Origin of the sequence: Pseudomonas sp. B14(2017), assembly GCF_002113255.1 — a bacterium.
In the GTDB taxonomy this organism is placed as follows: Bacteria; Pseudomonadota; Gammaproteobacteria; order Pseudomonadales; family Pseudomonadaceae; genus Aquipseudomonas; species Aquipseudomonas putida_Z.
On sequence record NZ_NEJY01000014.1, the window covers coordinates 115,344 to 170,165 of the forward strand.

Genomic DNA, 54,822 nt, shown 5'->3' on the forward strand with positions numbered 1-54,822 from the left:
TCCCAGGCAAAGCGCCCAGGGAACAGGACGTTTTTGCTGACGAACGCATCGGCAACGAACAGATCCGCGAGCTGTTGCGCAGTTTTGGCCTGCGTACCAGCCTGATCCGCCTCAAGGTCATCGATGCCTTGCACGCCGCCGACCGCAATGGCCGCAGCATTGGCGTGCGCGGGGTGCACGCGCAACTGGAACAGCTGGATATCCCGCTGTCGTTCCTCAGCGTGCGCGAAGTGCTCAAGCGGCTGTGCAGCGAGGGCGTCATCCAGCTGGGCAGCGACAAATGCTACAGCCTCGACCCGCAGGCGCGCGCCGTGCTGGAGCGAACGCCTGTGCGCTGAGCGCATGGCCGGCCATACCTGGCCGGCCCGCCAGGATCAGGGCTTGACCTTGCGCCGCAGGATGCCGTTGATCACCACGACCACCACGGCGATGGCAATGGCCAGCATCTGGAAAGTCTGCTCACTGATCGTGCCCTGCTTCTGCAGGTGGGACAGGCCCAGCATCAGACCCAGTACCACCAGGATGATCAGAAGGGAATATTTGAGGCGCTGCACGTGTGTCATCGAAGGTTCCTTGCAACATCAGGGGCAAATGGCTCGCAACGAGCCGCGGCAATGATACAACGGCCACCGGCCCCGGCGCTGCATTTCCTGCTGGGTGGGGCGGCGCCTGCCTGAAAGCATGGGGCTCCCAAGCACCCATGCCGGAGGCACCATGTACAAACCCCTTCTGTTCGCGTCGCTATTGCTGACGCCCTTTTCCCTTCATGCGCTGGACACCCGCCAGACTTCGGCCGAGCAACTGCTCGAACTGGGCCGCGAACTGGCTGCCCAAGCTGGCGCCAGCCAATGGCAACAACTGTGGCAGCGCGTGCGCCAGGCCGGTTACCTGCAGGCAAAAGGTGCGTCGGTGCATTTCAGTGTCCCCCTGGCGCAACTGCCCGAACTGGCCCGGCAAACCCTGGCCCAGGCCGACCAGGTACAAGCGCAGCAGCAGACCCAGGCACTGTACCGCCGCAGCTTTGCCGACCAGGTCATCGGCCACCGTGACGGGCAGCCGCTGCATGCGCTGTGCCTGCTGGTCGATTGGCGCACGCTGCCACAAGGCATGCGCGACTCCCCCCAGGCCTACCTGCGCAGCGCCAGCCTGCTGAGCAGCTATCCGTGCGATTGAGGGGTACCACACCCAACGCGCTGCGCAGGGAGTGGCCTGATGGGAAATCACCCGCCACAGCCAAATGTTGAAGCCATGTCCTACAACGCCGGATATCGCTGCCTGCAAAACCTGTTCGCGGAAGCTACAAGCCCCAACCCATATGGCGCCTAGCGACATGCCTCGGTTGTCACAGAAAATTCAGCCACACCTTCGACATAACGCCGCTGGTGATCGGTTAGCACAGCCCATCCGTCCCGAAGGAGCGCCATATGCAACTGCCAGACTTGAGCCACATCGATATCAGCCAACTGCCCCACTCGCTGCAGGCCCTGATCGACTGCATCGGCATCGACAATGCCTACCAGCTGACCTGCGCCTACGGCGGCAGGCCCAAGTACATCCCCAAGCACCGCGAGCGCACCAAGCTTGCCGACGTGTTGCCGGCCGAAGCGCTCGACGCACTGATCAAGCGCTTTGCCGGTGTCGCTCTGGAAATCCCCAAGGCTGACCATTTCATGCGCCAGTTGCGCAACCTGCAGATCCAGAAGGAAAGCGCCAGCGGCCTGTCTCGCAGCCTGCTCGCTGACAAGTACGGCCTGAGCCTGCGCCAGATCGGCAACATCCGTCGCCAGGAACATTGCGCGCGCTGAAGCCCCGGCATCGTCACCACCACTGACAGCCACGTTTTGAAACCAACCAGAAGAGAACCCAGCAATGTCGATAGATAACAGCCTCATCGGTTCCGTAATCAATGCCTTGCCGATGGACCGCATGATCGCAGGCCCCCTGCAGGCCATGGTCCAGGCCCAGGTCACGGCCAGCAAATCCTACGCCGACTTCCTGATGCAGGTGTGCGTCCAGGACGGCAAGGCCGTGGCCATCCAGTTCGACTACGACGAAACCATCGTCGACGAACAAGGCGAGTACAAGGGCGTGGTCAGCAAGACCATGAAAGTGCCGCTGGTGGCAGCCATCACCCACCCGAACATTTCCATCGAAGAAGGCAATGTCGAGTTCGAGCTGGTCATCAACCAGATGTCGGAAGACGTTTCCAGCAAGGACATGAGCGCCGAGGCAAGCGGTTCGCTGGGCTGGGGGCCGTTCAGGCTCAACGTGAAAGGCAGCGTCAGCCACAAGTCCACGCAAACCCGCAAGACTGACACCCGCGCCCGCTACGCCTTCAACACGACCTTGAAGCGCCAGGACCCGCCTGAAGCGATGATGCGGGTGATCGACTTCCTGACCGACGCCGCGACAAAGCCGACCGTGGTCAAAACCGCCACACTGGAAAGCCAGGACTTGATTTCCCAGGCCGATACCTTGAAGAACCCTGCGGCCGACGGCGCTCCGGCTCTCGGCGCCGCCACCTCTTGAGGCGCACCTCCCCGCCCCGAACAGCCCCCCTGACCAGCAACAGGGGGGCACCACCTGGCCTGAGGAGTCGAAGCATTGGATAAATCCCCCGCCCCCATGACTTCCATCGACCTGCGCGAAATCACCCGTGGCCTGCAGGAAGCCGCCAGTGCTACCAACAGCCTGATCGCGCAGCAGTACATCAACCTGTTCGACCAGTTCTTCGAATGCGACACCGAAGCGTTGGGCGCGCCCATGAAAGCCAAGATGGTCGAAGTGGCCATGGACGGCCAGCACATCATGCGCGTACCGCTGTTCGCGCTGGTGTCGCCCAAGGGCCTGGCCCTCGAGCGCATGCAGGTCGACCTTTCGGTAAGGGTCAAAGGCACCGAAGCACAGCAGGCACTGCTGACCGCAGGCGAAAACAAGGCGGCCAGCTTCAAGGTCACCATCGGTGGCCAAAGCCGTCAGGGCGACAACCGTGACCCCGATGAAGTGCAGATCCGCATGCAGTTCCAGGCCAGCGAACCACCAGAAGCCCTCAACCGGCTGATCGAGGAGTACACCAGCCTGATCATCCCGGTACGCGCCCCCAGCCCGCCGCCCTCGCCCGACACCAATGAGTTCATCGAGGCGGCCATCGTCCGTTGACGGCCGCCCCGCGACGGCTCAGAAGTCGCGCTTGTAGAAGATGTCCAGTGAGCTGGCCAGCCCGCTGGCAGCCTCGAGGTAAACCTTCTTGCTCAGCTTGTAGCGCAATGCAATGGTGTTCGCAGGCTCGAACACCCCCACCCCATAGCGCAGGCTCAGCTTCTCGGTGAGGTTGCCGCTGGCGACCACGCTGGTGGTATTGCCCGAACCTTCGGTGTCCAGCTGGAAGTCGTCGATACCCAGGCTCGAGGCCAGGCTGCCGGTGATCCCGGCGCTACCCGCCAGGCCCAGGCCCAAGGCCGCTTCGGCAAGCATGTTGTTGTCTTCGCCGGACGCGCCCAGAGGCCGCCCCAGTACCAGGTACGACAGCGCCTGCTCCTGGCTCATGGCCGGCTCCGAGAACACTTTGCTGGTGGGCTGCTCGGCACTGCCGCTCAGGCGGATACCGGCAATCACGTCGTCGACCTTGCGGATCGCTTCAATGTCCAGGTACGGCTGGTCGATCGGGCCTGCGAACAGCAGCCGCGCACGGCGAATGGTCAGGCGCTGGCCGTAGGCACGGTAGCGGCCGTCGGCCAGGCTCAGCTCGCCACGGGTGTCGAGGTTGTCGCCGATGTGCACATGGCCGAGCAGGTTGGCCTTGAGGCCAAAGCCACTGAACGAAAGCTTGTCGCGGCCCACTTCGACATCGATGTCCATGGCCATCGCCATGGGTGGCTTGCCCTCTTCGGTCTGGTGGCCGACGATCACCGTGTCATCCGAGACCTTGACGGTGGACGGTGGCAGCTCGCGTACAGTGATCGTGCCCTTGGGCACCTGTACCTTGCCGGTCACCGCCAGCTTGTCGTCGATCAGGCGCACGGTCAGGTCCGGGGCGACCTCCAACGTCGCATAGGGCTCGACCGTGACGGGCAGTTGCTGGCCCTGCAGACGCAGGTCCATGCCCAGGGCCTGGCCCCAGGTGAGGTTGCCATTCAACTGGCCACGCCCCGCCTCGCCACTGCGCCAGCCGCCATTGAGCTGTACCTGCTCGCCGGCAATCAATGCCTGCAATGACAGGTCCTCGAGGCTGACCGGCAGTTCGGCGCCACTGACTTCGCCGCCGCTGAGCATCAGGTTGCCGTTGACCTGCGGCGCCAGCAAGGTGCCCGACAGCCGGCCACTGCCATTGAGCTGCCCGGCCAGGCGCTCGACCATAGGCACGAACGGGCGCGCCACCGACAGGTCGAGACCGGCAAGGCGGAAATCACCCGACAGCGGTTTGTTCTTGCCCAGTGGATCGAGGCGGGTGTTGACGTTCAGCTCGCCCAGGCGCTCGCCGCGGAACGCCAGGCGGGTATCGATGCGCCGTGGCGCCAGCGTGCTGTCCAGGCGCAGGGCCTGGTACGGGAAGTCGACCCAGCGGTCCTTGTCGCGCACGCGCAGGGTACCGCCACTGGCGTCGACGACGATGTTGCCCTTGGGGCCAGTGGCCGGGATGTCCAGATTGATGTCGGCATTGAGCAGGCCCTGCCAGGCGAAGTCCTTCGGCAGCCACTGGGCCAGGCTGTCCAGCGGGAACTGCTTGAGGTGGTAGCGCAAGCGTGGCTCGGGGGCCAGGCGCTGGTCGTCACCACACAAGCTGGCCTGGCCGGAACGCCAGCAGTGCGCAGCAAAGTCCAGCTGGCCGCTGGCCAGCCGCTGCAGGCGCGCCGGTGCCTGCAACTGCCAGTCCTGGCCGCCGGCCTGGATCCGCCCACTGGCCAGGCGCCCACGCCAGTCTCCCTTGTTCAACTGGCCGTCCAGGCCGAGGTCGAGCTTGAGCTGCGGGCCGTCCAGCGCCAGGGTCAACGCTTGCTGGCGAATGTCGCCTTTGCCGTTGGCCTGCAAGGTGCCCAATGCCGTGTCACCCAGGTGAATGCCGCTGGCCTTGAGTTCGATCACGCCGCGCTGGGCGTTGTCCAGGCGGGCATCCAGGTCCAGCTGCTGCAAGCGGTTTTCCGCCTGGGCCAGCCGCTGGCCCTGCAGGGTCAGCGTACCTTGCGGGGCCTGCAAGGTGCCAGCGACGTCCAGCCGACCCTTGACCTGGCCCTGCAACCTTGGCCACAACTGGCCCAGGCGCGGCAGGTCGAGGTCGACCCGCCCGGCCAGGCGCTGCTGCAGGCTGCCACTGCCATTGATGCGGTTATCCCCCAGCTGGATTGCCAGGGCGCCCAAGGTCCAGCTCTGCCCTGCCCCCTGGGCCTCGACCTTGAGCATTGCCGGCTGGCCGCGCAGGCGGCCTTTCAGGTCAAGCTGGGCATCGAGGCTCAGGGCGTCGCCTTTCATCTGGCCTTTGCTGCGCAGCGGCCCCGCCAGGGTACCCGGCAGCTCGGCCAGCCAATAGGCCGGGTCGAGCGCCGACAACTGCAGGTCGACATCCCATGCCAGGGTGTCGGCAAAGCGTACGGCGACACTGCCGGCAGCCTTGCCTTGCCCGGCGCTCAGCGCCAACTGCGGCAGCTTCACCTGGCTCAGGTCACCTTCGAACGGGCTGGCCAGGCTGAACGCGCCGGCCGGGCCATCCAGGTCGCCATTGAAGGTGCCCTGGTAGTTGCCATCGCGATAATGCACCTGGGCCATGAACCGCTTGAGGGTAACCTCGGGCGGCGTCTCCAGTGGATACAGGCGCAGCCACGGGAAGTCCTGCCAGTCCAGTCGGGCGTCGGCGACCAGGCCTTGCTGCCAGTCAGCCGTGGCTTGCAACTTGACCCGCTGGGTATCGCTGGCTTTCAGGTCCAGGGCATCGAGCCTGGCGCCTTTGCTGTCGACCAGCCCGGACAACAGCAAGGCGATCGGCGACTGCTCGGCCGGCAGGCTGGCCGACCCCGACAGTTGATAGCCCTTGAGCAGGTCGCCCCGGGCGTCGAGCTTGAGCTGGTTGAACTGCACGGTGTCGGGCAACGAAGCGGCCGGCTTGAATGCCTCGGAGCGGATCTGCAAGGTCGCCGGCAGGTGCTCGGCCAACGCCTGCAATTGCCCGTTCAGCGTGGCGTCAAGGTAACCACTGCTGGTGCCGGCGAGTTTCAGGGTTTTCTGCAGCTCGCCGGTGGCGGTCAGCGCCAGCTGCCAAGGTTTGCCGTCCACCGCTGGCAGTTGCAGCTGCGCCTGGAGTTGCACCGGCCAGTCAGCTTCGGGCTGCAGGTCGCCCTGCAGGTTCAATTGCAGGTCATCGCGCTGCAGGTGCAGGCTGTCGATGCGCAGCCCGGTATTGGTCCAGTGCGCCGCCAGTTGCAAGTCGCCAAGCAGGTCGCTGCCATCCAGGCGCAACCGGCCAACCTTGACCTCTCCCAGTTCGATCGCCAGCGGCAAGCGCAGGGAAGGCAACTGCAGCGGGCCGCTGTCGGCCGATTCGGCGCTGGGCGCAAAGGCCATGTCGATGCGCTGCGCCTGCAACTGGTCAATGCACAAGGTAGAGCGCAGCAGGCATGCCGGCGACCAGGCCAGCAGCGGTGCCTGCACCTCTACCGTGCTGCCGGCATCGGCCCAGCTCAGCCGGCTGGCTTGCCAGCTACCGGCCAGGCGGCCCTGGAAGTCAGCCACCTCAAGCCCGGGCACCTTGCCCAGCACCCAGCGGCTGCCGGCCTCGGTCCCGAGCAGCAGGCCGAGTACCAGGCCCAGGCTTGCGGTTACCCCGAGCAGGCCCGCCAGAATGTACTTGATCACGCGTTTCACAGCTCAGGCCCCATGGAAAAGTGCAGGCGAATTCCCCCTTCATCATCCAGCGCCTTGGCCAGGTCCAGGCGCAGCGGCCCGACCGGCGACACCCAGCGCACGCCAAAACCGACACCGGTCTTGAGGCTTGGCAGCTCCAGGTCGTTGAACGAGTTGCCCTGGTCGACGAAGGTTGCCAGCCGCCACTTTTCGATCAGCGAATACTGGTACTCGACACTGCCGGCGACCAGGTAGCGCCCGCCAATGCGGTCGCCGTCGCTGTTCTTCGGCGACAGGGTCTGGTAGTCATAGCCACGCACGCTCTGGTCGCCACCAGCGAAGAAGCGCAGCGACGGCGGAATGTTGTTCTTGAAGCCATTGGTCGCGCTGCCACCGAACTGCACCCGGCCGAGCAAGCGGTGGTCATGGCCAAGCGTGGTCAGGCCCTTGAGCAGCACGTTGCCATGCAGCAGGTTGGTGTCCGAGACCAGCCCTTCCTTGGCCACCTGTACATCGAACTGCAGGCGGTAGCCGTTATGCGGGTCGATGCGGTTGTCACTGCGCAGGAAGGAATAGCTCACCCCCGGCATCAGCAGATTGCTCAGCCCGGAGTCATCACCCAGGCGGTACTCCTCGCGCTGGTACTTGAGAGAAATCACCCGCTGCCAGCCGCTGGGCAGCTTGCTGTGCCACTCGGGGCCCACCGTCAGCAGTTTGCTGAGGGTGTCGGTGCCGGCAATTTCTTCGTTCTGGTAGCCGCCGGCAAAGCGCAACTTGTCGGTCAGCGGCGGGTCGAGCGGGATGTCGTACCAAAGGCCGACGTTCTGCCGGGGCGCCGACAGTTCGGTTTCCCAACCGTAGCTATGGCCCTGCGGGTTGACCCAGTGGCGGGTCCAGTTGGCCTTGCCGCGTGCCCCGACGTCGGTCGAGAAGCCCAGGCCCAGGCCCATGGTGCGGGGCTTGCGGGTTTCCAGGCGGACATCCACGGGGATTTCTTCGCCCACGGCGGCGGTGGGCGCCGCATCCACGCGCACGCCTTCGAAGTAGCCGCTCGATTGCAGGTCATTGTTCAGCTCGGCGATCAGTTCCGAGTCGTAAGGTGTTCCCGGCTTGAACGAGACCATGCGCTGCAGCAGGTCGTCGTCCAGCGGTGTGTCGCCACCGAAGGTGACGGCGCCCAGGTGATAGCGCGGGCCGCTCTGGTAGACCAGTTCGATATCGGCCACACCCGCCTGAGGGTCGACCGCCAGGCGCTGGCGGCTGAAGCGCCCACTGAAGAAGCCATAGCGCGACGCCTGGTTCTGGATCAGCCGTTTGGCATCCTCGTAATGGCCGTGGTTGAGTTGTTCACCGGCGCGCAGGGCCTTGCTGTCGGGCACGCGAAAGGCCTTCATCTCGCTGGCGGGGCCTTCGATGCGTACGGTCACGTTGCGCAGGCGAATCGGCTCGCCGGGGTCGATGGTGATGATCAGCTGCGGGGAACGGTCAGCCTCGCTGGCGGGCTTGACCTCTGTGTCGATCTGCGCCTGGTAGTAGCCAAGTGCCTGCGCGGCTTTGCGCGCCTGCTCCTGGGCGCCGCGACTGAAGCGCAGCAGCGCTTCTTCATCGCGGTCGCCAAGGGAACCGATATAGCCTTCGACATTGGCCTTGAGCGCCTTGTTGGCCGGTTTGACCTTCACCAGCAACTCGCTCTGGCCCCATGCTGCGAAACTGGCGACCCAGATAACCAGGCCCCAGGTCAATCTTCCTGAATACGTCATGCGGCGCATGCTACCAGAGCCGGGCGCTCAAGGGAGCCGCCGCGCCGTCTGCTCAGGCAAAAGCAGAATTGGAAGAGACCGGGTTGGGATGGAAGAACACCCTCTCACGGATTGGTCCTACAGCCACCTCGCCAATTTCCTCATAGCCCTGGCGCTGGTAAAAGGCCAGGTAGTGCTCGTTGCCGGTGTCCAGCACCACACCCTGGGTACCAGGGTCGTCTGCGCACCAGTCATGCACAGCTTGTAACAATTGCTCGCCGTAGTGCTTGCCCTGAAATTGCGGGTGCACGCCCAGCAGCGGCAGCACATGCACCTCGTCGGTGGGCAGGCAGGTGGCCAGGGCGGCCTGGTAGTCCATGTAACGGCGCGTACAGCGCAGGCCGGTGCCCATCATCATGCGCAGGCGCCAGGCCCAGCTGTCGGCCACGCCCAGCCGGCGCAGCGGCGGCACGATCAGGGCAAGGGCGATCAGGCGGTCCTCCACCAGCAGGCCGATGGCGGGCAGTTGCAGGTAGAAGTGCTGGCGTACCCATTCGCGCACCATCACCCGCAGGCGCCGCTCATAGCCTGGGCGCTGGGCCTCGAAGATATAGGCGAAGGTAGGTTCGTGACGGTAGGCGTTGTACAGCAACGAACGCGCCTCGCGGCTGTAGCCGTCATCGAGCAGGCAGACACGGGCCGGAGTGGCAGTGGTTTCGGGCATTGCGGGCAGTCCTCCTGGAATGGGCTTACAGTGCCCTGGGAAGGACGTTAGCAGCAGGCTCCCGAAGCCGCCATGCTGGTGATGGCAAGCGATGTCGGCTAGCATCGCGCCTTTTACCGGGATTATCTTTCCATGAAGATCGTCTGTTTCAATATCAACGGCCTGCGGGCCCGCCCGCACCAGCTGGCGGCGCTGATCGAAAAGCACCAGCCGGACGTGATCGGCCTGCAGGAAACCAAGGTCAGCGACGATCAGTTCCCGCTGGCCGACGTGCAGGCGCTGGGCTACCACGTGCATTACCACGGCCAGAAAGGCCACTATGGCGTGGCCCTGCTGTCGCGTCAGGCACCGCTGAGCCTGCACAAAGGCTTTGCCAGCGATGAAGAAGACGCCCAGCGCCGCTTCATCTGGGGCACCTTCGCCGATGCCGATGGCAACCCGATCACCATCATGAACGGCTACTTCCCCCAGGGTGAAAGCCGCGACCACCCCACCAAGTTCCCGGCCAAGCAGCGCTTCTACAGCGACCTGCAGGCGCTGCTGGAAGGCCAGTTCCGCAACGACCAGCCACTGCTGGTGATGGGCGACATGAATATCTCGCCGCAGGACTGCGACATCGGCATCGGCCCGGACAACGCCAAGCGCTGGCTCAAGACCGGCAAGTGCAGCTTCCTGCCGGAAGAGCGCGAGTGGATGGAACGTCTGAAAGGCTGGGGCCTGGTGGACAGTTTCCGCCACCTGTACCCGGAAGTTTCCGACCGCTTCAGCTGGTTCGACTACCGCAGCCGTGGCTTCGAGGACGAACCCAAGCGCGGCCTGCGCATCGACCTGATCATGGCCTCGCAGCACCTGGTGCCGCGGATCAAGGCGGCGGGTGTGGACTATGAACTGCGCGGGATGGAAAAGCCGTCGGACCATGCGCCGATCTGGCTGGAATTGAGCTGATCGCGGGTTGCATATAGCACCGCCCACAGCCAACGCCATCCCTGTGGGAGCGCCCTTGTGTCGCGAAAGGGCTGCGAAGCAGCCCCAGCGATCTGGCGGTGATGCTGAAATCCTGGGGCCGCTCTGCGGCCCTTTCGCGACACAAGGCCGCTCCCACAATGTGCTCACCAGCCGCGAATTTCCTGTTACAAACCCAACCGCAACGCCTCCCCCACCCCCGCCCCGCGCACATCGTCTGCCGCGCTGACCAGAGCAAAGTTGTAGGCCCCATGCGACCAATACCGCGCCTCCAGCTGGCCATCCACCCGCTGCCCGTCCGGCATGCGCCGGTACTGATCGCCCGGTGAACGCAGGAACAGGCTGATGCGCTGGCCCTTGCCATCCTCGAACACCAGCAACGCCGCCGGTCCCTGCTCATTGCTCAGCAGGCGCGCGCCCACCGGTTTGAAGCCGTAGCCCGCCAGGTCCGGCAACTGGCCCACGCGGCTGAAGTGGCGCCCCAGCCAGTCGCGCAACTGGCCCGGGTCGCTGGCCTGGATATCCAGCGCCTGGCTACCGGCAAACAAGCGGTGTGCCTGGACGGCATCGGCCATCGGCAGGTCGGCACGCGCCAAGGTCGCGTCGCGCACCTGCCACCCACCCAGGCCACCCACGCCCAACGCCAGCAGCAACACCGCCGCCGTGGCCCAGCGGCGCTGGCGGCGTTGGCGCAATTGCCGGCGCAACTGCCCCAGGTCCAGCTGCGCCGCCCCGGGCACTTCGCCAAACCCGGCCAGTGCCGTACGCAGGCGGCGGGCGTCGGCACGCCAACCCTCGATCTTGGCCGCGGCCTGCGGGTTGGCCGCCAGCCAGGCCTGCACTTCGGCCCGGCGCACAGGCTCCAGGCGCTCGTCGACGTAAGCGTGCAGTTCGTCTTCGCTGGGGATCAGGCGCGTCATTTCAGTCTCCGCAAGGCCGGGGGCTGGGGGCTGCCCTCGGTCAGTTCGCGCAAGGCATTGCGGGCGCGCGACAGGCGCGACATCACAGTGCCGATAGGGATGCCCAGGGCCTGGGCGGCCTCCTTGTAGCTCAAACCCTCGATGCTGACCAGCAGCAACAGCGCACGCTGTTCTGCCGTGAGCCGGGCGAAAGCCTGCAGGTCGGCCTGGGCCAGGACAATGGCCTCGAGGTTGCCGCCAACCGGCTCGTCGTCGCGCTCACCACGGCCGAACCAGGACAGCCAGCGCGCATGCAGGCGTTCGCGGCGCTTGCCGTCGAGGAACAGCCGATAAAGGATGGTGAACAGCCAGGCCCGCAAGGCATCGGCGTCGCGTTGCTGGTCGCGCCGGCTCAAGGCCCGCTCGACCGTGGCCTGCACCAGGTCGTCGGCGCTGCCCGGCTCGCGGGTCAGCCATACGGCAAAGCGGCGCAGGCCGGCCAGCAGCTCGCGCCACTGGTGGTCGTCCAGATCATGCATGGCAAAGTCCCGGCCTCTGGGGCTGTCAGTGTAAGAGGCAGACGCCTGTGAGGAAATTCTATTCCCGGCGAGGGAATAAGTTTTTCCCTGCGCCGTCGTACCGGCACCTTCACCGAACCGGACAATGACCATGAACTCACCCCTGCACGGCCCGGCCAAGGCCCTGCGCCTGGCCGCCATCGGCGCCGTGATGCTGGGCGCGGGCGCCGCCTTTGCCTATGCCGCCGGCTGGCTTGGCGAAACCCGCCTGACCCCGCAGCGCATCATCGACACCTTCGAAGCCCAGGCCGGGCATTACCCGGGTTACCGCAAGAACCACGCCAAGGGCCTGTGCGTCAGCGGCTACTTCCAGCCCAGCGGGCAGGCCGCCAGCCTGTCCACGGCACGGGCGTTCAGCCAGCCGCGGGTGCCAGTGATCGGCCGCTTCGCCATCGGCGGCGCCAACCCGTTCGCGCCGGATACCGGCATACCGGTGCGCAGCCTGGCCATCGAGCTGAGCACCGACGACGGGCAGGTCTGGCGTACCGGCATGAACAACCCGCCGGTGCTGGCGGTAAGCACGCCACAAGCCTTCTATGAACAGGTGCTGGCGGGGGCGCCAGACCCGGCCACCGGCAAGCCGGACCCGGGCAGACTGCAGGCGTTCTTCGCCGCACACCCGGAAAGCGCGGCGTTTCGCCAATGGGCGGCGGGTTACAAGCCCAGCAACAGCTTCGCCAGCACGCAATACCACAGCATAAACGCCTTCCGCCTGATCGACGCGAGCGGCGCGGCCCACCCCGTGCGTTGGCAACTGGAACCGCAAACAGCGTTTGCCGCCCTGCCTGCCCAGGTCGATGACAAACAGTTCCTGCAGCACGACCTGCAGCAAAGGCTGGCCCAAGGGCCGCTGCGCTGGACCCTGCGCCTGGTGCTGGCGGAACCTGGCGATGCGGTGGACGACCCTGCCAGCCCCTGGCCTGCCGAACGACGCAGCGTGGACGCCGGCACGCTGGTACTGGAGCAGGTCGACGGCCCCGAGCAAGGAGCCTGCCGCGACCTCAACTTCGACCCGCTGATCCTGCCACGGGGCATCCAGGCCTCTGCCGACCCGATCCTCGCTGCCCGTTCGGCCGCCTACTCGGAATCCTTCAATCGCCGCAGCCGCGAATCGCTCGGCACCGGAGCCCACCCATGAAAACCGACGCCTTCCACCCCCTCGCCCGCCTGTTGCACTGGCTGATGGCCGTGCTGATCCTGGCCATGTTGTTCATCGGTGTGAGCATGGTCGCCGACCTGTCGCCGCGCCACCCCGTGCTGATCGGGTTGCACAAGGCAACCGGCCTGGCCCTGCTGGTGCTGGTGCTGCTGCGCATCGCCGTTCGCCTGGCCCTGCCCCACCCAGCCCTGCCGCACGACCTGCCCACACTGCAACGCTGGGCAGCCGGGGCCTCGCACCTGCTGCTCTATGGCCTGATGCTGGCCATGCCGCTGCTGGGCTGGGCCATGCTGTCGGCCGGTGGCTACCCCCGCCCGCTGGGCTTGCCGGCGATTGCCCCGCATGACCTGCAGTTGTACGCCGTGCTGCGTCAGGCCCATGGCTGGGCCGGCTACCTGCTGTTCGCCACGGTGCTGGTGCATGTGGGGGCGGCCTTGATGCACGCGTGGGTGCGCCGCGATGGCGTGTTGCGTAGCATGTGGCCTGGCCCACTGCGCCGCAGCGAATGACGCTCGGCAGCCCAGGGGGTCGACAATCGATAATAATTCCCAACAAGATCGGCTATCTATTTGCCGTACCGCCCTGGACTGCCCTATGAATGTCGCAAAGGATCCTGCCACACTCGCACCCGCCAGTACCCTGGACTTGCGCCCCCTGCTGCTGGCCAACATGGCCTGTACCATGTCGATGATGGCCTTCGTCGCCCTGATCGGCCCGATCGCCCGCCAGCTCGGCATGGCCACCTGGCAAGCCGGTGCCGCCGTGACCGTGGCGGGCGTGGTCTGGGTGCTGCTGGCCCGGCCCTGGGGGCGCGCCGCAGACCGCCTGGGCCGTCGGCGCATCCTGCTGCTGGGCAGCGCCGGTTTCACCCTGGCCTACTGGCTGCTGTGCCTGTTCGTCGAAGGTGCGCTGCGCTGGCTGCCGGGGGCGACCCTGGCCTTCATCGGCCTGATGGTCGCGCGCGGCTGTATTGGCGCCTTCTACGCTGCCATCCCGGTGGGCTGCAATGCGCTGATCGCCGACCATGTCGAACCGCAACGCCGGGCCCGGGCCATGGCCTCGCTGGGGGCGGCCAACGCAGTAGGCCTGGTGGTGGGGCCGGCGCTGGCAGCGCTGCTGGCGCGGCATAGCCTGAGCCTGCCGTTCCATATCATGTCGCTGCTGCCGGCCAGTGCCTTTCTGGTCCTGCTGTTCACCCTCAAGCCGCAGGCGCTGCCGCACAGCCATGCCCCCAGCCCGGTGCGGCTGAACGACACGCGTCTGCGCCGGCCTTTGCTGGTGGCGTTCAGCGCCATGCTCAGCGTCACGGTATCGCAGATCATCGTCGGCTTCTTTGCCCTCGACCGCCTGCACCTGGGCCCTGCCGAGGCGGCCCAGGCCGCCGGCATCGCCCTGACCACGGTGGGTGTGGCGCTGATCCTGGCGCAGGTGCTGCTGCGCCAGCTGGAATGGCCGCCGTTGAAGATGATCCGGGTCGGCGCCACGGTTTCGGCCCTGGGCTTTGCCTGCGGCTCGCTGGCCACCACGGCGCCCTGGCTGTGGGCTTGCTACTTTGTCGCGGCGGCGGGCATGGGCTTTGTCTTCCCGGCGTTTTCGGCGCTGGCGGCCAATGCCATGCATGCTTCCGAGCAAGGCGCCACGGCCGGCTCCATCGGTGCTGCCCAGGGCATGGGCGCAGTGATCGGGCCGCTGGCCGGCACCTTGGTTTATGCCGTCGATCCGCGCTTGCCATTCCTGGCGGTGGCGGCGCTGTTGCTGCTGGTCGGGTCATGGCCGATGCCCCGCGATCAGCGGGCCTGACAAGCACAGCGCGCAAGCGCGCAGAGTGTGTTTTAATGCGCATCGCTCATTATTATTGACACCTCTGATTACAAGGCGGCTATGGACACGGGGACGCGACTCAAACTGGTGCGTGAACGCAACAACCTCTCCCAACGGGAACTGGCCCGCCGCAGCGGGCTGACCAATTCGACGATCTCGCAGATCGAGCAGAATCGTGTCAGCCCTTCGGTCAGCTCCCTGAAAAAACTGCTCGAAGGCATTCCGATGAGCCTGGCGGAGTTCTTCAGTTTCGACGAGCCGGTGCGCGAAGAGCGCTACGTGTTCCGTGGCGGCGAGCAGCCAGACCTGGGCCGCAACGGCCTGCGCATGCTGCTGGTCGGCGCCAGTGTCGAAGGCCGGCAGATGCGCATGCTGCGTGAACTGTATGCACCGGGCGCCGATTCGGGCGAACCGATCGTGCATGCCGAGGGTGAAGAGTGTGGCCTGGTCACCCGCGGCACCGTCGAGTTGTGGGTCGATGGCCAGGTGAGCGTGCTCAACTCGGGCGACGGGTACTACATCCCTACTACCCTGCCGCACAGCTTCAAGAACATCGGCCCGGACGAGGCCGAGATTATCAGCGCCAATACCCCGGCGAACTTCTGATTGCTTCATGCGTGCGGGATGGCACCGGCTTCGCCGGTGTTCGCGGCTGAAGCCGCTCCCACAGGGAAGGCGCCAACCCTGTGGGAGGGGCGCCTTCAGGTAAGGCTGTCGACACCCTTACGCAGGACCTCTTCGACAAAGTCCAGGCGGTCCTGCCCGAAGAACATCTCGTCACCGACAAAACAGGTCGGCGCGCCGAACACCCCGCGCTCCACTGCCTCTTCTGTCGCGTGCCTGAGCGCGGCCTTCACCTCGTCATCACCCGCCAACGCGCGAAATGCCTGCGGGTCGAAGCCGCCTTGGCTCAGCGTGTCGTCGAGGACAGCGTTATCGCCCAGGTTGCGGCTCTGCGCAAACAGCCCATTGAACAGCACCGCCAGCAACGCCTCGAACCGCTCCGGCGAACGCAGTTGGGTGCCCACTGCCCCGCGCATCAGGGTCAAGGTATTGACCGGGAACCCCGGCGGCAACTCGAACGGTACCCCATAGCGCGCGGCGAAGCGCGCCAGGTCGGTGAACATGTAACGGCCCTTGGCCGGGATCATCACCGGCGAGGCGTTGCCGGTGGCCTGGAAAACCCCGCCCAGCAGCATCGGCCGGTAACGCAGCGTGGCACCCTGGCGGGCACACAGGCCAGGCAGTTGGGTCCAGGCCAGATAGCTGGCCGGGCTGCCCAGGTCAAAAAAGAAATCGACAGTCTTATGCATGGTTGCGGTCCTTGCTCGGAGAAAGGGGCTTACCAACGCTCCATCCAGGGGCGCAGGTCCAGCTCGAAGGTCCAGGCGTCGCGGGGCTGGGCGTGCAGGAACCAGTAGCTGTCGGCGATGTGGGCCGGGTCTAGGATGCCATCCTGGTCCTTGAGGGCGTAGCGCTCGGGGAATGTGTCACGGATGAAGGCGGTGTCGATGGCTCCGTCAACCACCACGTGGGCGACATGGATGTTCCGCGGCCCCAGCTCGCGCGCCATGCTCTGGGCCAGGGCGCGCAAGGCGTGCTTGGCCCCGGCGAATGCCGCAAAGCCCGCCGCGCCACGGGTGCCGGCAGTGGCGCCGGTGAACAGGATGGTGCCGCGCTCGCGCTGGACCATGCGCCGGGCCACCGCCTGGGCGGTGAGGAAACCGGCAAAACAGGCCATCTCCCAGATCTTGAAGTATTTGCGCGGGGTTTCCTCGAGAATGCTACAGGGCACATTGGCACCGATATTGAACACAAACGCTTCGATCGGGCCGATATCACGCTCGATGGTTTCGACCAGCGCCGCCACCTCCTCCTCCTTGCGCGCATCGGAGCCAAAACCGTGGGCCTGGCCGCCGGCAGCGCGAATTTCGTCCAGCAGCGGCTGCAACTTGTCAGCCTGGCGCCGGGTAACACAGGCAATGTAGCCCTCGCGGGCAAAGCGCTTGGCGATCTCGCCGCCGGTAGCATCCCCGGCGCCAATCACGAGCACCACTTTTTGTTGTTCTGTCATGCCTGCCTCCATTGGTGAATGATCGTTTAGTAAACGAACGCTATGTTATGATCGCCGCCACCGTCAAGCCCGCCTGCAGAGGCAATTGAATGCGCTACACCAACGAACACAAGCAGCAAACCCGCGAGCGGCTGCTGGCCAGCAGCGGCGCGCTGGCCAAACGCGGGGGCTTTTCCAGCACCGGCGTGGCCGGGCTGATGAAGGCGATCGGCCTGACCGGCGGCGCCTTCTACAACCACTTCCCGTCCAAGGACGACCTGTTCACCGAGGTAGTGCGACAGGAACTGTGCAACAGCCCGCTGGCGCGCCTGGCCAACCAGGGCGCCAGCCGCGAACGCCTGGGCCGTTGCCTGCAGCAGTACCTGAGCCTGGCCCACCTGCACAATGCCGAAGGTGGCTGCCCGCTGCCGCCATTGGGGGTGGAGATTGCCCGGGCCGAAGCACCCGTGCGCGCCGTGGCCGAGCATTGGCTGGTGGAGCTGCACCAGGCCTGGAGCGAAACCCTGGAGGACGACGAATTGGCCTGGGTGCTGATCAGCCAGTGCGTCGGTGCCTTGCTGGTCGGGCGCATGCTGGCCACTGAAAGCGTGCAGTCGCAGGTACTGGACGCCAGCCGCCACTTTGTCGAGAAGGCCCTGCATGAAGCGGATTAGTCTACTGCTGGGGCTACTGCTGAGCCTGCCTGCACTGGCCGAACAGGCCTGCCCGCCAGGGCAGTACCAGGTGTGCCTGATGGGGTGTTTCTGTGCGCCCATCGACCCCGGCCAGGCCGGGCAGATTTTCAAGGATGTGGAAGTGCTGGCTTCGTCCAGCCTGACCTACGCCCTGCAGCAGGCCCGCGACGAAGCCACCGCCAGCGGCGTCGAGCCGATCCCGTTGCATATCCGTGCGCAACTCGAACCCTGGTACGACTTTGCCGTGCTCGACGCGGCGCGCTTCCGGGTGGGTGACGAACAGCAGATGAGCGCGGCCAATGCGCTGCTGCAGAACCCCGACGTGAACGCCGTGACGCTGATCGACACGATCATTTTCCGCCGCCCCGCCGATGCCGAGGACAACGTGGCGTTGTGGGCACACGAGCTCAAGCATGTGCAGCAGTATCAGCAGCTGGGTGTGGAAGAGTTCGCCCGGCGCTACACGCGCAACTACGACGACCTGGAAGCGCCGGCCTACAAGATCGAGGGCGAGGTAAGCAAGGCGCTGCGCGAGCGTGGTTCAGGGCAGGTCCGGTAAGTCTGGGGCTGCCTTGCAGCCCATCGCCGGCAAGCCAGCTCCCACAGGGACTGCACAGGCCTTGAGAGCTGTGCGGTCGAGGTGGGAGCTGGCTTGCCGGCGATAGGGCCCTGTCAGGATGCCGCCGAAGCTTCTTCAGCCACCTGCTCACGGCTGGCATAACGCTGCGCCAGCACCGCACAGACCATCAGCTGGATCTGGTGGAACAGCATCAGCGGCAGGATCATCGCGCCAATGCCACTGCCGACGAACAATACCTGCGCCATTGGCACCCCGGTAGCCAGGCTCTTCTTCGAACCGGCGAACAGGATGGTAATGCGGTCCTCCAGGTCAAAGCCCAGCAGCTTGCCGAGCAGCCGGGTACCGTACAGCACCACTGCCAGCAAAATCCCGCACACGGCAAACAACCCGGCCAGGTGCTGCGGCGATACCGTGTGCCACAGCCCGGTGACCACCGCCTCGCTGAACGCGGTGTAGACCACCAGCAGGATCGAGCCCTGGTCCACCACCTTGAGCCAGCGCGCATTGCGCTTGACCCACGCACCGATCCAGCGCCGGGCGACCTGCCCGGCCACGAACGGCACCAGCAGCTGCAGGGTGATCTTCAGCACCGCATCCAGGCCGGAACCGGTATCGCCGCTGGCCCCCAGCAACATCATCACCAGCAACGGCGTGAGGAAGATACCCAGCAGGCTGGATGCCGCCGCGCTGCAAATGGCCGCCGGCACGTTGCCACGCGCCAGCGAGGTGAAGGCGATGGCCGACTGCACGGTGGCCGGCAAGGCACACAGGTAGAGCACGCCAAGGTACAGCTCGTTGCCCACCAGCGGCACGAACAGTGGCTTGAACGCCAGGCCCAGCAACGGGAACAGCACGAAGGTGCAGGAGAACACCAGCAAGTGAAGGCGCCAGTGCCCGGCACCGGCGATGATCGCCTCGCGCGACAGCTTGGCGCCGTGCAGGAAGAACAGCAGGCCGATAGCCAGGTTGGTCAGCCAACCAAAGTACACCGCGCCGTCGCCCGAGCAAGGCAGCACGGTGGCAATCAGCACCACCCCGAGCAAGGCCAGGGTGAAATTGTCGAATAACATGCGCAAATACTTCATCACAGTTTCCGTCTTGTCATTGTGCAAGGGCAGACGATAAGGTCTTCGGTTTTTCGCCGCTAACGCCGGAACCCCCACCGGTGTCGCTCAACGGACACGCTCCAGCACAGGACCCGCTCATGCCCCTCTCCCGCCTGGCTGCACTTGCAGCCGCCATCACTCTCACCCTGGGCTACAGTGCCGCCCAGGCCGACGACCAGTTGCAGGCCAAGGTCGACCAGATCATCCGCCCGTTGATGCAGGAGCAAGGCATCACCGGCATGGCCGTGGCCATCTATGCTCGCAACCACGCGCACTACTTCAGCTATGGCGTGGCCAGCAAGGCAGACAATGTGCCGGTCAGCCGCGACACGCTGTTCGAGATCGGCTCGCTGAGCAAGACCTACACCGCCACTTTGGCCGCACTGGCCAGTGCCGAAGGCAAGCTGGACCTCGATGCCCCGGCCAAGCGCTATCACCCTGCCCTCGCCGGCGCCCCCATCGGCGACGCAAGCGTGCTGGAACTGGGCGCCTACAGTGCCGACTGCCTGCCGTTGCAGTTCCCGGATGCGGTGCAGACCCCGCAGCAGGTGGTCGATTTCTTCCGTCACTGGCAACCCCGCGCCAAACCTGGCACCCAGCGCTGCTACTCGAACCCCAGCCTGGGCCTGTTCGGTGACCTGGCCGCCCGCGCGCAGCATCAGCCGTTTTCCACGCTGATGAGCGAGGGCCTGCTGAAACAGATGGGCCTGGAAAACACCTATCTGCAGGTCCCGTCCAGCGCCCAGGGGTTGTATGCCCAAGGCTACGACAGTGCCGACAAACCGGTGCGTGTCGGCCCCGGCCCTTACGCCGACGAAGCCTACGGCATCAAGACCAGCGCCAGCGACCTGCTGCGCTATGTGCGCCTGCACATGCAGCCGGAGGGGCTGCCGCCGGCGCTGGCGCAAGCCACCGCCATCACCCAGCGGGGCTACTTCCAGGTCGGCGCCATGACCCAGGGCCTGGGCTGGGAGCGTTACCCCTACCCGGTCACGCTGGGCACACTGGTCGATGGCAACGGCCCGCAGCTTATCCGTGAACCGCAGGCAACCACGCGCTTGCATCCAGCCCTGCCGCCGCTGCCGGCAGCCTGGTACAACAAGACCGGCTCGACCAATGGTTTCGGCGCCTACGCCGCGTTCGTGCCCGCCGAACAGCTGGCCGTGGTGTTGCTGGCCAACCGAAATTACCCGAACGAAGCCCGGGTGCGCGCGGCCTTCGACATTCTGTCCGGGCTGTAGTGCGGGCAGCGATTGTCGAACAAAACGACACGATGTAGTGGCTAAAAATATTCACTACAAAATGGTTGACGCCGTTCATCGCCCTTGGGCATGATGAAGCCGTCTCCCTGATCGGGAGCGGTGGCAAGGGTGTTCCAGACGGCCTGCGCGGTAACGCAGGCCGTCCGTGGAGAGGGAAACTGTCCAAAAGGCAGCGTGAGAAAGCCCCTGTTGCGATGCTGCTGTAGCAGCCTTGGTAGTGCGCTACACCGTGGTAGCGCCAACTGTGAAAAATCACCTACGAATGGGTAATGGGGGCTTTATGATGAACTTGAACAACAATCCGACTATCGACCAATTGGCTCAGCTGTTCGCCGTACGCAAGGACAGCCTTGACGACCATCTGCTGTGGGTCAGCCAGACCGGTGAAGTGCGCCTCGACCGCCTGCCACCGAACACCGTCGAAGATGAATTCGAAGAGCACCTGCCCAGCATGCGTGCCCGCTTCAAGGTCTACCGCCGTGGCCAAGGCTACGTCGGCAAGAAGGCCGCCGCCGACACCGAGTTCGTTGGCCGCGTCCTGCAGACCCTGCAACAAGAATGGCCCGCTGCCCGTGAGCAGCAGGCAGTCAAGGTGATCGAACCGCTCAACTGAGGGTTCCCACCCTTACCTGAGCCCGGCCCGCATAGGCCGGGCTTTTTCATGCCTGGCGCCGCTGGCTGCGGGGCGCTGGCAGCGGCAAGGCGCCGGTTGCCATCGCCCGGGCACGGTCGACACCCCACACCAGGGCGCGGGTCATGGTCTCGCCTGGCCGTGCGGGGTAATACTCCTCCAGCAATGCTCGCCCATCCCCGGCATACAGCCCCAGGAACAGCTGGGTCGCCCCCAGGCGCGACAAGCGCACCTGCACGTCCAGCGTGGTGCCGTCACTGAGTGCTTCGTCGTGGCAGCGGCTGTGCAGCTGGGCGTCGGCCCATTGCCAATAGGTCTCTTCCCTGACTCGCATGAGCATTCAATCCTCCGTTGCTGGAATGCCGCGCAAGAAAACCACAGCCTCGGCCATCCTGCGAGCGCTACCCGGCAATGCCATGAGGCGGATCAAGAAATGGCAATAAAAACCCCGCCATTCGGCGGGGTTGTGCTGGAGCGGGATCACTTCTTCAGCGGAACCCGCGGCATGAAGCGGCCTTTTTTGCTGCGCTGCAGGTGTGCAGGCTGGAGCTGTTCGGAATCATCCAGCGTCATGTGGGCGAAGCCCAGGCGGAATGCCGCCTGGCCGCAACGCACCTGGCTGTTGATCGGGAACGCGTCGTTCAGGTCTTCGAAAAAGGATTCGCTCATGCCCTGTCTCCCTCCAGTGGCGGACGCGCCAGCAACCAGAACAGTTGCTCAACCAAACGCGACCTGTGAAGGTGAGACTAGCTGGTCATTTGCGGACCGCCCGGACCGAAGCCCTGGACCCGACCAGCGGCAGACGCTCTACTTCAGGCGCACCGCTGTACCGGTAGCAAATACCACGACCATGCCGCCCTGTACCGACGGCATGCTGATCTCGAAATCCACCCCCACTACCGCATCGGCTTGCAACTGGCGTGCCCGCGCCTTCAGTTCTTCGGTGGCCTGTTCCCGGGCTTCGCGCAGTGCGCTTTCCAGGGTTTGCGAACGGCCGCCGAAGAAGTCGCGAAAGCGTGCAAAGAAATCGCGCACGAAGTTGATGCCCTGCACCGATTCGGAGCTGACCACGCCCAGGTATTCGGCAATCGGGCGGCCTTCGAGCTGGCTCGTGGTGGAAATGATCATGGGGTGCACTCCATTGGCCTGGCAAAAGAGGCCGATTCTAACAGAGCGCAAATCCACTCGCAGATATGCCGTCATTGTGGGAGCGGGCGTGCCCGCGAAGCAGGCACCGCGGTGGTTGGCACGGGCTTCGCCCGTGTTCGCGGGCACGCCCGCTCCCACAGGGTTTGCGCTGGCTTGCGATTTTCAGTCGGGCAGTGGTTGAAGGATCAACTACGCGCTGACCGCGCGCAGCCGTTGGCCAATGCGGGCGCCAAACACGTTCACCAGCAACCCTGCCATCACCAGCAATGCGCCCCAGCCCTGGGTCGCGGTCAAACGCTCGCCCAGCAACAACGCCGACGAACTCAGGCCAATCACTGGCACCAGCAGCGAGAACGGCGCCACCTTGCCGGCCGGGTGGCGCGACAGCAGCTTGCTCCACAGGCTGTAGCCGAGCATGGTGGCGACAAACGCCAGGTAAGCCAGGGCCAATACCGAATTCCAGCTGATATTGGCAAGGGCATGGCCAATACGCTCCGGCCCCTCCAGCCACCAGGACAATGCCAGGAACGGCAGTGGCGGAATCAACCCGCCCCAGATCACCAGCGCCACCAGGTCAACCGAGCCAAAGCGCCGGGTAATGATGTTGCCCATGCCCCACATGGCACCGGCACACAGGGTCAGCATCAGCGCCAGCATCGGTACATGGCCGCCGTCTTCGCTGCCGATAAGCGCCAGGCCGCTGGCGGCCACCAGCAGCCCCAGCACGCTGGCCAGGCGCAGCCGCTCGCCAAGAAACAGCGCGGCAAAGCCGAGGGTGAAGAACGCCTGCGACTGCAGGATCAGCGAGGCCAACCCTGGCGGCATGCCGCTGTACATGGCCTGGAACAGGAAAGCGAACTGGCCCAACGAAATGGTCGCACCATAGGCGATCAGCCAGCGCCAGGGCAACTTGGGCCGCTTGACCAGCAGGATCGCCGGGAACGCCACCAGCAAGAAGCGCAATGCCCCCAGCAACATCGGCGGCAACCCATCGAGGCCAACCTTGATGACCACGAAGTTGACTCCCCAGGCAACAATCACCACCAGGGCGATGAGCAGGTCCTTGAGCGGCATTGCGACATCCTTCTTCAAGCTTTCTAGACATATTTCGTTACAGCATAAGGCTATTCCTTTGACAGGGACCAGCACAGTTGCAACCCATCATTGCGCAACAGCACGACTGTTTCACTCGCAATAGATGGCTTGACCGAACTTGTATATACATGCTCATATCATGCGAGGTCATCCGCCTTGCGTCCCGCCGATGACTGACTCGCTTACACAAAAACAATGAAGCGGAGCCACTGAATGTCCAGCAAACCCGTACTCGAGCGGCGCTCGATCGACTACATACCCGAGACTGAACGCCATGGACGCGTGTACAGTCAGTTCACCTTGTGGCTCGGAGCCAACCTGCAGATCACGGCAATCGTGACCGGCGCCCTGGCCGTGGTGCTCGGTGGCGACGTGTTCTGGTCGCTGATCGGCCTGCTGCTCGGTCAATTGATCGGCGGCGCGGTCATGGCCCTTCATGCCGCTCAAGGTCCTCGTCTGGGGCTGCCGCAGATGATTTCCAGCCGCGTGCAGTTCGGGGTCTACGGCGCGGCCATACCGATGGTGCTGGTATGCCTGATGTACCTGGGCTTCACCGCCACCGGCACGGTGCTCTCCGGACAGGCAATCGGCCAATTGCTCGACGTCAGCGACAGCACTGGCATCCTGATTTTCGCCAGCATAATCGTGCTCGCCACCCTGGCCGGATACCGGGTGATCCACTGGATCGGCCGAATCGCCAGCGTGCTGGGCATCATTGCCTTCGTCTACCTGTTCAGTCGCATCATGATGCTGGCCGACATCGGGCAGTTACTCGACAACCGCCACTTCAGTTGGGCATCGTTCCTGCTCGCCGTATCACTGGCTGCATCCTGGCAGATCGCCTTCGGCCCCTATGTGGCCGACTACTCGCGCTATCTGCCAAGCAGTACATCGCCAGTGAGGACCTTCCTCGCCGCAGGCCTGGGCTCGGTGATCGGTGCCCAGGCATCAATGATCCTCGGGGTGTTCGCCGCCGCCATCGCCGGTGCCCAGTTCTCCGGTCACGAAGTGGCCTACATCGTCGGCCTGGGTGGCGCCGGTAGCACCGCAGCGCTGCTGTATTTCTGCATCGCCTTTGGCAAGGTGACCATCTCGACGCTGAACTCTTATGGCAGCTTCATGTGCATCGCAACCATCATCAGCGGCTTCCGCGGCCACCTGGCGATCAGCCGTGCGCAGCGCCTGCTGTTCGTACTGGGCATCGTCGGCGCCGCCACCCTGGTGGCCTTGCTTGGCCAGCATTCGTTTCTCAGCGCGTTCAAGTCCTTCATCCTGTTCCTGCTGACGTTCTTCGTGCCATGGAGCGCGGTCAACCTGGTCGACTACTACTTCATCACCAAGGAGCGTTACGACATCCCCGCCCTCGCCGACCCGCAAGGCCGATACGGCCGCTGGAACTGGCCTGGAATCATCGTCTACACCGTGGGCGTGCTGATACAGATGCCGTTCATCGACACCAAACTCTACACAGGGCCGCTGGTCGCGCACCTGGGCGGTGTGGATATTTCGTGGCTGATCGGCCTGGTAGTGCCGAGCGTGCTGTACTACTGGGTGGCACGGGGGCGGGCGCACGAGGCACCGGCAGCGATGATCGTGCCTGAGGTCCGGTAAGCTCTCGCCGACAGCGTAGAAACGTCTTGCCCTCGCGCCGCAAACGCGATGCGAGGGCAAGACGGCTTTCACCGCGAGCGCGCCAATGTCAACGACGATAGTCCGGCGCGACTCGCTCCAGCATCCGCAACAACGCCCCCCACGCCAGCTGCAGCGCATCCGCATCCGCCAGCTCGCCCTGCTTCAAGCCCCGCCCCGGATCATTGAACTGCCGCTCGGTATGCCTACACACTTCGGCGGGCGGTAAAATCACCTGCCCGGCACTCTGTGCCGCCAACTGGATCTCGCACGCCTTCTCCAGGTAGTACATGCGCAGGAATGCTTCGGCCACGCTGCGCCCGGTGGTCAGCAGGCCATGGTTACGCAGGATCATCACCGGCTTGTCGCCCAGGTCCGCCACCAGCCGTCGCTGCTCATCCATGTCCAGCGCAATCCCTTCATAGGCGTGGTAAGCCACCTTGCCATAAAACTCCATGGACATCTGGTTGAGCGGCAGCAGCCCACATTCCAGCGCCGCCACCGCACAACCTGCCCGGGTGTGGGTGTGCAGCACACAACGGGCATCCTCGCGGGCAGCATGGATGGCGCTGTGGATGACGAAACCGGCCGGGTTGACCGGGTGCGGCGTCGCTTCCACTGGCCGGCCTTGCAGGTCGATCTTCACCAGGCTGGAGGCCGTGATCTCATCGAACAGCAAGCCGTACGGGTTGATCAGGAAGTGGTGCTCCGGCCCCGGCAGGCGCAGGGAAATATGGGTGAAGATCAGGTCGCTCATGCGGAAGTGGGCGATCAGCCGATAGCAGGCGGCCAGCTCCTGGCGCAGGCTTTGTTCCGTTGCGGTCATCATCGTTATTCCTTTGCAGAACGCTATTTGCTGGCCCACGCATTGAAGCGCTGTTCCAGCTCTTCGCCATGGTCGACCCAGAATTCCACATTCATCGCCAACGCCCCCTGCAGGTTCTGCGGCGAAGTAGGCACCCAACTGGCCAGGGACGGGTCGAGCTTCGCTGCCGCCTGGGTGTTGGTCGGCCCATAGGGGATCTGCTGCACATAACGCACCTGGGTGTCCGGCTGGTTGGCGTAGGCAATCAGCCGCTTGGCCTGGTCGACATGCCGCGAGCCCTTGATGATCGCCCAGTAATCCATGCCATACAGGCTGCCAGGCCAGACCACTGCCAGCGGGCTGCCCTGCTGGGCCGCCACGGCGATGCGCCCGCTGTAGGTCGAGGTCATCACCACGTCACCCGCCGCCAGCCACTGGGCAGGCTGGGCGCCGGCGTCCCACCACTGGATATGCGGCTTGAGTTCGCTGAGTTTGGCAAAGGCACGCTCGACCCCGGCCGGCGTGGCCAGCACCTTGTATACATCCTCGACCTTGACCCCGTCGGCGAGCAGGGCGAACTCCAGGTTGTACACCGCACGCTTGCGCAGGCCGCGCTTGCCCGGGTACTTGCTCACGTCCCAGAAGTCGGCCCACGACGCAGGCGCCTGGGCCAGCTTGCTGCGGTCATAGGCAATGGCCACGCTCCATACCAGCGCGGCCGAGCCGCAGGCTTGTGCCGCGTCGGCAATCAGTTCACCCGCATGGCCCATGCGCTGCCAGTCCAGCTGCTCGTAGATGCCCTCGTCGCAGCCACGCATCAGGTCAGGCCCTTCGATCTGCACCACGTCCCAGTCGACATTGCCGGTGTCGGCCATTACCTGGATCCGTGCCATTTCGCCGTTGTACTCGCTCTGGATCAGCTTGCTGCCATCCTGGGCACTGAACGGTTTGAAGATCGCCTCGTCCTGGGCTTTCTGGCCGGCACCACCATAGCCGACCACGACCATCTGCGGTGCCGCTTGGGCACTGCCCAGGCCCATGGCCAGCAACGCTGCGCAAAGGCTGCTTACACGTGGGAATACCTGCATCGTAGTTGCCTCCTGCCGGTGCCCGAGGGGCCCGTTTTCTTGTTGTTGTGAGGTCACGCCCTCGCCATGAGGGTGAGAAAAACCTAGTCGTCGACCAGTAAAAAAACAAGTTGATTTTTTACTGACGCTACACTTTCATAAAAAAACAAGAACAACACCGCACCGGAGCCGCCTGTATGCAGACCGCCTTCCCTCACCTGTTCGAAGCCTTGCAGATCCGCGGCAAACGCTTGAAGAACCGCATCATGTCCACCGGCCACGACACCTGCCTGCCTACCGACAACCTGGTCAACGACAAGCTCATCGCCTACCAGCGCGCCCGCGCCGCCGGTGGCGTCGGCCTGATCGTGCTGCAGGTGGCCGGGGTGCATGACAGCGCCCGCTACACCTCGCATGTGCTGATGGCCACCGACGATGCCTGCATCGACGGCTATCGCCAGCTTGCCGAGGCCTGCCATGAGCATGGCACCGTGGTGCTATCGCAACTGTTCCACCCCGGGCGGGAGATCATGGAGTCGGCGGACGGCTTGCTGGCGGTGGCCTACTCGGCGTCCGCGGTGCCCAATGAACGCTTCCGGGTGATGCCACGCGCGCTGGACCAGGCGATGATCGACGAGATCGTCCAGGGCTATGCCAGCGCTGCCCGCCGCCTGCACCAGGCCGGGCTGGATGGCGTTGAAGTGGTGGCCAGCCATGGCTACCTGCCTGCGCAGTTCCTCAACCCGCGGGTGAACCAGCGCACGGATGGCTACAACGGTGAGCTCGAGCAGCGCCTGCGGTTCCTGCGCGAAGTGCTGGGCGCCGTACGCGCGGCCACCGACGAGCAGTTCATCATCGGCCTGCGCATCAGTGCCGACGAGCGCGACAGCCAGGGGCTGAGCGAGGACGAATCGCTGGCTGCAGCGGTTGCCTTGCAGGGCCAGCTCGACTACCTGCACATCGTTGCCGGCACGTCGGCATCCCTGGGCGGCGCCGTGCATATCGTGCCGCCGATGGCCATTCAACCGGCCTACCTGGCCCGGGAGGCCGGCACCTTCAAGCAGCACCTGGGCATCCCGCTGTTCGTCACCGGGCGTATCAACCAGCCCCAGGAAGCCGAACTGATCCTGGCCCGTGGCCAGGCAGATGTCTGCGGCATGACCCGTGCGCTGATCTGCGACCCGCAGATGCCGAACAAGACCGAGCATGGCCAGGTCGAGGACGTACGTGCCTGTATCGCCTGCAACCAGGCTTGCATCGGGCACTTCCACCGTGGCCTGCCCATTTCCTGCATCCAGCGGCCGGAAACCGGCCGCGAATTGCAGTACGAGCAACTGTCCATCACCACCCACCCCAAGCGCATCCTCGTGGCCGGTGGCGGGCCCGCCGGCATGAAAGCCGCCGCCTTGGCCGCTGCGCGCGGGCATCAGGTCACGCTGTACGAGGCCGGCCCGCAGCTCGGTGGCCAGGTGCTGCTGGCCCAGTTGCTGCCACGACGCAGCGAGTTCGGTGGCGCCAGCACCAACCTGCAGCGGGAAATGGCCCTGGCAGGCGTGGAAGTGGTGCGCAACACCCGGGTCGACCGCGCACTGGTCGAACGAGAACGCCCCGATCTGGTGATCGCGGCCACCGGTGCCACCCCCTACTGGCCGACCTTCGAGCGCACCGGTGAGCTACAGGTGGTGGATGCCTGGCAAATACTGCGCAATGAAGTAAAACCGGGGCGCTCGGTGCTGGTGATCGACTGGCGCTGCGACTGGATCGGCCCCGGCATCGCCGAACGCCTGGTACGCGAGGGCCACCAGGTGCAACTGGCGGTCAATGGCACTCATTGCGGCGAAAGCCTGCCGCTGTACGTGCGCGACCAACTGGCCGGCGAGCTGCATCGCCTGGGTATTCCCGTCACACCGTATGCCCGCCTGTATGGCAGCGACGACAACACGGTGTACCTGCAGCACACCGCCAGCGGCGAACCGATGATCTTCGAAGGCATCGACACCCTGGTACTGTGCCTGGGCCATCAACCGGAAGACCGCCTGGCCACGGAGCTGGCCGGCCTGGTCGAGGTGCGCCGCATTGGCGACTGCCTGGCGCCGCGTACCGCCGAAGAAGCGATTCACGATGGCCTGACGGTTGCCTGGGCGCTCTGAGGCTGTACATACTGCGGCTTTTCACGATGGACCGACGTGCATGAGCCAACTCCCCCAGCCCCCCGCCAGCGAAGCCGGGGGCGCCGCGCCGCAGTTTCTCGGCAGCCGCATTCGCGGCCTGCGCAAACGCCGTGGCATGACCCTGGCGGAGCTGGCCACGCACAGTGAACTGACTGCTGGCTACATCAGCCAGCTGGAGCGCAACCTCTCCTATCCATCGATTCCGGCGCTGTTCAACATCGCCCGCAGCCTGGGGGTGACTATCCAGTGGTTCTTCGCCAGCGAAGCCACCACTGCGCCCGAGGACCAGGGCTATGTGGTACGGCGCAACAGCCGCCTGAGCGTGCATTACGAAGATGGCATCGTCGATCAACTGCTCACGCCCCAGCCCAACCGCCAGCTGGAAATCCTGCATTCGCGCTTCCCTCCGGGCAGCTACAGCCAGCAGAGCTACAGCCACGACGGTGAAGAGGCCGGCTACATCCTCAGCGGCAGCTTCGAGCTGTGGGTGGGCGAGCGGCATTTCCAGCTGGGTGAAGGGGACAGTTTCAGCTTCTCGAGCCAGGAACCGCACCGCTATGGCAACCCCGGCGAGGTGGATGCCGTAGTGATCTGGGTGATCACGCCGCCAACATTCTGAAGCATGCTCGCTCCCCAACATCCAGCAACAGGGTCTACCTTGTTAACCGAAATTCAGAGGAGCACAACCATGAAGCAGATCCTGATCATTGGCGCGGGCTTTGCCGGCCTGTGGAGCGCGCTCAGCGCCGTACGCCAGCTTGACCTCCATGACCGCAAGGATGTCGAGGTCACCTTGCTTGCCCCCCAGGCCGAGCTGCATGTGCGCCCGCGCTTTTACGAGCCCGACGTCCATGCCATGGCCGCGCCGTTGCAAGAGCTGTTCGATGCCGTCAACGTCCGCTTCGTGCAGGGCACGGCCTTCCACATCGATGAAGCGGCCCGCCGCGTCAGCTACCGCACCCGCAGCGGTACCCAGTGCAACCTGCCCTACGACCGCCTGATCATGGCCTGCGGCAGCGTGCTCAACCGGCCCGACATGGTCGGCATCGAGCATGTGTTCGATGTCGACAAGCTCGACAGCGCCGCGCGCCTGGAAACCCACCTGAAGTCACTGGCGAACCTGCCCGACACACCGGCGCGCAATACCGTGGTGGTGGCCGGCGGTGGCTTTACCGGCATCGAGACCGCCACCGAACTGCCGGCCCGCCTGCGCGAAATCCTCGGCGAGGACGCGGCGTTGCGCGTGGTGGTAGTCGACCGTGGGGCGAGGATTGGCGCGGCCCTGGGTGACGGCATCCGCCCCGCCATCGAGCAGGCCTCCGAGGCCCTGGGCGTGGAGTGGATCTGTGGCGCCACGGTAGCCTTGGTCGACCCTGCCGGCGTGCTGCTGGACAACGGCCAGCGCATCGACGCCAGCACGGTGATCTGGACCGTGGGCTTCAAGGCCAACCCGCTCACCGAGCAGATCAGTGGCGAGCGCGACCGCCAGGGCCGCTTGCATGTCGACGGCAATCTCAAGGTGAAAGGCAATGATGCCGTGTACGCGGCAGGTGATGTGGCCTATGCCGCCTGCGACGAGGCTGGCAATTACGCAGTGATGTCCTGCCAGCATGCGATTCCGCTGGGGCGTCATGCGGGCAACAATGCGGCGGCCGAGCTGATTGGCGTGGCACCGAAGACCTACAGCCAGCCCAAGTACGTGACCTGCCTGGACCTTGGGGCCTGGGGGGCGGTGTATACCGAAGGGTGGGAACGCACGGTGTCGCCACCGGAAGACAAGGCCGAGGCCAAGGTGTTGAAGGCGCAGATCAATACCGTGTGGATCTATCCGCCGGCGGCCGAACGTGCTGCGGCGCTGGCAGCGGCTGACCCGGCTATTCCAGTGGCCTGAGGTTGATTGTGGGAGCGGCCTTGTGTCGCGAAAGGGCCGCGCAGCGGCCCCAGGATGTCAGCGTTTACACCGAGATCTCTGGGGCCACTTTGCGGCCCTTTCGCGACACAAGGCCGCTCCCACAGAGTTCGCGCAAGCCTTTGAAGCTTGCGCAAGACAGCAGGATCAGGCAGCAGCAAACAGCTCGTTGGCAATCTGCGCCTGGGCAGCATCGATCGCCTGGCTGCGGTGCTCAGGGCCATAGGCCAGGCCATGGGCGCGGACGATTTCCAGGTCGGTGACACCGATGAAGCCTAGGAATACCTTGAGGAAGTCTTCATGCCCGGCGCCAGTCGGCTGGCCAGCGTGCAGGCCACCGGCGGTGGACACCAGCACTACCTTCTTGTTGCCGCACAGGCCTTCCGGGCCGGCTTCGGTGTAGCGGAACGTCTTGCCGGCGACGGCAACGCGGTCGATCCAGGCCTTGAGCTGGGTCGGCACGGTGAAGTTGTACATCGGCGCACCAATCACCACGGCATCGGCAGCCAGGAACTCTTCCAGGGTTTCCGCGCTCAGCTTGGCTTCGAAGGCCTGGGCTGCGTCGCGCATGTCTTCCGGGGTGCCAGCCGCTACCAGGGTAGCCGCGGAGAAGTGGGCGATGGCGTCAGCGGCCAGGTCGCGGTACACCACTTCCACGCTCGGGTCGGCGGCTTTCCAGGCTTCGACCACTTCGCGGCTCAGTTGGCGGGAGGCGGAATTGTCGCCCAGGATGCTCGAATCGATATGCAACAGTTTCATGGGACTCTCCTGTGAATGAAGACCGCGACGTTGGGCGATCACGATGGGGAGAATCCTACCGACATCAACAATAGCTGATAAGGCAGCAAAAATGCGTTAGTTTGTCCTACAGGTGGAACAGTGAGACATTCCCATGCAAGACCTCAACGACCTTTTCTATTTCGCCCGCGTGGTCGAAGCCGGCGGTTTCGCCGCAGCCGGCCGCCAGCTGGGCATCCCCAAGTCGCGCCTGTCGCGGCGTATCGCCGAGCTTGAAGAACGCCTGGGCACGCGCCTGCTGCAACGCACTACACGGCAACTGAAGCTCACCGCGGTGGGCGAGCGCTACCTGCACCACTGCCAGGCCATGCTGCTGGAAGCCGAAGCCGCCGACGAGGCCGTGGCCAGCATGAGCAGCGAACCGCGCGGGCGCTTGCGGGTGTCCTGCCCGGTGGCATTGGCCCACGCCTTTCTGCCGGATGTGATCAGCCGCTTTCTCGCGCAGTACCCGCTGGTGCAACTGGACATGGTGCTGCTCAACCGCCGGGTCGACCTGATTTCCGAAGGTATCGACGTGGCCCTGCGGGTACGCGACCTGGGCGATGAAGACCCGGCCCTGGTCACCCGCCGCCTGCGCCAGGCGCAGATGCAGCTGGTTGCAGCGCCCGGTTTCGCCGACCACATCCGCGAACCGGGCCAACTGGCATCATTGCCGGTGCTGGGCGCTGCCGAGGCGGACCGGCTGGTACACTTCCGCCTGTTCGGCCCCCATGGCAAACAGCAGGAAATCGCCCTGGAACCGCGCCTCGCCATCGATGATTTCGTAGTACGTAATGCTGCTGTACGGGCAGGCCTCGGGTTTACCGCGCTGCCCAGCATGTTCTGTGAAGAAGAACTGGCGCGCGGCGAACTGGTGCGCCTGCTGCCGGACTGGTCGCTGCCGGGTGGCTACCTGCAGGCGGTGTACCCGCACCGGCGCGGCTTGCTGCCTGCGGTACGGGTATGGATCGACCACCTGGCGGCGTCGTTCGAAGCCTGTGGAGAAAAGTATGTCTGAGCGGAACATGAACGAAGCCCAGGTGGCAGCGTTCTGCCTGAGCCTGCCGGGTGCGCGGGAAGACTACAAATGGGGTGGCATCCGGGTGTTCTCGGTGGCGGGCAACAAGATGTTCGCGGTGCTCGACCTGGCGGGTGCGGGGTTGTCGTTCAAGGTGGCCGACGAACTGTTTCTCGGCTATTGCGATCGCCCGGGGGTGCGGCCTGCGCCGTACCTGGCGCGGGCGCGGTGGATCAGCATGGCATTGCCCTACCCCATGGGGCGTGAGGAGCTGTGTGATCTGTTGCAGCGCTCGCACCAGTTGGTGGTGCGGCGGTTGCCTAAGCGGTTGCAGGTGGGGTTGGTAATCTAGCTAGCCTGTGCCGGCCTCTTCGCGGGCTTGCCCGCTCCCACAGGTATTCCACTGGTCTTGAGGGCAGTGAAAACCCTGTGGGAGCGGGCAAGCCGGCGAAGAGGCCGGCACAGTCACATATCAACTGAAGGGCAGATACCGCCCGCCAAGAAACAGCCAGTCCGCCCAGAACACCTGGTGCACCAGCACAATCCCCCAGAACACCAGCTGGTACGACACCTTGCGCGTCTTGTGCCGATACAGCTGCTGCGCCAGCAGTGCCCCCGGCCAGCCGCCCAGCAGCTCACTGGCATGCAGCACCTTCTCGGGCGTACGCCAGGCTTGGGTACGCGCCTGCTGTTTGTCCTGCCAATACAGCAACAGGCTGATCAGGCTCATTGCCGGGTACAGCGCCAGCGGCCACCAGGCCTGGTCGACCCAGGCCATCCGCGCCGCGCCCAGGCCCGGCAGCAGGCACAGCAGGCCCAACAGCAGCAGCTTCAGGCGCACATTACGTACGCCCTCCCCCCTTTGCCCACGCGCTGCCTCAGCCATGTGCCGTCGCCCAGTCGACCCAGCCGAACTGCCAGGTCGCCAGGATCAGCAGGCCAAAGGCAATGCGGTACCAGGCGAACACCGCGTAGCTGTGGTTGGCAATGAACTTGAGCAAGCCACGCACGGCAATCATGGCAAAAATGAACGAGGTCACGAAGCCGATGGTAAATACCGGCAGGTCGCCGGGCTGGAACAGGTCGCGGTACTTGTAGCCCGAATACACCGCCGCACCGACCATGGTCGGCATCGCCAGGAAGAACGAGAACTCGGTCGCCGCCTTGCGCGACAGGCCGAACAGCAGGCCACCGATAATGGTCGAGCCGGAGCGCGAAGTGCCCGGGATCATCGCCAGGCACTGGATGAAGCCGATCTTCAGCGCGTGGCTCCAGCGCATGTCGTCCACGTGGTCCACCTCCACACGGTGCTCGCGGCGCTCGGCCCAGAGCATGATCACCCCACCCACCACCAGCGCAGCCGCCACGGTGATCGGGTTGAACAGGTATTCGTGAATCAGGTCGGCGAACAGCACGCCCAGCACCACTGCCGGCAGGAACGCCAGCAACAGGTTACCGGTGAAACGCCGCGCCGTGGGCTGGCTGGTCAGGCCGAAGACCACGTCGAAGATCTTGCCGCGAAACTCCCACACCACCGCCAGGATCGCCGCCAGCTGAATGATGATGTTGAAAGCCATGGCCCGTTCGCCACCAAACCCGATCAGGTCGGCGACGATGATCTGGTGGCCGGTACTGGAGATCGGCAGAAACTCCGTCAGCCCTTCGACCACGCCTAAGATGATTGCCTGGAAGGCAGTCCAAAAATCCATCGTTCCCCCGATGGAGCGCTGCTCGTTGCAGGCCCCTTGTTCTTGATTTGCTTGAAGTTGCCGCACGCGGCCCGGCTGTTTTACAGCGACTGTTGGGCGCAATGCCAGTAGAAAAGTTCACGCCGCCTAAAGGTTTCATCTTGCGCGGCCGAAATCCTAGCAGAGCGCGTTTGCAATCGCCTTGTACAAACTGCTGCAGACTATTGGATGGATAGCACTTAGCCATTAGTCGAGTGGGGGCGTGGCGCAAAGCATGCTTGGATGCGCCTGAATAAAAAGAACAATGCGGGAGCTGTGGTATGAAAACCCTGAGATCGATGTCTATCAGCCGCCGTCTGTGGCTGATCCTTTTGGTGGCGGTGGCCATGCTGGTGGTATTGGGCCTGCTGATGCTGCGCCAGATCCACGGTGACCTGTACCAGGCCAAAGCGGAAAAGACCCGCCACGTGGTACAGACCGCAGCCGGTGTGCTGGCCTATTACCAAGGCCTGGAAGCAGCCGGCACACTCAGCCGCGAAGCGGCCCAGCAACAGGCGCTGCAAGTGGTACGCGCGCTGCGCTACGACCAGAACGACTACTTCTGGATCAACGACCTGGGGCCGAAGATGATCATGCATCCGGCCAACCCCAAGCTCGACGGCCAGGACCTGTCGGCCATCCGCGACCCCGACGGCTTTGCCGTGTTCAACGAGATGGTCGCCCTGGCCCGGCAGCAGGACGCCGGGCCGGTCAACTACCGCTGGCCCAAGCCCGGTGCCAGCGAGCCGGTGGCCAAGACGTCCTACATCCAGCTGTTCAAGCCTTGGGGCTGGATCATCGGCTCAGGCGTGTATGTCGACGATGTACAGGCCGAATTCGCTCGCCAGTTGCGTGACGCCTCGCTGGTAGGCGTGGCCATTGCCCTGCTGATGGCGCTGGTGGTGATGCTGATTGCCCGCAGCATCGCCCGCCCCCTGCAGGAAGCGGTGCAGGCCATGGGCAACATCGCCAGCGGCGAAAGCGACCTGACCCGGCGCCTGGACACTCACGGCCGTGACGAAATCACCCACCTGGGCGAACACTTCAACCGCTTCAACGGCAAGCTGCAAGGCGTGGTCGGCCAGTTGCAAGGGGCGGCCCATGCCCTGGCCCGGTCCGCCGGGCATGTCGGCGACAATGCCGGTGCCGCGCAACAGCACAGCGCCCAGCAATCGCTGCAGATGGACCAGGTGGCCACTGCGGTCAACGAAGTGACCTACGCCGTGCAGGACGTGGCCAAGACCGCCGAACAGGCCGCTGGCGAAATGCGCACCGCGCAACAGCAGGTAGCACACGGCCAGGAGGCCATTCACGGCAGCCTGGCGCAGATCGACCGGCTGTCGCTGACCATCGACCAGGCCGTGCAGGTGATCCGCGACCTGGCCGGGCACAGCACGCGCATCGGTGGTGTGCTGGACGTGATCCGCTCCATCGCCGAACAGACCAACCTGCTGGCGCTGAACGCAGCCATCGAGGCGGCGCGGGCCGGCGAGCAAGGCCGTGGCTTTGCCGTGGTCGCCGACGAGGTGCGCCTGCTGGCCCAGCGCACGGCGCAGTCGACGGCCGAGATCCATACCATGATCGAGCACCTGCAAAGCCAGTCGGACGCTGCGGTCAAGGCCATCGACACCAGCAGCGAGGCCTCGCGCCAGACCGTCGAGCAGGCCCGCGAGGCCGGTGCCAGCCTGGATGCCATCAACCAGTCGCTGAACAACCTCACGGCGTTGAATGCCTCAATCGCCAGCGCCACCTTGCAACAGTCGCACGTGGTCGAAGAGATCAACCGCAACGTGCTGGATACTGCCGGGTTGTCGCAGCAGACCGCCGATGCGGCGCGGCAGTCCAGCGATGCCGGAATGGCGCTGGGACAGCTGAGCGAAGAGCTGGAGCAGTTGTTGCGGCAGTTCCGGGTATAAGGTTGAGAATGCCGGGGGCGCTTTGCGCCCCTTTCGCGACACAAGGCCGCTCCTACAGACGATCGCGTCCCCCTGTAGGAGCGGCCTTGTGTCGCGATGGGCTGCAAAGCAGCCCCAAAGGCCCCAACGCCCTACACCTTACCCGGCCGACCCGCTACAATCGCGCCCCTCCCCCGCAGTCTCCAAGGATCGCCGATGTCCGGCCTTGAACTCATCGCCGCCGTCCTCGGCGTCACCGCTGTCTGGCTCACGGTCAAGCAGAATGCCTGGTGCTGGCCGATCGGCCTGGTCATGGTGCTGATCTATGGCTGGCTGTTCTACGAGGTGAAGCTGTACTCGGGCATGCTGCTGCAAGTGGCCTATGCCATCCTGCAGGTCTACGGCTGGTGGCAATGGAAGCGCCCGGGCCATGCTGAAGACGCCCGCCAGGTCACCCGCCTGCAGCGCCCGGCATTGCTCGCCGGCCTGGCCGGCGGGGTGCTGCTGAGCGCCGCCCTGGGCGCGGCGATGGCCACCTGGACCGACGCCGCCCTGCCCTGGCTGGACGCCACCCTGACCGGCTTCAGCCTGGTGGCACAACTGTGGATGGCGCAGAAGCGCCTGCAGTGCTGGCCGCTGTGGGTGGTGGTAGACATCATCTACGTGGGCCAGTACCTGCACCAGCAGCTGTACTTCACCGCAGGCTTCTTCGCCGTGCTCACCCTGATTGCCGTGCGTGGCTGGCTGGAATGGCGCCGTGACCCGGCGTTGGTGCAGCCATGAGCGCGGCACAATCCATGAAAGTACTGGTGCTGTGCGGCCCGGAATCCAGCGGCAAGAGCTGGCTCAGCGGGGTGATCCAGGCGCATTTCGGCGGCGTGGTGGTGGCCGAATACGTGCGCCACTTCATCGACCAGGAATGCCGCGACACCTGCTATGCCGACATCCCTGCCATCGCCCGCGGCCAGCTGGCCTGGGAAGACCACGCACGCGAGCAGGCACCGCCGCTGCTGATTCTCGACACCCATCTGCTCAGTAACATGCTCTGGAGCCACGCCCTGTTCGGCGACTGCCCGGCCTGGCTGGAGCAGGCGCTGCTGGCACGGCATTACCACCTACACCTGCTGCTGAGCCCGCAAGGGGTGGATTGGGTTGCCGATGGCCAGCGCAGCCAGCCCGAACTGCGCGACCGCCAGCGCTTTTTCGACGACAGCCTGCACTGGCTGCAACGGCATGACCAGGCGTACAAAATAATTGAGGGCAATTGGCCACAACGCCAGTTGCTGGCACTGCAAACAGTGGCTAAGCTCATTGGTAGCGATGCGCCATCCTGCCCCACCGAGTGTTAATCCCCCGACACACCCCTGTGGGGCGAAGCCCCTGAAAACATGGGGTTTTGCTGGGCGTCGAAGGTAGTGTCAAGGCGCTGAAACACTCCTGCAAAAACCCTTCCAATCAAGGCCAACACTGGCTTTCCCTGCACCGCCAGCGGCTGCCTGTTTCAATCCCGAGACAGAATACGCCGCAGCTTGTCATGGTACTCACCTTAAGCTTTTGATCTGAAAACGCTTCTCAAAAGCGGCACACCTTCTGCTGCCTGGTTCGCATCGCTGAACAGGGCCAGCGCTCATTGAAGGAGTTGCCGTCGTGAGGAAAACTGACAAACGCCTCTATCACCTGTTGCTGATGGGCTGTGTGCTGGGCTCGTTGAGCCTGACGGCCCAGGCCGACAACGGCATCATCGTGATAACCCGTGACGTGCAGACACGCAACGCCGTTGTCCCGCCGTTACGACCCGACCCCAACCCCACCACCGTCAATGCCAACCCTTCCGCCCACATCCTCAAGCAAACCAACGAACTGAGTGATGGCGACTTCGCCAACATCAGCAGCGGTGCAGGTATCAGTACCCTGATTACCCAGCAGACCAACAACCTGGGCGGCAACCTCAACAACCAGTCCCAGCTGCCCAACCTGGCCGGTGGCCGCGGCACGGGCTCGGGCAATGGCATCTCGAACATGGTCAATTCGAGCTTGCAGCGCGGCCTGGCGCCGCTGCAGATCCTGACCGGAGGCAAGTGAGATGAAGCACACGCTGCTGATCCTGATCACGCTGTGCAGTACATCGACCTTCGCGCAATCCCCGGTTCCCGTGATCAACAACGCCGATATCGACAATTCGGGCAGCCGTTACCAGGGCAACCTGTCGGTCAATCAAGCGGCCGGTGACCAACAGCAACAGGCCAACGCGCGCGCCTTCGCCGTTGGGCCCGAGGCCAGCGCCACCACGCAGATCCGCCAGCGCCTGAACACCCCAGCAGACCCCGCAATGAACGCACGCTCGACCATACAGGGCGACGCCTTCAGCAACGGTAGCGGCGCCCTCGGGATCAACCAGAGCGCCGGCGCCAACACCCAGCAAGCGAACGCACTGAGCATCAGTATCGGTGCCCAGCCGCAAAGCATCGACGACAGCGTCCTCATGCAGCAGAACGTGGCGCTGCTCAACAACTCCGGTCCGATTGACACTTCAACTGGCCATCGCCAGGTCACCACCAGTGACCAGGCCTTCACCGGTAGCCGTGGAGTGATTCAGTTGAACCAGAGTGCCGGGGTGGGAAACCGCATGGCCAACACCCTGAGCATCCGGGTCGCGGATTGACCCTGCCAGTCAAGAACGACACTTAACCTAATCGTACGGAGAATCACCATGAAACCCTCGATGGCAATAAAGCCTCTGGTTTTCGCAATTGCTGCGGTCATGGCTGTTGCTGTACAAGCTGATCAGAACGACCGGCGTGGCGGGCACCACAATGGTCACCACAACAACGGGCAGCACACGCCTCCTCCCACCAGGATCCCTGTGTTTGCCACCGCCAATGCCATGGACAGTCAGCGCAGCACCGGCAACACCATCACCAACCAAGGCACCATCAACGAAGCCGAGATGAGCAGCTCGGCTTCTGGTGCCAGCGGCAACGTAGGTGTCAACGTGGCGGCCGGTAACGGCAACCAGCAGGACAATGCTGCGGCCATTGCCAACGCATCGTCCGAATCCAGCCTGGACAACAGCTTCGTGTTCGGCTCCGCCGAAGCCACCGCTGACGTTAGCCAGTTCAGCAACAACAACCGTGTCGACAACTGGTCCACCCAGAACTCGGCAGTCATGACCGGCTCGGCAGATGGTGCAGAGGGTAACGTCGGCGTCAACATCGCTGGCGGCGACCTGAACCAGCAGAAGAACACCATGGCCATCGCCAACACCGGAGCCCCGCTGGGCAACGCCACTGCCACCGCCTCTGCCGACCAGAACGGCCCAGGCCTGACGGTGAACAACGGCGCCGACCGCACCTACCGGGTGGATACGCTGACCATCACCACCACCAAGAGCGGTTCCAGCTCGCGTGAGGGCACGTTCAACTCGACCGACGACCGCAGCTCGTCCTCGAGCTTCAGCGTGGCCGGCTCGCAAAGTGCCAGTTCCAGTGGTTCCAATGGCTGGACCTCCAGTGGTTCGAGCAGCATGAATGCCAGTGGCTCGAAGACCTCCAGTGCCAGCGGGTCGAACAGCTCCAGTGCCAGTGGTTCCAATAGCTCCAGTGCCAGCGGCTCCAACAGCTGGAATGCCAGTGGCTCGGTTGGCGCCACTGCCAGTTCGTCCAGCAGCTCCAGCCTGAGTGCCACCCTGGCAGCCGCAGCCGATGCCAGCCGTACCGTGACCACCGATGACGGCCGTCGCGAACGCACCCGCACCGACAGCTTCGATGCATCGCTCAACGCATCGCTCAATGTCGATGTAGACCGCACACGTGACAGCTCGTACGACGCATCGTTCGAGAAAGCGTTCGACTCGTCATTCGACAAGTCGAACGAGTCTTCCTTCGACCGCAACCACGAATCGTCGTACGACAAGACTCGCGCATCGGCCTACGAGAAGTCTCGCGACTCCTCGTATGAGAAGGCTCACGAGTCGACCTATGCCAACGCATCGGAATCGGCGTTTGAAAAGTCTGGCGAGAAATCGTCTCAATCGTCGAACGACGTGTCGAAGAGCTACAGCGAAAGCAGTGCCTACGACTTGAGCAATACCGTGTCCTTCCAAGTGCTGACCCCGACCGGCTGGGCCAACCCTGTTACCAACACTGCAACCCTTAGCGGTTCGGTGAACGGTGGCAGCGGCAATCTGGGCGTGAACGTGGCAGCCGGTGTGGGCAACCAGCAGAGCAACTCGCTGGCCATCTCCAACACCTCGTTCTGATCGCTGCGCTTGAGGCCCCCTTCGGGGGGCCTTTCTTCAACAGAACCGGAAGGCATCCGATCATGCGCATCATTGCCTTGGCGTTTTTGCTGTGCCTGGCCAGCGTGAGCGAAGCGGCGCAAATGCCGCTGTCCGTACTGCCGGGCGGTGCCGTGGTGTTCAAGCCCATCCAGAGCGTACGCGAGCGCAAGTTCGCCGACCTGGTGCAACAGAAGACCGACTTCAGCTGCGGCGCCGCCGCGCTGGCCACCATCCTGCGCCAGGCCTACTGGCTGGACGTGGACGAACAACAGATCATCGAAGGCATGCTGGCCCACGCCGACCAGGACCTGGTGCGCACGCAAGGCTTCTCGATGCTCGACATGAAACGCTACGTGGAAAGCCTGGGGATGCGTGCCCGCGGCTACCGGGTGGCGCCCGAGACCCTGCACAGCGTGCGCATCCCGGTCGTGGTGCTGATGGACGTGCGCGGCTACAAGCACTTCGTGGTCATGCAGAAGGTAGACAAGGGCTGGGTGTACATCGGTGACCCGGTACTGGGCCACAAGCGCTACAGGGTCGACGACTTTCTCAAGGGCTGGAACGGCATCATCTTCGCCGTGATCGGCCAGGGCTACGACAAGAACAACATCCTGCTCGACCCGCCCCTGCCCCTGACCGCCAAGGGCCGGGTGAACAACTTCACCCCGGTGCAGGATGCAGAGCTGCTGGACTTCGGGTTCATCAAAAGCGACTTCTTCTAACGACTCTTGCAACGACAAGGAGCACGAGGCTCCGGGGAGCACCCCAATGAAGAATGCATTCTGGCTTGCAATCGCATGCCTGACCGTCAGCCTTCCTACCCAGGCCGAAACCTTCAAGCCCATCGAACTGAAGGACCATGAGCTGGCGACCTTGCGTGGCCGCTACGTGATGCCGGGGCGGATCGTGAGTTTCGGTATTGTCATGTCCAGCACCTGGCAGAATGCCAAAGGGGACGTGATCGGCGCGACGAGCACGATGCAAATTCAGCAGTCGACCATCAAACCGCAATTCTACGTGTCGTTGATCGACGAAAGCGGCACTGGCACAGCGTCAGCTGGAGCCACGGCACCGGGCACCGGTACCGTTACAGGCGGCGCCGGCCTCAACACAACAGAGGGTGTTACCCAGGTGGTACGCGCAGCTGGCGACAACAATACCGCCTACAACAATGTCGCCATCAATGTTTCCAAGGCCGACCAGGCGCCTACCGTGCAGCCACAGGGCCAGGCCCTGGCCAACGGCCAGACACTGACAGGCGCAAACGGCGCAGGGGCGCTGAGTGTGTCCGCCAGCGGCGTAGGGGTGCAGTTCAATATCAGTGCCAGTAACAACCAGGGCAGCAGCGTGCAGCGCCTGGCGCAGGGTGGCCTGATGCAGAACTCGACGCTGCTGGGCAATGGCAACCGGGTCAATAACGTCACCACGCTCAATGTAGTGATGCGCGAAAGCGTGCCGACAGCTGCTTCGTTGAACGGCAGCCTCGACCAGCTCAAGGGCTTGCGCACATTCGGTTATTGATCTCCAAGTTCAAAGGCAGTCGAAAGGGACGGCAAATCCATGCACCGATCATTCACGCTCAGCGCCATTGTCTGTTTGACCACCCTGGCTCCGGCCACCTCCCTTTTCGCAGCTGCCGACCCGCAGGTCGAGGCACTGAAGCAGGAACTGCTCGAACTCAAGCAGCGCTACGAGGCACAGCAACAGGCGCTGATGGTACTGGAACAGCGCGTACGCCAGGTCGAGGAAACCCCGGCAGCCCCCCCACCCAAACGCCTGGTCAGGTCCCCGGCCGAAGGGGTCAAAGGTGCACAGACGGTGGCTTCGGGCGCACCGGGCACTACCGGCAGCTCCTATGGCCAGGCGCTGACCGCCGACGCTGAACCGGCTCAGAGCGTGTCCAACCTGTACGATGAGGCCAGCGGCTTCTTCGGCGGCGGCAAGTTCAGCTTCGAGACCGGTGTTACCTATACCCACTACGATACCCGGGCGCTGGTGCTCAACGGCTTCCTGGCGCTGGACTCGATCTTCCTCGGCAGTATCAACCTTGACCGGGTGAAGGCAGATAACTGGACCCTGGACATGACTGCCCGCTACAACCTCGCCCAGCGCTGGCAGTTCGACATCAACGTCCCGGTGGTGTACCGCGAATCCACCTACTCTTCCGGCGGTGCGGGCGGCGCCGGGGCAAGCACCTCGGACGAAACCGTAACCCGCGACCCGGAAATCGGCGACGTCAACGTCGGTGTCGCCTACAAGTTCCTCGACGAAGACGAGACCTGGCCTGACGCCGTCGCTACCTTGCGCATCAAGGCGCCGACCGGCAAAGACCCCTATGGCATAAAACTGCGCCAGGTAGAGGGCAACGACAACCTGTCAGTACCGGAAAGCCTGCCGACCGGCAACGGCGTCTGGTCGATCACGCCGGGCATCTCGCTGGTCAAGACCTTCGACCCCGCCGTGCTGTTCGGCAGCCTGTCATACACCTACAACATGGAAGACTCGTTCAGCGACATCAGCCCACAGGTCAACAGCAAGGTGCCGGGCGATGTGAAGCTGGGCGACTCGTGGCAGATCGGCGGCGGTATCGCCTTTGCCCTGAACGAGAAGATGAGCATGTCGTTCTCGGTGTCCGACCAGTTCGCGCGCAAGAGCAAGATAAAACCGGATGGCGGCGACTGGCAGTCGATCTCCAACAGCGACTACAACGCGGCCAACTTCAACATCGGCATGACCTTCGCCGCCACCGACAACCTGACCATCGTACCCAACCTGTCCATTGGTCTGACCGATGACGCGCCGGACTTTTCCTTCAGCCTGAAATTCCCCTACTACTTCTGATACTTGCCATCGGCCGGGCCCGCGCGAACGGGCCCGGCTTTTGGTTACCAGCCTTGTCCCGGACCGCCTTCCCTGCCACGGCCTGTTATCATCAAGCACAGTTACATGACGATTTAATGGCAAAAGGGATGTTTTTGTGAAGAACCTGTCAGACCACCCACGTACCCGGCTTGTCGCCCTGGCGACCCTGGTACTGGTGATCCCACTGGGTACGCGCGCCATGCTGGGCTGGTCCAACCCACTCGGTTACCTGTCCGACCTCGCCCTCGGCAGCTTGCTGGTCTTGCTGCTGCACCGTCGGCCGTGGTGGCTGGCGTTCCCCGTATTGCTGGCCTGGGCGGCCCTCTGGGTGGCTTCGGCCGAACTGGTGAGCGCGGTGGGCCGGTTGCCCACCAGCGCCGACCTGACGTACCTGCTCGACCCGCAGTTCATGGAAAACTCGACCGGTGGCGGCCTAGCCCATGCCTGGCTGCCCTGGGCCATGGGCGCCGGCCTGCTGGCCTGGCTGGCCAGCGCCTGGCGCAGCCGTACCCAACCCAGCCAGCCGCTGCCACGCACGGCCTGGGCCATTCCGCTGCTACTGTTCGGCGCCCATTGGGGCAGCCAGCAACTGGTACCTTCCGACGCCGACCAATGGCGGCAATACAACCTCACCCACCAGCTGCTGTCGGCCGGGGCCGGCAACCTGCAACGCCAGGTCGAAGGCTGGATGGGCCGTACGCAAACCTTCACCCCTCTGGCCAGCACCGGCCTGACCCAGTCCGACCTGCATGGCCAGCGCCTGCTCGCCGGGCCAGGCAACGCCCGGAACCTGCTGGTCATCACCGTGGAAGGCATCCCCGGGGCCTACCTGCGGCCCAACCGCCAGGCCCTGCACAGCCGCTTCGACGAAGAGCTGATGCCCAAACTCAGCCAGTGGGCCGAGCGCGGCATGAACACCCCGGACTACGTGCTGCATACCCATCAGACCATCCGTGGCCTGTACGCAATGCTGTGCGGTGACTACGACAAGCTGGCCAACGGCACGCCCAAGGGCGTGGAACTGCTGACCCAGAACGAACGCAACCAGGCCTGCCTGCCGGCGCAGTTGCGCCAGGCCGGCTTCACCACCCACTACCTGCAGGGCGCCGGCCTGCGCTTCATGGCCAAGGACCGCATCATGCCGCACATCGGCTTTGACGCGGTGCACGGGCAGGAGTGGTTCCGCAACAAGAACTACCTGGACTTCCCCTGGGGCAAGGATGACCGCGCCTTCTTCGAGGGTGCGCTGGATTACGTCGGCCAGCTGCAAAAGCAGGCCAAGCCATGGATGCTGACCCTGCTCACCGTGGGCACCCACCAGCCCTACTCGGCACCGGCCGAGTACCTGGAGCGCTACGACACGCCGAAACAGGCGGCAGTCGCCTACCTGGACGACGCGCTCGGTGCATTCCTCGACAACCTCGAACGCCAGGGCGTACTCAAGGACACCCTGGTGGTGGTGACTTCCGACGAGTCCCACGGCATCGACGGTGTGCGCCTGGCCTCGTCCTGGGGCTTCAACCTCACCCTGGCGCCGGAGCAGGCGCAGTTGCCACGGATCAAGCGCGGTACCTATGGCCATATCGACCTGGCCACCTCCCTGCTCGACTACTTTGCCCTGCCCATCCCCATGGCGCTCGGCGGTCGCTCGCTGTACCGCGACTACGATAGCGGACGCGAGATGATCTCCTACACCAACGGCATGCTGCGTTATCACGACGGCCAGGGTGTGTTCACCGAATGCGACTTCCAGCAGCGCTGCCGGCGTTACGCCAGCGAGGGCTTCATCGCCGACCAGGCACGTTACCTTGGCCCGGGCGACAGCCTGCTCGGCCAGCAGATCGGTGCCCTCGCCGGGGTGCTCGACCAGTCCCTGCTGCAAACACCGCTCAATCTGCGTTACCAGTTCGGTGGCCCATCGCCGATCCAGCTGCGCAAGCGCATCAAAGATGACTGGGCCGACAACCTGATCGGCGCCCAGTACCTGGAAATGCCCGAGGGCTCGCATACCCGCGTACGGGTCAAGGTACGTTCGCTGGACCCCAAGCGCGCAGCCTATATCCAGCTCAAGGCCAAGCAGCTGGAGCAGGACGTACCGCTGGGCTTGCCTGACGAAGTGAAAGTCACCGCCGACGAGCCGCTGGAGATGGAGTTCAGCTTCGACAACCCGACTGCGCGCAAGGCGTTTTCCTTCCATTTGCTGGGCTATGGCGGTGGCCAGGTGGAAGTCAGCGACTTCAGCGTGATCACCGCGCTGCCTGGGGAAGATGAAGCAGCGGATGAACTGACCGAAGGGCATATCGCCCATTCGGGCTGAGCAATACCACTCATCGCCGGGCCGCCGCGGCCTGTCGATTCGACCCGCCCGTGCTCGACTAGTGTGTGAATCCCCCAATGTGGAGACAGCACCATGAGCACGAGCGAAAGCAGGCACCCGGTGGTTTCCCGCAGCCAGTGGCTGGCGGCCCGTCGGCAGCTGTGGTTGCACGAAAAAGCCTTTACCCACCACCGCGACGCGCTGTCCGCAGCCCGTCGCGCCCTGCCCTGGGTCAAGGTGGAGCACGACTACCGCTTCCAGGGGCCGGACGGCGAACTGAGCCTGGCTGACCTGTTCGCGGGCCGCAGCCAGTTGCTGGTTTACCACTTCATGTTCGCCGAAGGCTGGAGCGAAGGCTGCCACGGCTGCTCGTTCCTGGCCGACCACTTTGACGGCGCCAACCTGCACCTGGCGCATCACGACGTGTCGCTGGTGGCGGTGTCGCGGGCACCGTATGCCGAGTTCCAGGCTTTCCGCCGGCGCATGGGCTGGCAGTTCCCCTGGTATTCGTCACATGGCAGCGGGTTCAACGAGGACTTTGGCGTCAGCGTTGGCAGCGAAGGCCAGCGGCAGTACAACTATGAGCCATACGAGGGCGATGAAAGCGAGCTTCCCGGGCTGAGTGCGTTCTATCGCGAGCCGGATGGCAGCGTGTACCACACCTACTCGACCTATGCCCGCGGGCTGGACATCCTGGTCAACACCTACAACTTCCTCGACATTGCGCCACTGGGGCGCAACGAGGCCGGGACCATGGACTGGGTGCGGCACCATGACCGTTATGAAGGGCAGCCGGACAAGCCCAACTGCTGCCACAAATAACGTGAGGCAACACATATCCCTGTGGGAGCAACTGTCTTGCTCAAATTCCCAAAGGCGGCGCGACCTCTGTGGGAGCGGCCTTGTGTCGCGAAAGGGCTGCAAAGCAGCCCCAGCAATTTCAACTGTTGTGAATCAACCCTGGGGCCGCGTTGCGGCCCTTTCGCGACACAAGGCCGCTCCCACAGGTATAGCGACAACCTCGAGAGCAACGCTGTACCTGTGGGAGCGGCTTTAGCCGCGAAGAAGCCAACGCGGTGGGTGGCACCGGCTGCGCCGGTGTTCGCGGGTAAACCCGCTCCCACAGGAATTGCGCCATGGTCCAGACTGCGTTCAACCCGTTACATCACCCGCGCACGCCCAGCATCCCGCGCTCGACGATGAAGTCGATCACCGCCTGCAGCCCCTCGCCCTTCTTCAGGTTGCTGAAGGTCCATGGCCGCTGCGGGCGCATGCGCTGGGTATCGCGCTCCATCACTTCCAGCGAAGCCCCCACATAGGGCGCCAGGTCGGTCTTGTTGATCACCAGGAAGTCCGACTTGGTAATCCCCGGCCCACCCTTGCGCGGGATCTTCTCGCCTTCGGCCACGTCGATCACGTAGATGGTCAGGTCGGCCAGCTCCGGGCTGAAAGTGGCACTCAGGTTGTCACCGCCGCTTTCGACGAAGATCACCTCGAGGTTGCCAAACTTGCGCGCCAGGGCTTCGACCGCCGCCAGGTTCATCGAGGCATCCTCACGTATCGCCGTGTGCGGGCAGCCGCCGGTTTCCACTCCGACGATGCGCTCCGGCTCAAGGGCCCCGGCTTCGGTGAGGATGCGCTGGTCCTCCTTGGTGTAGATGTCGTTGGTGACCACTGCGATCTGGTAGTGATCGCGCATGGCCTTGCACAAGGCTTCGAGCAGCGCCGTCTTGCCGGAGCCGACCGGGCCGCCGACACCGACGCGCAGGGGTTGTTGATAGCTTTGCATGCAGGCAGTCCTCAGGAACGGAACAATCGGGTGTATTGGGTTTCGTGTCGCGATGAGGCAATGGCCAGCAACGGCAGGCCGCCGCCAAGCTGGTCATCGCCGAGGCCCAGTGCCTGGTCGAGGGCCGCGGGCAGCCCTGCCCCCAGGTCGCGCAGCAAGGTCTGGGCAGCCTGCTGGCCGAACGGCACCAGCTTGACCCCGGCCATTACCGCGCCCTCCAGCCAGGCAAAGCCATGGCCCAGGGCCAACTGGCGCAGTGGGATCGCCCAGTGCGCAGCCAGCCAGGCCATACCGCCCAGCTGGGTGAGTTCGAGGCTGGCCCGCCAGGCCGGTGCCTGGCCCAGTTGCCAGCCGTCCAGCAGCCGTGCCAACGCCGCGCCGCGCTGCTGTTCTTCAAGGCGCAACTCGGCGGTTTCGCGGTTGGCCAGCAGAAAGCGGCTCCAGTGGCCGAAGGCCTCGGCGTCCTCGGCCTGGCAAGCGTGGTAAAGGCGCGCCAGCACCGGCCAGTCGAGGCAGGCCAGGGTGTCGTCGATCTGCTCGCGCTGCCAGGCAGCGAAACCATCCACGCCCCGTACCCAGCCCGCCTCGACCGCCCACTCCAGGCCTTGCGAGTAGGTGAAGCCACCCACCGGCAAGCCAGGGCTGGCCAGCTGCAGCAGGCGCAACAACGCCTGGTCGCTGTCCATCAACCGGCCAGTACCAGCGCGGCGCCGGCCAGCAGGCCACCGCCAAAGGCCTTCTGCAGGCCGCTATGCCTGCGCAACAGGCAACCGACCGCAAAGCCGGCCGCCAGCAACAGGCCGCTGACCGTGACGAAGCCGGCGCTGAACTGCCAGAACGCGCTTGGCGTGGCTTCCACGCCATGGGCCCAGCCATGGAACAGGGCGAACACCGGCATGGCCATGGCCAACAGCAGTTGGCGGCTGGGCAGTAGCACGGCACCGGCAGCCACCAGCAGCGACACGGCGATCAGGGTTTCCATGCCCAGCACATCGCCGAACAGGTGGCCGCACACCGCGCCGCCGAACATCGCCGCCAAGGTTGCCAGGGGTAGCGTCAGGCTGCGCCGGGTCAACGCGGCGAGTACACCGGTGCCCAGCAGCATCAGCAGGTGGTCAAGGCCGGTCAGCGGGTGCAGCAGGCCGTCCTGCAGCGGGTTGGCGTCGTGCCCGGGGTGGGCGAAGGCAGGCAGAGCCAGCATCAGCAGAAACAGGGCGAAAGTCTTTTTCATCGGTTGCTCCAGGCAGTTCAGGAATGGGCAGGCAGGCGCACGAACGGGTGATCGTGGCCGTGGGCATGGCTGTGGCTGTGGCTGTGGCTGTGCGGCGCGCTCTGGTAGGCGCCCGCTTCAGGCTCGAATGGCGCCTGTTCGGCCTCTACCGTCAGGCCCAGGCCGCGCAACATGTCGTCCAGCACGTGGTCGTGCTGGAAGCGCAACAGGCCGGGTTCGATCTGCAGCGGCACATGGCGGTTGCCCAGGTGATAGGCCGCGCGGGCCAGCAGGTGCGGGTCGGCGCAGCGCACCGTGGACACCGCCTCGGGCGCCGCCAGCACGCGGATCAGCTGGGTGCCCTCGGCATCGGCCAGCAGTTCGCCCCCGCGCAGCAGGTGGCCGCGCTCGAGCATCAGCCCGGCCTCGCGACCATCATCCAGGGTCACCCGCAGGCGGCTCTTGATGCGGCTGTCCACGTCCAGGGTAACGGTGCCGGTTTCGCCCAGCTGGCCGGGGTCGGTGATACGGCGGGTCAAGACAATCATCGGGGCTCCTTCAGAACAGGAAGTAACGCTGGGCCAGCGGCAGTTCGCGGGCCGGCTCGCAGACCAGCAGTTCGCCGTCGGCACGCACCTGGTAGGTCTGCGCATCGACCTCGATCAGCGGCTGCAAGGTGTTGTGGACCATGTCGGGCTTGCGCACCCGGCGGCAGCCGTGGGCCACGCCGATCAGGCTGCGCAGGTTCAGCTCCTCGGCCAGGCCACGGTCCATCGCCGCCTGGGGCAGGAAGGTCATGCGCGTGGCATGCCGCGCCGCGCCCAGGGCGCCGAACATCGGGCGGTAGTGCACCGGTTGCGGCGTGGGGATGGAACCGTTGATGTCGCCCATGGGCGCGGTGACAATCATTCCGCCCTTGATCACCAGGGCCGGCTTGACCGCAAAGAACGCCGGCGCCCACAACACCAGGTCGGCCAGCTTGCCGACTTCCACCGAGCCCACTTCGTGGCCGATGCCGTGGGTCAGTGCCGGGTTGATGGTGTACTTGGCGATGTAGCGCTTGACCCGGAAGTTGTCGCTGTAGCTGGTGTCCGGCGCCAGTGGCCCACGGCGCAGCTTCATCTGGTGGGCCACCTGCCAGGTGCGCAGCACCACCTCGCCAACCCGGCCCATGGCCTGGGAGTCGGACGAGGTCATGGCAAAGGCACCCATGTCGTGGAGGATGTCCTCGGCGGCGATGGTTTCGCGGCGGATGCGCGACTCGGCAAAGGCCACGTCTTCGGCGATGCTCGGGTCCAGGTGGTGGCAGACCATGAGCATGTCCAGGTGCTCGTCCACGGTGTTGACCGTGTACGGCAGGGTCGGGTTGGTCGAGGACGGCAACACGTTGGCCTGCCCCGCAGCGCGGATGATGTCCGGGGCGTGGCCGCCACCAGCACCCTCGGTGTGGAAGGTGTGAATGGTACGGTCGCCGATGGCCGCCAGGGTGTCTTCGATGCAGCCGGACTCATTGAGGGTGTCGGTGTGGATCGCCACCTGGATGTCCATTTCCTCGGCCACGCCCAGGCAGCAGTCGATGGCTGCTGGTGTCGAACCCCAGTCTTCGTGGAGCTTGAGGCCCACGGCGCCGGCCGCGATCTGCTCGCGCAGTGCTTCCGGCCGCGAGGCGTTGCCTTTGCCCAGCAAGCCGATGTTGATCGGCAGGCTGTCGGCGGCCTGGAGCATGCGCGCCAGGTACCAGGGGCCGGGCGTGCAGGTGGTGGCGTTGGTGCCGGTGGCCGGCCCGGTGCCGCCGCCGATGAAGGTGGTGACACCGCTGTTCAGCGCCTCGTCCACCTGCTGCGGGCAGATGAAGTGGATGTGCGAGTCGACGCCACCGGCGGTGACGATCTTGCCCTCGGCCGCGATCACCTCGGTGCCGGGGCCCACGGGCACGTTCACGCCCGGCTGCACATCAGGGTTGCCAGCCTTGCCGATCACCGCGATACGCCCGTGCTTGATGCCGATATCGGCCTTGACGATACCCCAGTGGTCGATGATCAGGGCATTGGTCAGTACCAAGTCCATGGCTTCGGCGGCCAGCATCTGGCCCTGCCCCATGCCATCGCGGATGACCTTGCCGCCACCGAACTTCACCTCTTCGCCATAGATGGTGAAGTCGCGCTCCACCTCGACCCACAGCGCGGTGTCGGCCAGGCGTACGCGGTCGCCTACCGTGGGGCCGAACATGTCGGCATAGGCCTGGCGGGAAATGCGGCTCATGCCCTGCCCTCCAGCGCGCCCATCACCTTGCCCTGGAAGCCATGGACCTCGCGCTTGCCGGCGTAGGCCACCAGTTGCACGGTACGCGCCTGGCCGGGCTCGAAACGCACGGCGGTACCGGCGGGAATGTCCAGGCGAAAGCCCTGCGTCGGCGCGCGCTCGAACACCAGCGCCTCGTTGACTTCGTAGAAGTGGTAGTGCGAGCCGACCTGCACCGGCCGGTCGCCATGGTTGGCCACGCTGACGCTGACCGTCGCGCGGCCGCTGTTCAGCTCGATGTCGCCGGCGGCGACCTGGATTTCACCTGGGATCATGCGGGGCTCCTTGGCAGTTTCAGACGATGGGGTCATGCACGGTCACCAGCTTGGTGCCATCCGGGAAGGTCGCTTCGACCTGCACGTCGTGGAGCATTTCGGCAATGCCAGGCATCACCTGCTCGCGGCTCAATACTTCGCGCCCCAGGCTCATCAGCTCGGCGACGGTGCGGCCATCACGGGCGCCTTCGAGCACGGCGGCACTGATCAGCGCCACCGCTTCCGGGTAGTTGAGCTTCAGGCCACGGGCCAGGCGCCGCTCCGCCAGCAACGCGGCGGTGAACAGCAGCAGTTTGTCTTTCTCTCTCGGGGTCAGCTCCATGGCGCTCTCTCAGGTGGCCCAGATACGCGGCGGGCAGGCCGGCAGGCCGAGGACGGCCGGGCGCAGCACATGCCACAGGCGTTGCAGGGTGCGTTGCAGGTGTTGGTTGTCATGGTCGAGCACGCGAATCACCAGCAACGACCCAAGCAGGGTCGCGCCGGCCGGGTTGGCCATCTCGTCGAGCACCGGGCGCACCAGATCCAGCACGGCCTGGTCGGCGGGTGCGGCGCAGAAGGTGGCCAGCAACGGATGCCCGCCAAGCTTGTCCAGGCGCCCGCCTTCGACGCGCAGGCGCTCGTGCAGGCCCACTTCGTCAGGCAGTTCGATGTGCAGGCGGCTGTCGAGGGCACCCTGCTCGAAACGCTCGTTCATCACCGGGCGCCCCAGGCACAGGGTTTCCCAGGCCAGCAGGCGCGCCCCCGGTTCGAGGGTGAAACGGCTGGCGAGGCTGGCGCGGGCGCCGGAGAAGAAGATGCTGTCCTGCGGCAGCCACTCCAGGGTGCTGCCGGCGGCCAGATGAAAGCGCTGGGCCAGCCGCGCGGTCGGGCCGATGCTGCGGTAGAACTTGCTGGCGCCGGGCATGGTCAGCAGCGCGTGGCTACCCGGCTCCAGCTGGATATCCAGCTCCAGGCGGTCGCCGGCGACGATCCCACCGGGTGGGTGCAGCACGTAGACATGGCACGGTGCACCTTCCGGATAGAACGGTCGCTGCACCAAAAGAGGTCCGAAATGCCGCCACGCACCAAGGCGGGTCACCTCGTCACGCCTGACGAAACGCAACTGCAGGTGAGCGCTCCAGCCGGCATCGTCGTGTTGTTGTTCGATCTGCTCCGCGAGCGACATCCTGCGGCCCCTGAAATCCGTGGCCTGCTGGCCGTTTAGAGGGGCAGGCACGCACGGCTACGGCGCGCGCGGCCTGACCACTCGATCAAATTCGCAGGCTGGATATAGCAGGTTGCGGGCCAACTCCGCAGGTGAACAAAGATGAAACTTTTGCCCAAGCCGCTCTGGCATCGGGCATACAGGGGGATGGCGCACAAAGTGGGGGCGCACTCAGGCCCTGTTTAGGTGCTGGACTGAGAGAATGCTGGGGCCGCTACGCGGCCCATCGCCGGCAAGCCAGCTCCCACAGGGATCGCGCATGGCTTGAGGTCAGCGCGGTCGGCGTGGGAGCTGGCTTGCCGGCGATGGGCTGCACAGCAGCCCCAAGTGTGACGAAACTCAGTAATCGAAGCGGTCCACCGCACGCCGGCGTTCGTTGTCATCACGCCGGTCATAGATGGCGGTGGTCTGGATATTGGCGTGATGCGCCAGCTTCTGCGCAATGGACAGGTCGTGCTCTTCGATCACCCGGGTGATGAACGCCCGGCGGAAGTCGTGCGGCATGATCTTCACGCCCACCTGCGCCCCACGCTGGCGGGCGATGTAGTAAATGGCATGCTTGGTGATGCGCGCCCGGGTGATATGGCTGCCACGGCGGATGCGGTTGAACAGGAACGGGTCGTCTTCGGCCCCTGCCGGCAAGTCCTGGCGGCGCAGGTCCAGCCACGCCTGCAACTTCTCGAACGACCATGGCGGTGCGTACTTGATCAGCTGGCGGTTGCCCTTGCCCAGCACCTGCAGGCTGCGCGCCTCGAAGTCGACCTGGTCCAGGTCGATGTCCACCGACTCCGACTTGCGCATGCCGGTGCCGTACAGCAAGGCGATGATCGCCGCGTCGCGCACACCCTGCGGCCGTGGGTCGGCCGCGCACACATCCATCAGCTCGCGAATCAGGCTGCGGCGCAGGTTGCGCCCCGGCGGCAGGCGGCTGCCGGTGGCCGGCTTGACCTCGCGGATGCGCAACAACTGCTCGTGATCGATCAGGCCCTGGCGCCAGGCTTCGTTCATCACACCGCGGATGGCGTTGACGTACAGCGACGAGCTGTTGGGTGCGTAACCGTCGGTACGTAGCGCCGCCACCAGGGCGATCACATGGCCGGGCTCGAGCCGATGCCAGGGCACATCGACGATATTGCAGTCGACAAACCCCAGCCGGTCGGCAGCGTCCTGAAGGATGTAGCGCATGGTTTGCTGGCTGGATGGGGCCAGGCGGGCCATGTACTGCAGCAGCGGATTTTTCGAGAGGTCGGACAAAACGTGAATCCTGTAGCGAAGCGTTGGCCAGCGGCGAACCGGCCAGCCCCTGAAGCAAGTCAATACGACATACAAGCAGGTCCAAATAACAGCAGAAAACGCATGTCATTCGGACCCGGAGAGGTGCCATCACCTTGATATACAAGGGGTTCGGAGCTGGCACGGATCGTGATCTTACCCCAATTGAGCCTACTGAACGAACGAAGGTCCGCCCATGCTTGTGCAGCCGATCGCTTCACGCCCACGCCAGGCCGTCTGGGGCCTGGGTTTCCGCCCATTCTTCCTGGGTGGCAGTTTGTTTGCGCTGCTCGCCTTGCTGTTGTGGGCCGGTGTACTGGCCGGAGTGCTGGAGCCAACGCCCCCCGGCGGCATGCTTGCCTGGCACCGCCACGAGATGCTCTATGGCTTTGCTGCCGCCATCATCGCCGGTTTCCTGCTGACTGCCGTGCAGAACTGGAGCGGCACCCCAGGCTTGAGCGGGCGTGCGCTGCAGGGTTTGTTCCTGCTTTGGCTGCTGGGCCGGGCGAGCTGGTTCCTGCCATTACCGGGCAGCTTGCTGGTTGTGATCGAGGGCAGCTTTCTGCCACTGGTGGCACTGGCCCTGGCACGGCCGATCGTGCAACGGCGCTTGCGTAACAACTACCCGATCCTCGGCCTGGTGCTGTTGATCGCCGCCTGCCAGTGGCTGACCCTGGTCGGCTGGCTGCGCCAGGACGAACTGTGGCAGCGCCGCGGGGTGTTTGCCGGGTTGTGGCTGGTGGCCGCGATGATGAGCGTGCTTGGCGGGCGGGTGATCCCGTTCTTCACCCGGCGCGGCCTGGGCAACATGGCCCCGTCCCCTGCCCGCCCCTGGCTGGACCGGGCCTGCCTGCTGCTGAGCGTGGCGGTACCGCTGGCCTTCGCCTCGGGCTTGGCCGATACGCCACGTATCGGCCTGGCCGTGCTGTTCGGCGCCTTGTTCGGCCTGCATACGGCCCGCCTGGCCTTGTGGCATGACCGCGGCTTGTGGCGGGTGCCCCTGCTGTGGTCGCTGCACCTGGCCTATGCC

At 64.8% G+C, this 54,822-nt stretch carries 59 protein-coding genes (2 of these 59 running past the window's edge); 32 read left to right on the forward strand and 27 right to left on the reverse strand.

All coding sequences use genetic code 11. From position 1 onward, the window contains the following. Positions 1-338, forward strand: the 3' portion of a protein-coding gene (locus CAG34_RS16155; protein WP_025338939.1) for a fe2+ zn2+ uptake regulation protein. The gene continues 37 nt to the left of window position 1, outside the view; 338 of the gene's 375 nt are visible here — the last part of the coding sequence; its start codon lies off the left edge, out of view; its stop codon occupies positions 336-338. A 36-nt stretch (positions 339-374) separates the two neighbouring features. Here the strand turns inward: CAG34_RS16155 and CAG34_RS16160 are convergent, their stop codons facing one another. Further along, positions 375-563, reverse strand: a complete 189-nt coding sequence (locus tag CAG34_RS16160; RefSeq protein WP_003248064.1) for a hypothetical protein — start codon at positions 561-563, stop codon at positions 375-377. A gap of 151 nt (positions 564-714) precedes the next feature. On the opposite strand from CAG34_RS16160, the gene CAG34_RS16165 reads away from it, so the two are divergent. The 4 genes from CAG34_RS16165 (at position 715) to CAG34_RS16180 (ending at position 3,159) form a co-directional block, all read left to right on the forward strand. Next, a complete protein-coding gene (locus CAG34_RS16165; protein WP_085591220.1) occupies positions 715-1,173 on the forward strand; it encodes a hypothetical protein in 459 nt (152 codons plus the stop codon). A 251-nt stretch (positions 1,174-1,424) separates the two neighbouring features. Next, positions 1,425-1,805 carry a Mor transcription activator family protein gene (locus CAG34_RS16170; protein ID WP_046616589.1) on the forward strand — a complete coding sequence of 127 codons (381 nt, stop codon included), beginning with the start codon at positions 1,425-1,427 and terminating at the stop codon, positions 1,803-1,805. Between the two features lie 64 nt (positions 1,806-1,869). Beyond that, a complete protein-coding gene (locus CAG34_RS16175; RefSeq protein ID WP_085591222.1) occupies positions 1,870-2,529 on the forward strand; it encodes a DUF2589 domain-containing protein in 660 nt (219 codons plus the stop codon). A gap of 75 nt (positions 2,530-2,604) precedes the next feature. Further along, entirely contained in the window at positions 2,605-3,159 is a 555-nt protein-coding gene (locus tag CAG34_RS16180; protein WP_025338935.1) for a DUF2589 domain-containing protein, read from the forward strand. Between the two features lie 18 nt (positions 3,160-3,177). Here the strand turns inward: CAG34_RS16180 and CAG34_RS16185 are convergent, their stop codons facing one another. The 3 genes from CAG34_RS16185 to CAG34_RS16195 are packed head-to-tail and all read right to left on the reverse strand — an operon-like array spanning position 3,178 to position 9,294. After that, entirely contained in the window at positions 3,178-6,852 is a 3,675-nt protein-coding gene (locus CAG34_RS16185; RefSeq protein ID WP_085591224.1) for a translocation/assembly module TamB domain-containing protein, read from the reverse strand. Next, positions 6,849-8,591 carry an autotransporter assembly complex family protein gene (locus CAG34_RS16190; RefSeq protein ID WP_085591291.1) on the reverse strand — a complete coding sequence of 581 codons (1,743 nt, stop codon included), beginning with the start codon at positions 8,589-8,591 and terminating at the stop codon, positions 6,849-6,851. Before CAG34_RS16190 ends, CAG34_RS16185 begins: the two co-directional genes overlap by 4 nt. Before the next feature lie 52 nt (positions 8,592-8,643). After that, a complete protein-coding gene (locus CAG34_RS16195; RefSeq protein WP_075045090.1) occupies positions 8,644-9,294 on the reverse strand; it encodes an N-acetyltransferase in 651 nt (216 codons plus the stop codon). A gap of 132 nt (positions 9,295-9,426) precedes the next feature. Between CAG34_RS16195 and xthA the strand changes: the two genes are divergently transcribed. Next, the gene (gene xthA, locus CAG34_RS16200) at positions 9,427-10,239 is read left to right on the forward strand and encodes an exodeoxyribonuclease III (RefSeq protein WP_025338931.1); all 813 of its coding nucleotides are present in this window, start codon (positions 9,427-9,429) and stop codon (positions 10,237-10,239) included. A gap of 185 nt (positions 10,240-10,424) precedes the next feature. Here the strand turns inward: xthA and CAG34_RS16205 are convergent, their stop codons facing one another. Together CAG34_RS16205 and CAG34_RS16210 are read right to left on the reverse strand one after the other, a co-directional pair. Further along, the gene (locus CAG34_RS16205) at positions 10,425-11,177 is read right to left on the reverse strand and encodes an anti-sigma factor (RefSeq protein ID WP_085591226.1); all 753 of its coding nucleotides are present in this window, start codon (positions 11,175-11,177) and stop codon (positions 10,425-10,427) included. Next, positions 11,174-11,695 carry a sigma-70 family RNA polymerase sigma factor gene (locus CAG34_RS16210; RefSeq protein ID WP_085591228.1) on the reverse strand — a complete coding sequence of 174 codons (522 nt, stop codon included), beginning with the start codon at positions 11,693-11,695 and terminating at the stop codon, positions 11,174-11,176. The genes CAG34_RS16205 and CAG34_RS16210 overlap by 4 nt, the downstream gene beginning before the upstream one ends. Positions 11,696-11,819: 124 nt before the next feature. On the opposite strand from CAG34_RS16210, the gene CAG34_RS16215 reads away from it, so the two are divergent. From CAG34_RS16215 to CAG34_RS16230, 4 genes are all read left to right on the forward strand, one after another. Next, positions 11,820-12,872, forward strand: a complete 1,053-nt coding sequence (locus CAG34_RS16215; RefSeq protein WP_075045377.1) for a catalase family peroxidase — start codon at positions 11,820-11,822, stop codon at positions 12,870-12,872. Further along, on the forward strand, positions 12,869-13,402 hold the full coding sequence (locus tag CAG34_RS16220; RefSeq protein ID WP_085591230.1) for a cytochrome b: 534 nt from the start codon (positions 12,869-12,871) through the stop codon (positions 13,400-13,402). The genes CAG34_RS16215 and CAG34_RS16220 overlap by 4 nt, the downstream gene beginning before the upstream one ends. Positions 13,403-13,487: 85 nt before the next feature. Further along, positions 13,488-14,693 (forward strand): MFS transporter, encoded by a 1,206-nt coding sequence (locus CAG34_RS16225; RefSeq protein ID WP_085591232.1) that lies wholly within the window; start codon positions 13,488-13,490, stop codon positions 14,691-14,693. A gap of 81 nt (positions 14,694-14,774) precedes the next feature. Further along, the gene (locus tag CAG34_RS16230; RefSeq protein WP_003248033.1) at positions 14,775-15,320 is read left to right on the forward strand and encodes a cupin domain-containing protein; all 546 of its coding nucleotides are present in this window, start codon (positions 14,775-14,777) and stop codon (positions 15,318-15,320) included. Positions 15,321-15,415: 95 nt separating this feature from the next. On the opposite strand, the gene CAG34_RS16235 is transcribed toward CAG34_RS16230, so the two are convergent. Further along, entirely contained in the window at positions 15,416-16,027 is a 612-nt protein-coding gene (locus tag CAG34_RS16235; protein ID WP_085591234.1) for a 2-hydroxychromene-2-carboxylate isomerase, read from the reverse strand. A 29-nt stretch (positions 16,028-16,056) separates the two neighbouring features. Continuing rightward, the gene (locus CAG34_RS16240) at positions 16,057-16,788 is read right to left on the reverse strand and encodes an SDR family oxidoreductase (RefSeq protein ID WP_013972478.1); all 732 of its coding nucleotides are present in this window, start codon (positions 16,786-16,788) and stop codon (positions 16,057-16,059) included. An 89-nt stretch (positions 16,789-16,877) separates the two neighbouring features. Here CAG34_RS16240 and CAG34_RS16245 point away from each other — a divergent pair, with 89 nt between their 5' ends. Both CAG34_RS16245 and CAG34_RS16250 read left to right on the forward strand, forming a co-directional pair. After that, positions 16,878-17,441 carry a TetR/AcrR family transcriptional regulator gene (locus CAG34_RS16245; RefSeq protein WP_085591236.1) on the forward strand — a complete coding sequence of 188 codons (564 nt, stop codon included), beginning with the start codon at positions 16,878-16,880 and terminating at the stop codon, positions 17,439-17,441. Next, positions 17,428-18,021, forward strand: coding sequence for a DUF4157 domain-containing protein (locus tag CAG34_RS16250; RefSeq protein ID WP_085591238.1), 594 nt, complete (start codon positions 17,428-17,430; stop codon positions 18,019-18,021). The genes CAG34_RS16245 and CAG34_RS16250 overlap by 14 nt, the downstream gene beginning before the upstream one ends. A gap of 113 nt (positions 18,022-18,134) precedes the next feature. Here the strand turns inward: CAG34_RS16250 and CAG34_RS16255 are convergent, their stop codons facing one another. Next, positions 18,135-19,127 (reverse strand): bile acid:sodium symporter family protein, encoded by a 993-nt coding sequence (locus tag CAG34_RS16255; RefSeq protein WP_015270181.1) that lies wholly within the window; start codon positions 19,125-19,127, stop codon positions 18,135-18,137. A 119-nt stretch (positions 19,128-19,246) separates the two neighbouring features. On the opposite strand from CAG34_RS16255, the gene ampC reads away from it, so the two are divergent. Then, positions 19,247-20,389, forward strand: coding sequence for a class C beta-lactamase (gene ampC / locus CAG34_RS16260; RefSeq protein WP_085591240.1), 1,143 nt, complete (start codon positions 19,247-19,249; stop codon positions 20,387-20,389). Between the two features lie 301 nt (positions 20,390-20,690). Then, positions 20,691-21,023, forward strand: a complete 333-nt coding sequence (locus CAG34_RS16265; protein ID WP_003253895.1) for a hypothetical protein — start codon at positions 20,691-20,693, stop codon at positions 21,021-21,023. A gap of 46 nt (positions 21,024-21,069) precedes the next feature. Here CAG34_RS16265 and CAG34_RS16270 read toward each other — a convergent pair whose 3' ends face one another. The 4 genes from CAG34_RS16270 to CAG34_RS16285 all read right to left on the reverse strand — a co-directional run bounded on the left by CAG34_RS16270 (position 21,070) and on the right by CAG34_RS16285 (position 23,264). After that, entirely contained in the window at positions 21,070-21,381 is a 312-nt protein-coding gene (locus tag CAG34_RS16270) for a hypothetical protein (RefSeq protein WP_025339398.1), read from the reverse strand. A gap of 140 nt (positions 21,382-21,521) precedes the next feature. Next, positions 21,522-21,710: a hypothetical protein gene (locus CAG34_RS16275; RefSeq protein WP_003253897.1), complete on the reverse strand. Its 189-nt coding sequence runs from the start codon at positions 21,708-21,710 to the stop codon at positions 21,522-21,524. 138 nt (positions 21,711-21,848) lie between these two features. Continuing rightward, positions 21,849-22,169, reverse strand: a complete 321-nt coding sequence (locus CAG34_RS16280; RefSeq protein WP_003258990.1) for a YbjQ family protein — start codon at positions 22,167-22,169, stop codon at positions 21,849-21,851. 210 nt (positions 22,170-22,379) lie between these two features. Further along, on the reverse strand, positions 22,380-23,264 hold the full coding sequence (locus CAG34_RS16285) for an EamA family transporter (RefSeq protein ID WP_085591242.1): 885 nt from the start codon (positions 23,262-23,264) through the stop codon (positions 22,380-22,382). 234 nt (positions 23,265-23,498) lie between these two features. Here CAG34_RS16285 and CAG34_RS16290 point away from each other — a divergent pair, with 234 nt between their 5' ends. Continuing rightward, a complete protein-coding gene (locus tag CAG34_RS16290) occupies positions 23,499-24,896 on the forward strand; it encodes a cytosine permease (RefSeq protein ID WP_085591244.1) in 1,398 nt (465 codons plus the stop codon). 88 nt (positions 24,897-24,984) lie between these two features. Here CAG34_RS16290 and CAG34_RS16295 read toward each other — a convergent pair whose 3' ends face one another. Both CAG34_RS16295 and CAG34_RS16300 read right to left on the reverse strand, forming a co-directional pair. Continuing rightward, positions 24,985-25,740 carry a class II aldolase/adducin family protein gene (locus CAG34_RS16295; RefSeq protein ID WP_085591293.1) on the reverse strand — a complete coding sequence of 252 codons (756 nt, stop codon included), beginning with the start codon at positions 25,738-25,740 and terminating at the stop codon, positions 24,985-24,987. Between the two features lie 23 nt (positions 25,741-25,763). After that, complete coding sequence (locus tag CAG34_RS16300) at positions 25,764-26,807, reverse strand: ABC transporter substrate-binding protein (protein WP_085591246.1); 1,044 nt, start codon at positions 26,805-26,807, stop codon at positions 25,764-25,766. Between the two features lie 176 nt (positions 26,808-26,983). On the opposite strand from CAG34_RS16300, the gene CAG34_RS16305 reads away from it, so the two are divergent. The 3 genes from CAG34_RS16305 (at position 26,984) to CAG34_RS16315 (ending at position 30,848) form a co-directional block, all read left to right on the forward strand. Next, positions 26,984-28,936 carry an FAD-dependent oxidoreductase gene (locus CAG34_RS16305; protein WP_085591248.1) on the forward strand — a complete coding sequence of 651 codons (1,953 nt, stop codon included), beginning with the start codon at positions 26,984-26,986 and terminating at the stop codon, positions 28,934-28,936. 40 nt (positions 28,937-28,976) lie between these two features. Next, the gene (locus tag CAG34_RS16310) at positions 28,977-29,576 is read left to right on the forward strand and encodes a helix-turn-helix domain-containing protein (RefSeq protein ID WP_025339404.1); all 600 of its coding nucleotides are present in this window, start codon (positions 28,977-28,979) and stop codon (positions 29,574-29,576) included. Between the two features lie 69 nt (positions 29,577-29,645). Further along, positions 29,646-30,848 carry an NAD(P)/FAD-dependent oxidoreductase gene (locus CAG34_RS16315; RefSeq protein WP_085591250.1) on the forward strand — a complete coding sequence of 401 codons (1,203 nt, stop codon included), beginning with the start codon at positions 29,646-29,648 and terminating at the stop codon, positions 30,846-30,848. Between the two features lie 165 nt (positions 30,849-31,013). Here CAG34_RS16315 and CAG34_RS16320 read toward each other — a convergent pair whose 3' ends face one another. After that, positions 31,014-31,625 carry an FMN-dependent NADH-azoreductase gene (locus tag CAG34_RS16320; protein ID WP_049277030.1) on the reverse strand — a complete coding sequence of 204 codons (612 nt, stop codon included), beginning with the start codon at positions 31,623-31,625 and terminating at the stop codon, positions 31,014-31,016. 133 nt (positions 31,626-31,758) lie between these two features. Between CAG34_RS16320 and CAG34_RS16325 the strand changes: the two genes are divergently transcribed. Then, on the forward strand, positions 31,759-32,661 hold the full coding sequence (locus CAG34_RS16325; protein ID WP_013972466.1) for a LysR substrate-binding domain-containing protein: 903 nt from the start codon (positions 31,759-31,761) through the stop codon (positions 32,659-32,661). Continuing rightward, positions 32,654-33,013, forward strand: a complete 360-nt coding sequence (locus CAG34_RS16330; protein WP_085591252.1) for an MmcQ/YjbR family DNA-binding protein — start codon at positions 32,654-32,656, stop codon at positions 33,011-33,013. The genes CAG34_RS16325 and CAG34_RS16330 overlap by 8 nt, the downstream gene beginning before the upstream one ends. 120 nt (positions 33,014-33,133) lie before the next feature. On the opposite strand, the gene CAG34_RS16335 is transcribed toward CAG34_RS16330, so the two are convergent. Both CAG34_RS16335 and CAG34_RS16340 read right to left on the reverse strand, forming a co-directional pair. Next, positions 33,134-33,547 (reverse strand): DUF1294 domain-containing protein, encoded by a 414-nt coding sequence (locus tag CAG34_RS16335; protein WP_025339409.1) that lies wholly within the window; start codon positions 33,545-33,547, stop codon positions 33,134-33,136. Further along, positions 33,540-34,370, reverse strand: a complete 831-nt coding sequence (locus tag CAG34_RS16340; protein WP_085591254.1) for an undecaprenyl-diphosphate phosphatase — start codon at positions 34,368-34,370, stop codon at positions 33,540-33,542. The genes CAG34_RS16335 and CAG34_RS16340 overlap by 8 nt, the downstream gene beginning before the upstream one ends. A 299-nt stretch (positions 34,371-34,669) precedes the next feature. Between CAG34_RS16340 and mcpP the strand changes: the two genes are divergently transcribed. The 11 genes from mcpP (at position 34,670) to CAG34_RS16395 (ending at position 46,563) form a co-directional block, all read left to right on the forward strand. Further along, a complete protein-coding gene (gene mcpP / locus CAG34_RS16345; protein ID WP_025339411.1) occupies positions 34,670-36,304 on the forward strand; it encodes a methyl-accepting chemotaxis protein McpP in 1,635 nt (544 codons plus the stop codon). Between the two features lie 195 nt (positions 36,305-36,499). Further along, positions 36,500-37,066 (forward strand): nicotinamide riboside transporter PnuC, encoded by a 567-nt coding sequence (gene pnuC / locus CAG34_RS16350; protein WP_025339412.1) that lies wholly within the window; start codon positions 36,500-36,502, stop codon positions 37,064-37,066. Continuing rightward, complete coding sequence (locus CAG34_RS16355) at positions 37,063-37,632, forward strand: AAA family ATPase (protein WP_075045391.1); 570 nt, start codon at positions 37,063-37,065, stop codon at positions 37,630-37,632. Before pnuC ends, CAG34_RS16355 begins: the two co-directional genes overlap by 4 nt. Before the next feature lie 298 nt (positions 37,633-37,930). After that, complete coding sequence (locus tag CAG34_RS16360) at positions 37,931-38,365, forward strand: hypothetical protein (protein ID WP_085591256.1); 435 nt, start codon at positions 37,931-37,933, stop codon at positions 38,363-38,365. 1 nt (position 38,366) lies between these two features. Continuing rightward, a complete protein-coding gene (locus CAG34_RS16365; protein ID WP_075045393.1) occupies positions 38,367-38,945 on the forward strand; it encodes an adhesin in 579 nt (192 codons plus the stop codon). Positions 38,946-38,993: 48 nt separating this feature from the next. Continuing rightward, entirely contained in the window at positions 38,994-40,541 is a 1,548-nt protein-coding gene (locus CAG34_RS16370; protein ID WP_085591258.1) for a heme utilization protein, read from the forward strand. A gap of 62 nt (positions 40,542-40,603) precedes the next feature. Then, positions 40,604-41,284 (forward strand): C39 family peptidase, encoded by a 681-nt coding sequence (locus tag CAG34_RS16375; protein WP_085591260.1) that lies wholly within the window; start codon positions 40,604-40,606, stop codon positions 41,282-41,284. Between the two features lie 46 nt (positions 41,285-41,330). Next, positions 41,331-42,083, forward strand: a complete 753-nt coding sequence (locus tag CAG34_RS16380; RefSeq protein ID WP_085591262.1) for a hypothetical protein — start codon at positions 41,331-41,333, stop codon at positions 42,081-42,083. Between the two features lie 39 nt (positions 42,084-42,122). After that, positions 42,123-43,403 (forward strand): transporter, encoded by a 1,281-nt coding sequence (locus tag CAG34_RS16385; RefSeq protein WP_085591264.1) that lies wholly within the window; start codon positions 42,123-42,125, stop codon positions 43,401-43,403. 136 nt (positions 43,404-43,539) lie between these two features. Next, entirely contained in the window at positions 43,540-45,741 is a 2,202-nt protein-coding gene (locus tag CAG34_RS16390) for an LTA synthase family protein (protein WP_085591266.1), read from the forward strand. Positions 45,742-45,834: 93 nt separating this feature from the next. Next, on the forward strand, positions 45,835-46,563 hold the full coding sequence (locus tag CAG34_RS16395; RefSeq protein WP_061552168.1) for a thioredoxin family protein: 729 nt from the start codon (positions 45,835-45,837) through the stop codon (positions 46,561-46,563). 343 nt (positions 46,564-46,906) lie between these two features. Here the strand turns inward: CAG34_RS16395 and ureG are convergent, their stop codons facing one another. From ureG to xerC, 9 genes are all read right to left on the reverse strand, one after another. After that, positions 46,907-47,530, reverse strand: coding sequence for an urease accessory protein UreG (ureG, locus tag CAG34_RS16405; protein WP_010953755.1), 624 nt, complete (start codon positions 47,528-47,530; stop codon positions 46,907-46,909). An 11-nt stretch (positions 47,531-47,541) separates the two neighbouring features. After that, positions 47,542-48,216 (reverse strand): urease accessory protein UreF, encoded by a 675-nt coding sequence (locus CAG34_RS16410; RefSeq protein WP_085591268.1) that lies wholly within the window; start codon positions 48,214-48,216, stop codon positions 47,542-47,544. After that, positions 48,216-48,761 carry a HupE/UreJ family protein gene (locus tag CAG34_RS16415; protein WP_025339423.1) on the reverse strand — a complete coding sequence of 182 codons (546 nt, stop codon included), beginning with the start codon at positions 48,759-48,761 and terminating at the stop codon, positions 48,216-48,218. Before CAG34_RS16415 ends, CAG34_RS16410 begins: the two co-directional genes overlap by 1 nt. Positions 48,762-48,778: 17 nt before the next feature. Continuing rightward, positions 48,779-49,288, reverse strand: coding sequence for an urease accessory protein UreE (ureE, locus tag CAG34_RS16420; RefSeq protein ID WP_085591270.1), 510 nt, complete (start codon positions 49,286-49,288; stop codon positions 48,779-48,781). Between the two features lie 10 nt (positions 49,289-49,298). Continuing rightward, on the reverse strand, positions 49,299-51,002 hold the full coding sequence (ureC, locus tag CAG34_RS16425) for an urease subunit alpha (protein WP_025339425.1): 1,704 nt from the start codon (positions 51,000-51,002) through the stop codon (positions 49,299-49,301). After that, complete coding sequence (locus CAG34_RS16430; RefSeq protein WP_085591272.1) at positions 50,999-51,316, reverse strand: urease subunit beta; 318 nt, start codon at positions 51,314-51,316, stop codon at positions 50,999-51,001. The genes ureC and CAG34_RS16430 overlap by 4 nt, the downstream gene beginning before the upstream one ends. Before the next feature lie 19 nt (positions 51,317-51,335). Then, positions 51,336-51,638 (reverse strand): urease subunit gamma, encoded by a 303-nt coding sequence (locus tag CAG34_RS16435; RefSeq protein ID WP_003256923.1) that lies wholly within the window; start codon positions 51,636-51,638, stop codon positions 51,336-51,338. Positions 51,639-51,647: 9 nt separating this feature from the next. Further along, positions 51,648-52,481 carry an urease accessory protein UreD gene (locus CAG34_RS16440; protein WP_085591274.1) on the reverse strand — a complete coding sequence of 278 codons (834 nt, stop codon included), beginning with the start codon at positions 52,479-52,481 and terminating at the stop codon, positions 51,648-51,650. 378 nt (positions 52,482-52,859) lie between these two features. Further along, a complete protein-coding gene (gene xerC / locus CAG34_RS16445) occupies positions 52,860-53,774 on the reverse strand; it encodes a tyrosine recombinase XerC (protein ID WP_085591277.1) in 915 nt (304 codons plus the stop codon). Between the two features lie 214 nt (positions 53,775-53,988). Here xerC and CAG34_RS16450 point away from each other — a divergent pair, with 214 nt between their 5' ends. Continuing rightward, positions 53,989-54,822 carry the 5' portion of an NnrS family protein gene (locus CAG34_RS16450; protein WP_085591280.1) on the forward strand. The gene runs 348 nt beyond the window's last position, so the window shows 834 of its 1,182 coding nt (coding positions 1-834); the start codon lies at positions 53,989-53,991; its stop codon lies off the right edge, out of view.

Excerpts from the sequence above, each read along its gene's own strand:
- CAG34_RS16305 (WP_085591248.1), top strand. The coding sequence starts at position 26,984 with ATGCAGACCGCCTTCCCTCACCTGTTCGAAGCCTTGCAGATCCGCGGC.
- CAG34_RS16335 (WP_025339409.1), bottom strand. The coding sequence starts at position 33,547 with ATGGCTGAGGCAGCGCGTGGGCAAAGGGGGGAGGGCGTACGTAATGTG.
- CAG34_RS16430 (WP_085591272.1), bottom strand. The coding sequence starts at position 51,316 with ATGATCCCAGGTGAAATCCAGGTCGCCGCCGGCGACATCGAGCTGAAC.
- ampC (WP_085591240.1), top strand. The coding sequence starts at position 19,247 with ATGCCCCTCTCCCGCCTGGCTGCACTTGCAGCCGCCATCACTCTCACC.
- CAG34_RS16440 (WP_085591274.1), bottom strand. The coding sequence starts at position 52,481 with ATGTCGCTCGCGGAGCAGATCGAACAACAACACGACGATGCCGGCTGG.
- CAG34_RS16285 (WP_085591242.1), bottom strand. The coding sequence starts at position 23,264 with ATGCCGCTCAAGGACCTGCTCATCGCCCTGGTGGTGATTGTTGCCTGG.
- CAG34_RS16160 (WP_003248064.1), bottom strand. The coding sequence starts at position 563 with ATGACACACGTGCAGCGCCTCAAATATTCCCTTCTGATCATCCTGGTG.
- CAG34_RS16230 (WP_003248033.1), top strand. The coding sequence starts at position 14,775 with ATGGACACGGGGACGCGACTCAAACTGGTGCGTGAACGCAACAACCTC.
- CAG34_RS16365 (WP_075045393.1), top strand. The coding sequence starts at position 38,367 with ATGAAGCACACGCTGCTGATCCTGATCACGCTGTGCAGTACATCGACC.
- CAG34_RS16215 (WP_075045377.1), top strand. The coding sequence starts at position 11,820 with ATGACCATGAACTCACCCCTGCACGGCCCGGCCAAGGCCCTGCGCCTG.
- CAG34_RS16165 (WP_085591220.1), top strand. The coding sequence starts at position 715 with ATGTACAAACCCCTTCTGTTCGCGTCGCTATTGCTGACGCCCTTTTCC.
- CAG34_RS16340 (WP_085591254.1), bottom strand. The coding sequence starts at position 34,370 with ATGGATTTTTGGACTGCCTTCCAGGCAATCATCTTAGGCGTGGTCGAA.
- CAG34_RS16175 (WP_085591222.1), top strand. The coding sequence starts at position 1,870 with ATGTCGATAGATAACAGCCTCATCGGTTCCGTAATCAATGCCTTGCCG.
- CAG34_RS16195 (WP_075045090.1), bottom strand. The coding sequence starts at position 9,294 with ATGCCCGAAACCACTGCCACTCCGGCCCGTGTCTGCCTGCTCGATGAC.
- mcpP (WP_025339411.1), top strand. The coding sequence starts at position 34,670 with ATGAAAACCCTGAGATCGATGTCTATCAGCCGCCGTCTGTGGCTGATC.
- CAG34_RS16270 (WP_025339398.1), bottom strand. The coding sequence starts at position 21,381 with ATGCTCATGCGAGTCAGGGAAGAGACCTATTGGCAATGGGCCGACGCC.
- CAG34_RS16320 (WP_049277030.1), bottom strand. The coding sequence starts at position 31,625 with ATGAAACTGTTGCATATCGATTCGAGCATCCTGGGCGACAATTCCGCC.
- CAG34_RS16220 (WP_085591230.1), top strand. The coding sequence starts at position 12,869 with ATGAAAACCGACGCCTTCCACCCCCTCGCCCGCCTGTTGCACTGGCTG.
- CAG34_RS16225 (WP_085591232.1), top strand. The coding sequence starts at position 13,488 with ATGAATGTCGCAAAGGATCCTGCCACACTCGCACCCGCCAGTACCCTG.
- CAG34_RS16210 (WP_085591228.1), bottom strand. The coding sequence starts at position 11,695 with ATGCATGATCTGGACGACCACCAGTGGCGCGAGCTGCTGGCCGGCCTG.
- CAG34_RS16255 (WP_015270181.1), bottom strand. The coding sequence starts at position 19,127 with ATGAAGTATTTGCGCATGTTATTCGACAATTTCACCCTGGCCTTGCTC.
- pnuC (WP_025339412.1), top strand. The coding sequence starts at position 36,500 with ATGTCCGGCCTTGAACTCATCGCCGCCGTCCTCGGCGTCACCGCTGTC.
- xthA (WP_025338931.1), top strand. The coding sequence starts at position 9,427 with ATGAAGATCGTCTGTTTCAATATCAACGGCCTGCGGGCCCGCCCGCAC.
- CAG34_RS16240 (WP_013972478.1), bottom strand. The coding sequence starts at position 16,788 with ATGACAGAACAACAAAAAGTGGTGCTCGTGATTGGCGCCGGGGATGCT.
- CAG34_RS16330 (WP_085591252.1), top strand. The coding sequence starts at position 32,654 with ATGTCTGAGCGGAACATGAACGAAGCCCAGGTGGCAGCGTTCTGCCTG.
- CAG34_RS16300 (WP_085591246.1), bottom strand. The coding sequence starts at position 26,807 with ATGCAGGTATTCCCACGTGTAAGCAGCCTTTGCGCAGCGTTGCTGGCC.
- CAG34_RS16170 (WP_046616589.1), top strand. The coding sequence starts at position 1,425 with ATGCAACTGCCAGACTTGAGCCACATCGATATCAGCCAACTGCCCCAC.
- CAG34_RS16370 (WP_085591258.1), top strand. The coding sequence starts at position 38,994 with ATGAAACCCTCGATGGCAATAAAGCCTCTGGTTTTCGCAATTGCTGCG.
- CAG34_RS16275 (WP_003253897.1), bottom strand. The coding sequence starts at position 21,710 with ATGAGCGAATCCTTTTTCGAAGACCTGAACGACGCGTTCCCGATCAAC.
- CAG34_RS16265 (WP_003253895.1), top strand. The coding sequence starts at position 20,691 with ATGATGAACTTGAACAACAATCCGACTATCGACCAATTGGCTCAGCTG.
- CAG34_RS16235 (WP_085591234.1), bottom strand. The coding sequence starts at position 16,027 with ATGCATAAGACTGTCGATTTCTTTTTTGACCTGGGCAGCCCGGCCAGC.
- CAG34_RS16385 (WP_085591264.1), top strand. The coding sequence starts at position 42,123 with ATGCACCGATCATTCACGCTCAGCGCCATTGTCTGTTTGACCACCCTG.
- CAG34_RS16290 (WP_085591244.1), top strand. The coding sequence starts at position 23,499 with ATGTCCAGCAAACCCGTACTCGAGCGGCGCTCGATCGACTACATACCC.
- CAG34_RS16395 (WP_061552168.1), top strand. The coding sequence starts at position 45,835 with ATGAGCACGAGCGAAAGCAGGCACCCGGTGGTTTCCCGCAGCCAGTGG.
- CAG34_RS16415 (WP_025339423.1), bottom strand. The coding sequence starts at position 48,761 with ATGAAAAAGACTTTCGCCCTGTTTCTGCTGATGCTGGCTCTGCCTGCC.
- CAG34_RS16315 (WP_085591250.1), top strand. The coding sequence starts at position 29,646 with ATGAAGCAGATCCTGATCATTGGCGCGGGCTTTGCCGGCCTGTGGAGC.
- CAG34_RS16280 (WP_003258990.1), bottom strand. The coding sequence starts at position 22,169 with ATGATCATTTCCACCACGAGCCAGCTCGAAGGCCGCCCGATTGCCGAA.
- CAG34_RS16325 (WP_013972466.1), top strand. The coding sequence starts at position 31,759 with ATGCAAGACCTCAACGACCTTTTCTATTTCGCCCGCGTGGTCGAAGCC.
- CAG34_RS16205 (WP_085591226.1), bottom strand. The coding sequence starts at position 11,177 with ATGACGCGCCTGATCCCCAGCGAAGACGAACTGCACGCTTACGTCGAC.
- CAG34_RS16310 (WP_025339404.1), top strand. The coding sequence starts at position 28,977 with ATGAGCCAACTCCCCCAGCCCCCCGCCAGCGAAGCCGGGGGCGCCGCG.
- CAG34_RS16190 (WP_085591291.1), bottom strand. The coding sequence starts at position 8,591 with ATGACGTATTCAGGAAGATTGACCTGGGGCCTGGTTATCTGGGTCGCC.
- CAG34_RS16295 (WP_085591293.1), bottom strand. The coding sequence starts at position 25,740 with ATGACCGCAACGGAACAAAGCCTGCGCCAGGAGCTGGCCGCCTGCTAT.
- ureG (WP_010953755.1), bottom strand. The coding sequence starts at position 47,530 with ATGCAAAGCTATCAACAACCCCTGCGCGTCGGTGTCGGCGGCCCGGTC.
- CAG34_RS16245 (WP_085591236.1), top strand. The coding sequence starts at position 16,878 with ATGCGCTACACCAACGAACACAAGCAGCAAACCCGCGAGCGGCTGCTG.
- CAG34_RS16355 (WP_075045391.1), top strand. The coding sequence starts at position 37,063 with ATGAGCGCGGCACAATCCATGAAAGTACTGGTGCTGTGCGGCCCGGAA.
- ureC (WP_025339425.1), bottom strand. The coding sequence starts at position 51,002 with ATGAGCCGCATTTCCCGCCAGGCCTATGCCGACATGTTCGGCCCCACG.
- CAG34_RS16380 (WP_085591262.1), top strand. The coding sequence starts at position 41,331 with ATGAAGAATGCATTCTGGCTTGCAATCGCATGCCTGACCGTCAGCCTT.
- CAG34_RS16375 (WP_085591260.1), top strand. The coding sequence starts at position 40,604 with ATGCGCATCATTGCCTTGGCGTTTTTGCTGTGCCTGGCCAGCGTGAGC.
- CAG34_RS16410 (WP_085591268.1), bottom strand. The coding sequence starts at position 48,216 with ATGGACAGCGACCAGGCGTTGTTGCGCCTGCTGCAGCTGGCCAGCCCT.
- CAG34_RS16435 (WP_003256923.1), bottom strand. The coding sequence starts at position 51,638 with ATGGAGCTGACCCCGAGAGAGAAAGACAAACTGCTGCTGTTCACCGCC.
- CAG34_RS16250 (WP_085591238.1), top strand. The coding sequence starts at position 17,428 with ATGAAGCGGATTAGTCTACTGCTGGGGCTACTGCTGAGCCTGCCTGCA.
- ureE (WP_085591270.1), bottom strand. The coding sequence starts at position 49,288 with ATGATTGTCTTGACCCGCCGTATCACCGACCCCGGCCAGCTGGGCGAA.